Consider the following 57,671-nt stretch of genomic DNA (forward strand, 5'->3'; position numbering starts at 1 on the left):
AGCTCACGTAAATCGATCTGCTCAATAATCTCATCCACTATACGAACGGGATGGTCCTGAGGTACCAACTCATCGATAGAGGGCGGGAAAAGCCAGAGTTGGTCTTGGTTGTATTCTTTGAAAATAGGTCGCATCTTGTTGATTATCAGTAATAAAGATACAAAATACCTCCTAATTATGCAACACTAAAACCTCCTAAAATGAAAAAACCGCCTCAATTTAGTATTGAGACGGCTTCCAAACCATTAAAAAAATAAAATTATGAACTTGTGTTTACTTACTTCATTGGTGCCATACTGCTCTTGTTAGGACTTGAACGATGTTGATGCTTCATCATCCCTTGACCTCTCTTCTCTTTTCTCGCCTCCATTTGCGCTTTTTTCTTTAATTCCCACTTCTGATATTGTTCTGGTGTAAGAATCTTGCGAAGCTCGATAGCCATTTGGTCTTGATGATCCTTACTTGCTTCCATCATTTTCTTCCGCTGTGCCATTTGCTCTGCACGTTGCCTTTCTATCTGTGCTTTATGCTTTAGGTGAAGTCTGTTCCATTCCTCCATCTGCTTGGCCGAGAGATTCAGTTCTTTCTGCATATTTTCCATATGCTGCTGATGCATCTTCTCTTTTTTCTCCATCATCACCTTTCTATCCTGAGGGGGTGTAACCTGCTGTGCAAACCCACTTGCGCCCATGGCTAGGATTAATAAAAAAGTGCTTAATTTTTTCATATTCTGTATTTTGTGTATGTTATAATTATTTGATGAGTAATTAAATCAAAAGTTAAATGAACAACTTTTTTTAATGAGAATTCTTATCTACCTCCACGCATACCTTTGGCAGCTTGGGTGCCAGAGGCAGAAGCACTCGACTGCGGCCTTGACTGCACAGCTCTATCGTTAGAAACACTGGAACGTGATGAGTTCCTCATACCCTGCGTCGTACCAGATGCACTTGTTCTATGAGTTGAATTTGATTGTACTGCAGACCTACGTGGCTGTGAACTAACACGCTCTGTGGAGGTATTTACAGTTCCCCCTCGAAGGCCAGGACTTTTTGATGTTTGTCTGGACTGGATGGTTCGACTCGCTTGAGAATTTTCTTGCCTACTAGTTGCCGACCCAAATGACCTCTGATTTACTACTCTACTTTCCTTTACGTTGCTTGCTCCTGTGCGCACCGAGCTAGACTGTGAAGTTTTACCAAATGAAGCACTGTTAGTATTTCGCGGTTGGTTGTAACCATAACGATTTCCTACTGATCTATGGTATGCATTTCTGTCAACTCTGTACACATTCACATTTACTTGACGGTATCTTGGCAGGATGTAGTGCGAATAGTAACGGGGGCGGTAATAATCCCTCCAATAGTTCACATAATACCTAACTGGACTGTATCCGTTATAGAATCTGTTTTGATAAATAGCAAAAGCTCGAGGGCCCAATATACGTTCTAAAGCGTAAAAACGGTCGTAATACCATCGAGATGGATTTGAACTGTAGTAATTGTACCAAATCCCAAACGTAGGGAACTGATTATTGAGTTCAAAGAGCATCTCTGCTTGCCATCCGCTTAATCGCATCTCCCTCACCAATGCATTCCAATTTACACGATTAATGCTCCGTTTATAATCGTTATATTGACTTCTATAGTAGTCGTTGTGGTAGTAATCATTTGGGTAATCGTAATAATAATCGTCCGGGAAGTAATAATCATCATTTCCTTGCCAGATATCATTTCCTTGAGAATAACCTCCTGAAGGATAGTATTGGGCATAGCCAAACGATAGGACTAATAGTGCTGAGAGTAATATTATCTTTTTCATTTTAATTGTTTTTGAATTTTTCCGGAGCTCTTATTAAATCTCCTATACTTATGATTGATAAATAAAAAAGAAGTTAAAACTAAGTTCAACTTCTTTTAGAAAAATCTTCGTGTCAGTAATCCAATTAGACCTTTCTGCCCGAATCTTGTACCCAACTAGCAATTTTTGCAGTAAAATCTGTGTGTTTTGAAAGCGATTCTACATTAAGATGCATTCGGTACCTCCAATAGTGAGGAAATACCGCAGGTTCGTTTATTCGTTCCATATCTGGGTTGGGATGACGAAGTGTTTCATCTGTTGCAAGAAATTCTTGTAAAGGGAATATTGCTAACATCGCGTCATTATACAAATGTTGTAACATAATAATCTCTGCTAGTTCCGGGACTAATTCCAGCGGAGCGGAACCCCACTGTCCTAATTGTTCATTAAAATACCTTTGCGTAAGATCCCGGTCTTCATTCCACCATTGACGCAACGTCGAACTATCGTGAGAAGATGCAGTGACTACATTTAAGTAGCTTGCTTCTTTAGGGTTATACCATGGACTCTGATCCGCTGGCATTCTTTGAACTTTCAGTGCAGTTAATCCTAATTTGTCCATTACCACCGGCACACTGGTTGGAACTAATCCAAGATCCTCACCACATATAAGCATGTTGGTCGAATTCAGGATTGCGGGTAATTTTTCCATTGCACTCTTATACCAGAGCGCATCTTGGCGCCTAAAGAAGTAATCTACATACAGATCTTTAAGTACTTCTTGCTCCCAATGCGTTAAAAACTTGAAAGAATCCGTTTTTTCCAAATTAAAGCGGGGATGAAATACTGTCTGTTCACCAATCTCTTCCGCAATAAAAAGAACATTTGCCATTAGTCCAAGTAACTGTTCCTCAGGCCATATCTGTGGATTCTGCTGAAAATAATCAAACAATTTACGCTGGGAATCAAACTCTTCTTTAAAGCTGTAGGTGCCATTAAAATGGTTGTTGAGAAAATGCAACTGTACGCGTTCCCGATCAAAACCAAAATAGTCTGAGAGAATCTGATCCGTAATGAATGGCCTACAAAATCGCTCATAATTAAATGCTATATGCCTACTGTGAAGCTCAGACAAAGTAATAGGAATAGCGGGATAGAAATAACCTAAGATCCCCTGAACAGCGCTAATGGGCATTCGCCATATCCTAAAGAAGCCTAAAATATGATCAATTCTCATTGCATCAAAATACTGCTCTAATGCAGCAAACCTACTTTTCCACCATTTGTAGTCTGTTTGCTTCATTACTTCCCAATTATAGGTAGGAAATCCCCAGTTCTGTCCCAAGTCGGTAAATTGATCTGGAGGTGCACCAGCCTGAAACTCCATACCGTAAAGTTCAGGCTCTGTCCATGCTTCCACAGAATATCTATATATTCCAATAGGTAAATCCCCTTTTACAGAAATTCCCAGATCATGTAAGTATTCAATGGCAGAGGAAAGTTGTAGATGGAGTTCGTATTGTAGCCAAGAGTGAAAAAGTATTTGTGGATAGTCTTTATGTTTGGCAGAATTCATTACTCTTACCTTACCCTTGACATACTTTTTGTGTGTCTTCCATTGATTAAAATCAGGAGTCCCATACTTATCTCTTAAGGTACAAAATGCTGCATAAGGAAAGAGCCACGATTCGTTCTGCTTTTGAAACTTACGGAACTTTCTGTCCTTGGTTAACTCCTCATAATGTATAGAAAAAACTTCCTCTAAAAATCCTTTCTTTGTCCGCATCACCTTCTCATAGTCTATGAGCTCCAAGTTGTTTAAATCTTCCCGAGCAATATGATACGTTTTAAGTTGGTGTTCATTTAAAGATACCGTCATCTCGTCTAAACGCAGATACAAGGGGTGTAATGCATAGAGCGATATTGGTGCATACGGATAAGAATCCGTCCATGTCCAGTTAGCCGTTGTATCGTTTATAGGCAAGGTTTGTATTACAGATAGGTTCGCTTTCTTTGCCCAATCGCCAAGTTGCTTCAGATCACAAAACTCTCCCACTCCACAGCCTTGAGCGCTACGCAATGAAAATACAGGAACAGCGACTCCGGCTGCATGATAAAGCTCTGCACTTTTAAATCTAAAGTAATGATCGGCCTGGATTTGCAACTGATTAGTGGACTTATTTGGTAAGGACCATCGGTTTTGTCCGTATTCAAGATTTAGAACTTCACCACTGCTCTTGCTTTGCAATCCGTACTTATACTGCAGAAAGGTCGCATCCCCAATTTCTAAGGCCACCTCCCAAACTCCGTAGTCCACCTGATGCATTGGAATTGCATTCTCGTAATCCCACTGCCCCAGTGCCTTAGAATTACCAATCAGTACAATTCTCCAATCAGCATTATAAAGGGGAGCTTCTATGCGAAAGAGATGTGTATGGCGCTTGAGAACAATATTCTTCTCAGGCTTAAAACCCCGTAATACATTATGTAGAACTTTATTATTTAAATAGTTCTCTGGAAAATTCTTTAGATTCCAAACATCAAATACACGGTATTCATCGAAAGTATGATTGAATTGCAGCCCGTGCTTGGCTAGTTCCTCGTCCAAAACATTTCCACCCTCGTCCACTAGTTGGTAGCGGTATACAATTTCTTTTGAAAAGTAATCCAGATTCAAGGTCCAGTTGCCATTGTCTGTATAGGATAAAAAATAAATCCTCTCTTGCTCTCCCTCATATACAAGCATCTGTATTTTCTCACCCAGCTTGGTATGGAAATTTAAATTGAAATTAATTTTCATGTATTTTGAGCTTCTTAAGCCAACCGTCCCTTCAAGTGGCTAAATGGTTAATAATGAAGCGCAATTTAGCGAAATAAAAACAAAAAACAGAACGAAAATGAAAGCAATTAACGTGATATAAAACAGGTTAGATGCCTAAAAATCAACATATTGAAACGCAAAAAACTCCATTGAAGCAATGGAGTTCTGTGTAATATCTCTGTATCGGACTACTATTTAACTACATACTGCGTGCCTTCACGGGTATCCTTGAGTTCAATACCTTCTGCTAAAAGGCGGTCACGGATTTGATCCGATAATTCCCAATTTTTAGATTTACGAGCTTGTGTGCGAAGATCTATAAGAATTTCCATAGCTGCATCGAGTTTTCCTGACTGCATAAGTTTTGGCTTTTTGAGACCTAAAACGTCAAAAACAAAGGCTCTCATTAATTTAGCCAAATCGTGCCAATCCGCCTCTGTGACGCGTGCTTTGGACTCTCGAATTTGGGCAATATACTTTACAGCATCAAACAAAAGTGCAATAAGAATTGGAGAATTGAAATCGTCCAGCAGGGCTTGGTAACATTTACTCTTCCACTCTGATAGGTCATAACTGCTTTCCTGATTAAATGAATCTGGAGAGTGCTCAAGAAATTCCATCGCATCCATAAGTCTTTCAAATCCTTTTTCGCTCGCGATTAGCGCATCATTAGACAAATCCACCACGCTACGGTAATGGGCCTGCAGAAAGAAAAATCGCACGACACTAGGGTCAAAACCTTTTTCAAAAAATGTATTGTCTCCACTGATAAGTTCGTGCGGTAAAATGGTGTTGCCTGTAGACTTACTCATTTTCTGACCATTTAAAGTAAGCATATTAGCATGCAACCAGTAATTAACTGGCGATATACCATTACACGCTTTTCCTTGCGCAATTTCACATTCATGATGAGGAAATTTCAAATCCATACCCCCGCCGTGTATATCAAAACGCTCGCCCAGATATTTAGTACTCATCGCAGTACATTCCAGATGCCACCCTGGAAATCCTTCGCCCCATGGCGAGGGCCATTTCATTATATGCTGAGGGGAGGCTTTTTTCCAAAGGGCAAAATCTTGCGGGTTTCTTTTTTCATTCTGTCCATCGAGATCTCTTGTATTGGCAAACAATTCTTCAATATTTCGTTTGCTCAGCTCCCCATAATTTCCTCCTCGCTCGTTGTATTTATGTACATCAAAATAAACCGATCCGTTCGCTTCATAAGCCATTCCAGATTCAACCAATTTTTTAGTTAGTTCTAACTGTTCTACAATATGTCCGGTTGCGGTGGGTTCTATGTTAGGAGGGAGTAAATTAAAACTTTTCAGAACCTCATGAAAATCTACAGTATATTTTTGCACAATTTCCATTGGTTCTAGCTTCTCTAGTCTGGACTGCTTTACGAAACGGTCATTCTCCACATCGCCATCATCGGTAAGATGTCCTGCGTCAGTGATATTTCTCACATACCGCACTTGATAGCCTAGATGCATTAAAGAACGATAAATGAAATCAAAAGACATAAATGTCCGCACATTACCCATATGCACATTACTATATACTGTGGGGCCACATACATACATTCCAACTTTGCCCTCTGTTATAGGAGTAAAAGTCTCTTTTTCACCTGATAGTGAATTGTATATTTTTAATGGAGTTCTCTGGCTCATCTATTGAAATTTTGCATGACTACCAACGTAATGTAAAAACTCTTGTCGCGTAATCGGATTGGTTCTGAATATTCCACTAAGTTCTGCAGTTATAGTAGAACTGGCCGTATCTTTAATTCCACGGCAGTTCACGCAGAGATGCTTTGCGTCAATTATACAAGCAACATCTACAGTACCCAAAGCCTCCTTTAGAGCATCCACAATCTGCATGGTGAGACGTTCCTGGACTTGTGGCCGCTTTGCATAGTAATCCACTAGCCTATTGATTTTTGAAAGTCCTATTACTTCACCGTTGGAAATGTACGCTACATGCGCTTTCCCGATGATTGGCAAGAAATGATGCTCACAAAAAGAATACACAGTAATATCCTTTTCTACAAGCATCTGGCGGTATTTGTATTTGTTGGTAAAAGTAGAAATCCTGGGTTTATTTTCTGGAAGTAATCCTCCAAAAATTTCATTTACATACATTTTCGCCACACGTTTGGGGGAATCCTTTAATGAATCATCAGTCATATCCAAACCCAAGGTTTCCATGATTTGCGAAAACAACCCTTCAATCTGCTCTACCTTTTCCTCGGGACTCATCAAAAAGGCATCGTCTCGTAAAGGGGTATGGTCTTTACCGGTAAAAATATCATCATCGTACTCAATATCTTCCATCTTTATATTGGCATTTGTTGCTACAAAAATAAGTATTTAATGTCTCATTGTATATTTTTTTGCATCAGCGCTTGCAAAGCCTTCTCACAAAAGTTGCATAAACTTTAAAAAATAGTAAAAAAAGTTAATTTCACTAAGAATTTTTTATATTTGCACCATCTTAAACAATAATTAAAAACAATATTATTATGTCAGACATTGCATCAAGAGTAAAAGCTATCATCGCTGATAAGCTTGACGTTGAAGAAACAGAAGTAACTCCAGAGGCTAGCTTCACTAATGATTTAGGAGCTGATTCTTTAGATACAGTTGAACTTATCATGGAGTTCGAAAAGGAGTTTAACATTCAGATCCCAGACGATCAAGCTGAAAAGATTACTACTGTAGGACACGCTATCGCTTACATCGAAGAAGTTGTAAACAAATAAGCTTTATACAGATAATCAAAAAATAGGTATGGAATTAAAAAGAGTAGTTGTAACAGGTTTCGGCGCCATCACTCCCGTTGGCAATAATGCTAAAGAATTCTGGGAAAGTCTTGTTCAAGGCAGAAGCGGCGCTGCTCCAATTACTCTTTTTGATGCCACCAATTTTAAAACCCAGTTCGCTTGCGAGGTGAAGCACTTCGATCCCTTAGCCCATTTTGATAAAAAAGAGGCAAAAAAAATGGACCGTAATACGCAACTCGGAATAGTAGCGGCTAGAGAAGCGGTAGCACATTCAGGAATCCTGGATGGAGAACTGGACAAAAACCGGGTAGGAGTAATATGGGGATCAGGAATAGGAGGACTCGAGACTTTTGAGAAAGAAGTTTTAGGTTGGGCTAATACGGATATACCGCGATTTAACCCATTTTTTATTCCTAAAATGATCGCCGACATTACACCGGGACACATTTCCATGGAATACGGATTCCACGGACCTAACTATACCACAGTATCTGCATGTGCATCCTCCGCAAATGCAATCATCGACTCGAAGATGCTTATCCAATTAGGCAAAGCCGACGTAATTGTATGTGGCGGCTCGGAAGCGGCAGTAACAGCAAGTGGTGTAGGAGGATTTAACGCAATGATGGCATTGTCCACAAGAAATGACGACCCAACCACAGCATCCCGACCATTTGATAAAGACCGTGACGGATTTGTCTTAGGAGAAGGCGCGGGTACAATCATTCTCGAAGAATACGAACATGCAATAAAACGCGGTGCAACGATATATGCGGAGCTAAAAGGCGGAGGCATGAGTGCCGATGCTCATCACATGACAGCACCTCATCCTGAAGGACTTGGTGCGTATTTGGTGATGAAAAACTGTCTAGAAGATGCAGGCCTTTCAACCGACGATGTAGATCATATTAACATGCACGGAACTTCTACTCCACTAGGAGATATCGCAGAGTCAAATGCGATCTCCAAACTACTGGGAGAGCATGCTTTCGACATACAGATAAATTCTACAAAATCAATGACCGGCCACCTTTTGGGTGCAGCTGGAGTCGTTGAGGCCATCGCAGCAATTCACACTATTATTTACGGAATTGTTCCCCCAACTATTAATCATTTTACAGATGATGAAAAGATAGACCCACGCCTTAATTTCACATTCAATACAGCAGTTGAAAAAGATGTGAAAGTGGCTATGAGTAATACTTTTGGTTTTGGAGGACACAATGCCTGTGTACTATTTACAAAAATTTAAATTCTTCCATGGAATTACAGAAATACATTTCTAAATTCCTTATAAAAAGAAGAAAAGCTCTTTCAGAAAAGCAGTCCCACCTCACAACGGAAATTCATCGTCTAACGGGTGTTTCGCCTCGAAACATTGAGCTCTATCAAGAAGCTTTCACTTTAAAAGGATCCTCTTCGCAACGAACAAGGAATTACGAGCGTTTGGAATTTTTAGGAGACTCTATATTGGGGTCTATAGTCTCTTGCTATTTATTTGAGAACTATCCGGCAGCCAACGAAGGACAATTAACGCAGCTTAAATCAAAAATTGTTAATCGCAAGAACCTCAATAAGATAGGTGAAGATTTAAATCTAACACATTTACTGCAAAATTCATTTTCGAGTGCTCTAAGTGAAAACCTCTGCGGAAATCTTTTGGAAGCATTTATCGGAGCCTTATATCTAGACATGGGCTACGAATTATGTTCAGACATAGTTTTAAATAAACTTCTAACTACAGACACTATTCATAAGCTTGAAAATAAGATAATCAGCTACAAGGGCTTGCTACTAGAATGGTCGCAGAAGCGTAAATTACCCTTGCGGTATGAAACCTGCGAAGAAGTCCAGGTACATAAGAATACATTATTTAGGAGTAGTGTCTATATCGAAGGCCAAAGAATATCAAACGCCACGGATTCTTCTAAAAAGAAAGCCGAAGAAAAGGCTGCACAGAGGGCATTTTACGCACTTAACAAAAGAGAACATATAGTTGAAAACCAAAAAATTATTTCTTGACACCGAATCAGATGAGATTATAGAACTGGGCCTTTTGAGGTTGGTAAAAGACTTGGTGGATTATGAATTCTTCTTCGCCTTAAACAAGGTTAATGGAAATATCTTTTATCGTACCGACGACCTTGTACGTAAAGCTGAGTACTACCACTACAATCACCACTGTTTTGAAGCCTACCACCAAGAAACACGCAGTTGCTTTCAATTTATTTCAAATCGTTCCAATCTGAGTACAAAACAAAGAGAGATAACAGAACTCTTCACCATGGAGCAGCCTTCGTCCTTATTGTTGCCTGAACATCCTGAAGTGGATTATATCATTAAATCCTCTGACCCATATCCCGATTTTTCCTTAATTTTGTGGCCTGAAAACTTAGTGTTTCAAACACAACCTTTCTCTTTAAGTTCTAGTGAAGAACTTTATCATCTAATCTCATACTATGAATAAGTATTTAAAGAAAACAAAAATAATTGCAACCCTTGGTCCAGCTTCTTCAAAAAAGGACGTGATGATCGATCTGATCAAAGCGGGAGTGGACATCTTCAGAATAAATTTTTCTCATGCAGACTACGATCTAGTTCGCAAAAATGTAGATACTATTCGTGAAATCAACAAAGAGTTAGGCACTTCGGTGGGTATTCTTGGTGATTTACAGGGCCCAAAGCTTCGTGTTGGAGTGGTAAAGGAAGGTTCTTATCTCAATCCGGGCGATATTCTGACTTTTACGAATGAAAAAATTGAGGGAGATTCTCGAAGGGTGTACATGACCTATAAAGAATTCCCAAGAGATGTACAGGTTGGGGAGAGAATATTAATCGACGATGGTAAGCTCGTTCTACAGGTGACGGAAACCAATGAACTCGACACGGTAAAAGCCGTAACTATACAAGGTGGTCCATTAAGCTCGAAAAAGGGCGTAAATCTTCCTAATACGAATGTTTCGCTGCCGGCTCTGACAGAGAAAGACATTGAAGACGCAAATTTCATGCTTGACCTAGAACTTGATTGGATTGCACTTTCGTTTGTAAGACATGCGCAAGACATCAAGGACCTTAAAAAATTAATTCAGGCCCACCCTCACAATAAACAAAAAACTCCAATCATTGCCAAGATTGAAAAACCTGAAGGGGTGAAAAACATTGAGGAGATTCTCTTTGAATGTGACGGTCTTATGGTCGCCCGTGGCGACTTAGGTGTAGAGGTGCCTATGGAAGAAGTACCTGCCATACAGAAATTACTAGTAGAGAAAGCACGTGCATATTCCAAGCCCGTCATTATTGCAACACAGATGATGGAAACGATGATCACGAGCTTAACCCCTACCCGCGCGGAGGTAAATGACGTTGCAAATTCCGTATTGGACGGTGCCGATGCGGTGATGCTTTCCGGAGAAACTTCTGTGGGAAAATATCCAGTCGATGTAGTCCGCAATATGGCTAAAATCGTAAAAAACATTGAAAGCACTCACTTTTACCAAAGTAATGTGGGTCCTATTGAAAAGGAGTTTAACTGTATCGATGAGCGATTCATAACGAATAGAATATGTTTAGCGGCTGTCCGTATAGCAGGATCTACCGACGTGGAAGCTATTATAACCCTAACACATTCCGGTTATACCGCTTTCCAAATTTCAGCGCACAGACCAAACTCCAACATTATTATCTTCAGTGATAATAAGCGGGTAATTACAATGCTTAATTTACTTTGGGGAGTACGTGCGTACTATTACGATAGCAGCAAGTCTACCGATGAAACCATAATTCAAGTTAATCAAATGGTGAAAGAGCTGGGGTATGTGGAAGATGAAGATTTTGTAATTAATTTGAATGCCACCCCTGCTGAGGAAAGTGGTAAGACAAATACATTACGACTTACCAAAATATAAAGCTGCAACTGCGGGTTTAATCCTCTCTTTGTATTAAGCAAAGAGAGGATTTTTATTTTCTAAGGTCTTAGCTTCCCCATCACTGCTTTTTTAACAGTAAACTCTTCCATTGCGTATAAAGAAAGCTCTGTTCCATATCCGGAGTTCTTTCTGCCTCCAAAAGGAAAACGTACATCCGAGCGGAAAATTTGATTTATAGCCACACTTCCAACTTCCAGTTCTTGTGTAAACCATTCGATTCGCTTTGCAGAAGTAGTGAAGATTGCAGCAGCCAAGCCAAAGGGGGTGGCGTTTGCCGTCTCCAGTATACTTTGATCGTCCTCGCAAAACAAGACAAGAACAAGAGGACCAAAAATCTCCTCGTCTAATATTCGATTATCCGATGAAACCGCAAGTATCCCTGGAACGAACTCGGTATCGGAGACTCTTTCTAGTTTTTTAACGACGTGTGCACCATAACTTAGCGCCCTCTGATACTGCTGCTCAAGCTCATCGGCAAGATCCGCTCGGGCCATCCTACTTAATTTTGTTCGCGGATCTAAAGGATCTTCAGGAAGATAACGTGAATAATGGTCTATAAAATGAACCATAAATTCCCCTTCAATATTTTTGTGCACAATTATCCTTTTAGCAGCAACACAGGTCTGTCCGCAATTCTGAAGTCTGGCTAAAGCTGCATCCTCTGCCGCACGCGGAATGTCAGCATCATCAAGCACAATAAAGGCATCACTTCCTCCCAGCTCTAGTACACAACGTTTAAGATTTCGCCCTGCCACTTGCGCAATACTTTGTCCGGCCAATTCACTTCCCGTCAAGGATACGCCCTGTACCCTAGGGTCTTTTATAATCTGTTCAATTTGGTCGTGGTCTGCTATCAGATACCCGACTACACCTTCTGGAAATGAGGCATTCAGAAAGAGCTCCTGGATCGCAGCTGCACTGCCAGAGCAAATACTAGCGTGCTTAAAAAGCACCGTATTACCACTCAAAATTGTAGGAACCACAAAGCGCATAACCTGCCAAAAAGGAAAGTTCCAAGGCATAACTCCCAAAATCACCCCTAGTGGCTCTACTAAAATCGATGAGTATTCCAGTTCTGTATCTACAGGTCGAACATCCGGCAGGTAATTAATAGTGCTGTAATAGTCACAAAGCTGGGCGCATTTATCTATTTCTGCAAGAGACTGTGTGATGGGCTTCCCCATTTCCGTAGTAATCATTACCGCGTAACGTTCTCGATTGCTCCGCAGTAATTTTCCAAGGTTTTTAATGTATGTCTGCTTAATTTCTCGAGAAACGCATTTCCAATTGGAGAAAGCAATAGATGCACTCTCTAATTTTTCAATTAAGGTAGTTTCTAATTTCATTACTTTTTAAAAGTTATACGGCCCCTATGCCATGAACCATTCGTTTACCAAACTGGCAGCGAGTCTTGCAGTACGGTTATCAACGTCGAAATCGGGATTGGTTTCAGCTACGTCCATGGCCACCAATTTTGAACTGGCTAAGATATGTCTAAATAGCAACATAAAAGTGGAATCTGTAAAAATCCCATTAAACGACGGTGCACTTACGCCTGGTGCTTGACTACTATTAAAGACATCCATGCACACAGACAAGTAGAGCTTATCGGATCTCTGAACGAGCAAATCTACTTTTTGATAAATTTCAGGCAGATTGTCATAAAAAACCTCCTCAGCAAGAATATACTCCATATTGAACTGATGGGCGCTATCAAACAAAGCCAACGTATTGGAATTTCTTTGAATGCCTATATGCAAAGAATTAAGCGGTTCTATTTGAGCTATCTGATAAAACCCCGTACCTGAGGTAGACTTTCCAAGTGGTAGCGGTCTGTTATCGAAATGGGCATCGATGTTTATTATTCCTATGTTTTGATTAGGAAGTGCAGTGCGTAATCCATTAAAATGCGCCCAAAGAAGCTCGTGCCCTCCACCCAGGACCACAGATTTACATCCCTGGCGGATAGTATCAGACACTCTCCGCATTAAACTCTCCTGTGCCGTTTCCAAATCCTGATCGATACAATAGATATTTCCGGCATCATATAGTTCTAATTGAGTTTGCGTGACCGGAAAATTAGCGAGAAACGAACGGATTACGTCAGGGCCTTTTCTGGCACCTATTCTCCCTCTATTACGCCGCACTCCTTCATCTACTGCAAAACCATTAATGACAAAGGAATTGGGTTGGAAGTTATCATCATACTTAATTACTTGATGAAGCCTTCTATTGAGTATATCTTCACCATCATTGCGGCCAGTCCAAATCTTTCTAAGTTCCATAAGCCCTTGTTCCTAAAATATACACTGCGCAAGGCTTGAGTTCGCCTTGTCTATACGGAATCTCGTAGATGCTGTCCGCTTTGTAAATTTGAAAATCTGCACGCATTCCCTTCTGTAATCTTCCACGGTCTTCGAGTCCCAATGCAAATGCCGCACGAAAAGTTAGTGCAGAAAGTAGCTCGGGAGTAGTGAGTTTTTCATAGGTAGCTAAGATGCTCGCCTGAGCAAGCAAATTGCCCATCGGAGCGGATCCAGGATTCCAGTCACTGGCTATCGCAAGAATCCCGTTAGCATCAAGAATTTTTCTTGCAGGCGCAAACGGCTCACCAAGCCCCAGACTTGCACCTGGAAGAGCAACAGCCACAGTTTGCGATGATGCTAAAAAAGCCACGTCCTCGTCCGTTAGAACTTCCAAATGATCTGCACTTTTTGCTCCTAATTCGGCTGCTAGCCGAGCGCTGCCTGAAGTGAACTGATCGGCATGAACTGTTATATCAAAGCCCAATATTCGAGCCTTCTGCAAAAAAGCACGGCTTTCCTCTATACCAAAGGCAGACTTTTCAATAAAAACATCCACTCTACGCGAAAGATTTTCCTCACGCACTGCAGTCAGTATTTCTTCCAATACATAATTGAGGTATCTCTCGGAACTCTCTTCAAAGTCTTTTGGCTTCATATGAGCCGCCAAACATGTGGATATTATGTCACTGGATACTGTATTCTGTGCCGTATGGATTGCACGAAGCATTTTAATCTCATCCTTATAGTTAAGTCCGTAACCAGACTTTACTTCCACAGTGGTAACTCCCTGCCTCAAAAGTTGTTCTATCCTGCTTTTAAGCCCTTCCACTAAATCTTGGCCAGAAGCTTTACGTGTATTCTCCACAGTACTCCAGATACCTCCTCCTTCCGCTGCAATTTGCAAATAGCTTTTACCTGCGTTTCGCATTGAAAAATCTTTGGCGCGGGATCCGGCAAAGCAAATATGCGTATGGCAATCGACAAAGCTGGGAATACACACATGCCCTTCAGGAATTCTTTGCACCTCATCGGCTTTTTCCACCAGAGCATTAAAATCCCCTATCTCCTCTATGTATCCTTCACTTATAAGAATACCCTTGCCTTCCTGTAAATTTAGCTGTTCATCCGATAATGCTCCGCGAAGAGGTAAATTATCCAATGTCGCTAACTGCGAAAAGGGTCCAATTAGTTTCATAGTGCTAAATTTATTACTTTTATTAACAAGACCCAACTCTGCTTTACCTCAAAACTTTTAACAAAATAGTTTAAATTTGAACAAAAGATGCACTAATGCCAGACTTTCTGCACCCAGATAAAGACAATTTTCTAGACGAGGATTTATCTCAAGATGAACAAATGCGGCCCCAGAGCTTTGCCGAATTCGCTGGGCAGAGAAAGACACTTGATAATCTGGAAATCTTTGTAGCAGCGGCAAAGAACAGAAACCGGGCTTTAGATCATGTATTGCTCCACGGACCTCCTGGATTAGGCAAAACTACATTGGCCCACATAATTGCAAATGAATTAGGTGTAAACTGCAAATTAACGTCAGGGCCTGTCCTGGACAAACCGGGATCTTTAGCAGGGCTGTTAACTAATCTAGAGGAAAACGACGTTTTATTTATTGACGAAATACATAGGCTATCCCCTATAGTGGAAGAATACTTGTATTCTGCTATGGAGGATTACAAGATTGATATTATGCTAGATAGTGGACCAAATGCCAGATCGGTCCAAATTGGGCTCAATCCATTTACCCTCATCGGTGCCACAACACGAAGTGGAATGTTAACCAAACCCATGCTGGCACGCTTTGGAATTCAAAGCAGGTTAGAATATTACAGTACGGAACTTTTGAGAGTAATCATTGAGCGGAGTGCCAAAGTGCTAGGTGTTCCGATAACTTCGGAAGCAGCTGAAGAAATAGCACGGCGAAGCAGAGGAACACCCCGTATAGCGAACGCATTATTGAGACGAGTACGGGATTTTGCAGAAATAAAAGGCAATGGAAGTATAGAAATCAACATTACCCAATTTGCCCTTAACTCTCTGAACGTCGATGAGTTTGGATTAGATGAAATGGATAACAAAATCATGCGAGTAATGATAGAAAACTTCTCAGGCCGACCGGTGGGCATTACTGCACTTGCCACCTCATTAGGAGAAAATCCAGAGACCTTGGAGGAAGTGTATGAGCCGTTCCTAATACAGCAAGGTTTTATTATTAGAACACCCCGAGGAAGAGAAGTGACGGCGAAGGCATATACACACCTTAACCTAAAAAAACCCGGCACTATGGGCGATTTATTTTAATAAACTGGGCCCTTATTTTTTATTATTTGATTATTAAATAAATTAATTATATGAAGCTCTATCCAATCCAATGCGGCAATTTTAAACTTGATGGAGGCGCCATGTTTGGAGTCGTGCCTAAATCAATTTGGAACAGAACCAATCCAGCAGATCAAAACAACCTAATAGAAATGGGTATGCGCTCATTGCTTGTGGAAGACGGTAAAAAATTAATTTTAATTGACTGTGGCCTTGGAACAAAACAGGACGAGAAATTTTTTAGCCACTATTCCTTATACGGCAACGAATCACTAGAAAAGAACCTTGCAAAATTTGGTTTTATTAAAGACGATATTACGGATGTGTTTTTGACCCATCTTCACTTTGACCATTGCGGCGGGGCTGTAGAGCGAAATCCTAAAAACGACAGCTACCAAACCGCTTTCCGAAATGCAACGTATTGGTCCAATGAAAATCATTGGCAATGGGCGGTGAATCCCAATCCACGAGAAAAAGCAAGTTTCTTAACAGAGAATATTCTTCCTTTGAAAGAGAGTGGACAGCTAAATCACCTACCATTACCAACAATAGGTAATTACGGTTTCTATCCAGATTTAAAGATGGATGTAATTTTCGTGGACGGTCATACAGAAAAACAAATGCTTCCTGTTATAAAATACCAGGACAGAACTATTGTTTTTGCGGCTGACCTAATACCCACGGCTGGTCACGTACCGCTTGTATATGTAATGGGTTACGATACCCGGCCTTTACTTACAATGGAGGAAAAAGAAAAATTCTTAAAGCAATGTGTCGAGAATGATTACCTATTATTTCTTGAGCACGATGCGCACCATGAATTGGTAAGTCTTAAAATGACAGAGAAAGGAGTACGAGTGGACCAGACCTTAAAATTCAACGATATTTTTGGTTATTAGACTAAAAAATGCACTCACGATCGAATATTGTATATTTGAACATTAATTACAAATAAAGTATGGAAATATCAGAAGGCGGAACGAGTTCGCCCGACCCCGAGCCGAGTATAATCGGCTTAACCGGTGGAATTGGATCCGGGAAAACCGCAGTGGCAAAAATAATTGAAGAGGCCGGCTTTCCAGTCTACTATTCAGATCAGCGAGCTAAAGATCTTATTGTGCAAGACCCGGGAGTCAAGGATCAGATCATTGAATTACTTGGCCCTGAGAGCTATGATGGATTGGGGCAATATAATAGAAGTTACGTGTCCACCCTTGTCTTCAATGACCCTGCGCTACTTGAAAAGTTAAATTCAATTACTCATCCCGCGGTACGAAGAGATTTCACTCAATGGATTTCCAGACAAAATTCTAAGATCGTTTTTAAAGAATCGGCTTTACTATTTGAATTAGGACTTGATCAAGAATGTAAAAAGACCATTTTGGTTACGGCTGAAGACAACCTGCGTATAAAGCGTGTAATGGACCGGGATCAAAAAACCTACCGAGAGGTAGAAACGATTATGGATAAACAAATGCCAGAAAAAGATAAAGTCCGTAAGACCGTGTATATAATCTATAACAATGGCACCTTCGAAGAGTTAGAGACAGAAACAAACCGTGTCTTAACTAAACTGATAGAAAACCTTAGTCATTCGTCTTGATAAAAAAATAGAGCTGCTTAGTGCAGCTCTATTTTTTTTAATAAATATGTACTTAAGAACCCTAAAACTGATAGGCCAGATTCCAAGCAAAACCTACTGTAAATTTAGTGGAAGATTTGCCGAATCCCGGAACAATCATTGGCTGCATTTCTTCCTGTTTTGTGGAGTAAAGCATATACCTGGGCTGTACATTCACATCAATTAGAAATGGAGTATCAAAAAGCTTAACCCGTCCCCCGACACTCGCCTCCAGCCATGCAGAGAATTGTCTCGAAGCAGGCAAAGTAAGAAATCCTTCCGTACCAGAAGCACCCTTGACAGGTACTCTTGTATACTCTTGGGTGTACGAAGCGAATCCTAATTTGGGTCCTGCGTAAAAACCGTTTAAATCTGTTTCGGATTCTTTGACAAGCATAAAAGTACTGCCTATCTTAGCAAACATACCATTCGCACTCCCCTGATAACCGTTTCGCTCATAGACGCTTGATTCATACCCTAAATCACCTACTACATTTAACTTAGGACCTATGGATTTAGAAACAAAGAACTGAACTAGCTTCCTGTCTGAAAACAACGACAGACTCCCATTTAGCACGTCAAACCCTACGATCCAATCCGCAGCGGGCTCGACTGCTACTGCTTTTGCTAAAGTATCCTGCTGCGCTCCATTCTGAGCATACGCACAGAAAGAGAAGCTAAAAATTAAGATACAAGTGAGGATTTGTTTCATCAGAAATTTCATTGGTTAGAGCCTCAAAGGAATCTACGGTGCCTTCCCCGCTAAGATTGTAGGTAACATCGTGGTACGTTCTTTTAAATCCACATGCAGGAGAAACATATTGTGCTTTAGTTTGATAATGCACAGATAAAACAGACGGATTTTGTTCAGGATCCGTTCTAAGCTTTATCTGAGTGGAGCTACTTTGGTCCACCCGCAGGGGGAGAAGAACTGAATCTACTCGCACAGCATCTTGAACCAGGACAAACCCACTCCCATAATCTACTTCTATAATAAGACGTGATAACTGGGTTTGTTTATTTGCAGTAGCATCTTTAAAAAGTATTTTGAGCCTTGGCGTAGATTCCCCGCTTAAACAAATATCATCCTCGGATGAGCAACTCAAAAGTGCAACACATGCTACTGCAAATAATACAAACTTCTTCATAGAATTAATTTGTTGGGCTTAGCGCCTTCTCGATCTGGTATTTTAAATCTTGAAAATGGTAGCGCTCTATTGCCTCATTACTAGATCTTGCTTTCTGATCAAGTTCATTCTGTAGGTCAAACAATGTCCCTCTCGTTACTGCCAAGACATCAGAGTTTGGAGAAAGGGTTACTGAGTTACCTCTAGTAGCCGTGGTGGCTGCGGGACGTGGAGTCAATATTGAAATCATACTTCCGATGTAATTTCTTTGAAGGTTTCTTCTATATAAATCGGGAGTTCCTTGAGTAAAAATACTGGACTTGAGATCCTGCATATACTCATACACAGTGTATGCCTTCTGATCTACAGATTGCGACTGATACATTTTCTGTAGCACCATTGGACTTAAAATCCGGTTAAGTACAGTGTTTTGCAGATTTTCTACTACCTGAACCGGCGTTCTAGATGTGTTCTCAAAAACGTCCTTGTTAAATAACCATTGCGGAGTTGTGAATACCTGTTTGGACAAAAACTCCAAAGCTTGCTTTTGCTCCGCCTTGCTTACCACCTCATATACAGGACCACTCTGCTCAATTGTCTTTGGGGTTTCTAACTCTCCACCAATATATTTGGATACATGTCCTAGATAGCGTGCGAATTGTCCTGTAACCTGATCGTACATGATTCCCAAATTGTCATAGTCTTCATTAGCAGTAGCAGTCCACTTTGGAAGATTAGAGACTATTCTTTTCAGGTTTTCAATTCCGTAGCCACTTCCTAGCATTGCGTTGTCTCCAACCTGTTCACTTTGTGACCTTGGATCAAATGGATTTATTTCAGTACCAAACCAAAGTCTGGGATTTTTAAGCTTATTGATCACCAATTTGTTCAAAAATTCCTTTTCAGCATCAGGTGATTTAAACTGGTAGTATCTTCTATAACCCCATTCTATAGCCCATTCATCGTAATCTCCAATCCTAGGCATAATTCCGCTTTCATCAACCTTATCTTCTGGCTGTGCCACATAATTAAAACGGGCATAGTCCATAATAGACGGGGTATGCCCGTTCTTCTTTAACCAATTTTTATCACGCAGCTTTTCCACTGGAACCGAAGAGCTGGATCCAAAATTATGACGAAGTCCAATTGTGTGCCCCACTTCATGTGCCGATACAAACCGAATAAGCTCGCCCATTAATTTGTCATCAAATTCCATAGTGCGTGCCCGCGGATCGTTAGGTGCAGCTTGTATAAAATACCAATTACGAAGTAAAGACATCACATTGTGGTACCAATTAATATGACTTTCCATTATTTCACCTGTCCTTGGATCCGAAATGGATGGTCCAGAAGCATTAGGAACATCGGATGGTTTGTATACAATTGCGGAAAATCTAGCGTCTTCCAAACTCCATTCCGGATCTTCCTTTGCATTAGGAATTTTGGCATATATTGCGTTTTTAAAGCCAGCCTTTTCAAAGGCCTTTTGCCAGTCGTTTACTCCAGCGGCCAGATAAGGCACCCATTTTTTAGGAGTTGAAGGATCAATGTAGAACACTATTGGTTTAGCCGGTTCCACCAATTCTCCTCTCTTATATTTTTCAAGATCTTGCGGCTTAGGCTCCAAACGCCATCTTTTGATAAGAGACACTCTCTTGACACCCTGTGGATCAAGATCAAAATCTGTATAACCTACAGTAAAGTATCCTACGCGTGGATCGTAATATCTTGCCTGCATCTTGTTCTCAGGAAGTAACACTAGTGAGGAGTTGATCTCTACAGTATAATTCCCACTAATGACCTGACGACTAGGTGTTGCGCCAGCTCCAGGAGGAGGCGTTCCTAGGGTTCGCGCGTACGTTTTGGTCGTATTAATTTCGATGTTATTTGGGAAAGATTTTATGAAATTTACAAAAGATTTGTCCTTTTGAAATGCCCCAACCCTGAATCCGTTCTTGGCTGTAGCGGCAAAGGAAACCAATTCATTATCTGCATTCACAAAATCCGTCACATCAATAACCGACGATTTCTTGTCTGGAGAAAATGCCTTAATCTCAAAGGCCTGTACAATACTCTGCGTATTATTGCGCATTACCGAATTATACATCTGCGAGGTGGAATCGCTCGCATATTCCGCGTAGGAAATAGATCTAATGAATATTTTATCCTGGGGACCCTTTTCAAATGCGATTACGTTTTGGGCGATTTGGTCACCTGCGAATCCCGTAGTTCCTGAGCGCATTCCGGCTGCCGCTTTTGTCAATCTACTTACAAGTAGAAATTCTTTCTTAAGGACCGTATTGGGAATTTCAAAATAGTATTTATCCTCAACTTTATGAACCTTTAGTACACCCTCATCTGTAATGGCTTTAGCCGTAATAACATCTTTGTACGGCTTGATTTTTTCCGGTTTTTTTGCTGCTGGAGTCACCGGTTTGGTTTTGACGGTGTCTTCTTTTGCTTTTGTAGAATCGGTCTGGGCATAGGATAAACTTGCCGTGGTGGAAAGCACCAGACATAACAATACACTTTTGAGTCTTTTCATATGGTTAAATTTTTGCTAAAGATAACAAAAATTTGTACAGTTAAACCCTTACTAACAGGGCTATATTCTCCACATGGTGGGTTTGAGGAAACATATCAACTGGTAGAATTTTCACCAATTTATAATGTTCTTTAAGAAGAGCTATATCTCGCGCCTGAGTGGCGGAATTACAACTTACATAGACAATCCGCTCAGGTGCAAGTTTAATAATCTGCTCTATAACTTTAGAATGCATTCCATCACGTGGTGGATCGGTCACTAAAACATCTGCTGGAGGGTGGTTTGCTAGAAAATTCTCCGTAAAAACTTCTTTCATATCCCCACAGTAGAAGCTGCAGTTTGTTAAACCGTTTAACTCAGCATGCTCCCGTGCAGCATCAATTGCTTCAGGTACCGCTTCAATTCCAATTACCTGCTTTGCAGAGCGCGCCAAATACTGCGCAATAGTACCTGTTCCAGTATAAAGATCATATACCACTTCATTACCCGTTAATTGTGCAAAATCATGCGTCTTGCGATAGAGGTTTAAGGCTTGTTTGTAATTAGTCTGAAAGAAAGATTTAGGGCCTATTTTAAATTTGAGGCCGTCCATCTCCTCCAGCAAATATCCTGGACCAAAGAATACCTCAATATCCAAGTCGTAGACAGAATCATTCGCTTTAGGATTAACTGCGTAGAGCAACGTACTTATTTGAGGAAAACGAGAAAGCAGAAATTCGAATAACTTTTGCTGATTTTCAGGCTCGGATCTGAACAATTGAAATAAAACCATCCATTCTCCTTTGGCGTTCTGTCTAAGCATTAGCGTTCTTAAGAATCCTTCTTGACTTCGAGGATCAAAGAAATCAAGGGAATGTGCATCGGCGTATTCTTTTACTGCCAATCTTATTTCATTGGAAGGGGAAATTTGCAGATGGCATTCCTTAAGATCTAAAATCTTACTCCACATTCCTGGAATGTGAAAACCTAGAGCATTGCGATTATCAAAATCCGTCCCTCCAATAATCTCCTCTTGTGTTAACCATCTGGAATTAGAAAAAGAAAATTCCATTTTATTTCGGTAGTAATACTGTTCTGGCGCTTCCAAAATAGATTCATTTATGAAATCGCTTATACCTCCAATCCTACGAATGTTATTTAAAACTTCATTTTCTTTATATTCAAGCTGCTTACCATAATTTAAATTTTGCCATTTACAACCTCCACACACACCAAAATGAATACACCGGGGAATAACCCGATCCGTGGAATATTCAACAAACTCCTTTACGTCTCCTTCGACATAACTGGATTTAGATTTCCGCACGTTCACATGTACCAGATCGCCTGGAACCGCACCTTTAACCAGTACAGTCTTTCCATTCTCCGCACGACCCACAGCTACACCTTTTGCTCCTGCAGATACCATTCGGATATTCTCTAGGACCACATTCTTTTTTCTCATTTTGCAAAAGTACGTTTTCATCAATAAAAAAACCTTGCCGTTTAGAACAAGGTTTTGATAGTTTCAAAATTTAACACACTTATTTGGAAAGTGAATCCGCCGGAACCGCCATCGAGTCCTGTGGTGGCATCATTACCGGTTGCTGGGGAAGTGTCACTCCACTCACTTTCTCTACTGCAGTAGCAAATTCAGGATCATTTAGATTGTAAAATGGTCTTGCTACAAGTTTACCTTCTTTATCAAGTAATAAATAGCTGGGAAGCTTAAATCCGTATAGACCCAGTTCACCAGCTCTCTTGGAATTTATACCCCCTTCTAACCAATAATGTGTTCCCGCTATCCCTTGAAACAACGCAGTACTTGTTTTATTAAACTGTTCTTTAGTGTCATCCAGGTTAATAAAAGTATATTGAAGCTTATCTCCTGCCTTGGAGGTAAAATCTTTTAACTGTGGAAGCGCAGTTAAAGCAACGTTTGGGTTCCACGACGCATAAAACACAATTAAAGTTGGTCGGTCTGCCTTTTTTCCCAATTCAATCTTTTCATTCTTTACATTTAATACGTTTAAGGAAAACTGTGTTCCAGCCTTTTCTCCCATAAGCACTTTTTGTAAATGTTTCAAATCGGACTTGATGGATGCATTAGAGACATGCTTTTCTATCTGCGCAGTAACCTCATCGTATCGCTCTGAATTCATGAAATTCAAGTCCGATTGCGAAATGATATAAGCGAAAAAATAGTCCTTTGCAGTTTGAGATAGATCTTTTCGTGTTTTAAGATACTCACCAAACAGCTTTGAAATGAGCGGTTGTTCCTTGGCCTGTGGCTGGGAACTCATGTATTTTTGAAAATCTCCGTTTAGTTTATTTAATTGGTATTCCCTGTACATAGGAAAGTCTCTGATCATCTCATCATTGTCCTTCATCAAATTATCACGAAAATCCTTAAAATTCTGTGAGACCTTGAATTGAGGATTGGTTGTAATCTGACCATGCATTTGCTCATATCCATCTACCAATCCCATTAATCGGGCTTGCGTTTCCCTTTTCTTATACTTTAGCGCTTTGCTGCTGGGATTGTACTTTTTAGCATTTTCCTCGTAGATTTTATCCGTCTGCTCGGTTATCGCATTAAATTCCTTTATGAAAGCATCTTCCTTTTTTCCTAAGAGCTGCTCCATATTAATTTTGGATGCATAGGTTTCAAATGCCAATTGTGCAGATTTCATGAAATCATTGTTGTTCTTGGCATCGCCAATAAATTGGACATCTTCCGGGAAATTAGCGCTACTTGCTTTCAATTCTAATTTTTGGCCAGGCTCTAAATACACCATCATATTTCGACCCGCATACGTCAGCACATATAAGCCGTGCTTGTCCGCCTCAAAAGCCCCTTGAAAATTACCCTTTGGGTCCAGACCCACATTAAGAAGCGGGAGTGTTGCAGCTCCAGAAGTTTCAATAACTTCAATTCGTTCTAATGGGGATCCCCCTGTAATCGTCCCTTTAACTTCGATTGTTTTGTTGCATGACAAAGCTACTATGGTCAGCAAGAACAGTAAAAAATACTTCTTCATTTTAAGATATTAAGTGGCAAAAATAACTTATTAAAGCCTTATATAAAACACTATTCTTCCTTTACTTACCTATACGCATAAAAAAAACCTCCGTACCGAAGATAGACTGCAGCCGAAGGTTTATTATTTAGTTCCTCAAAGTTTATTCTTTGTCTATAACTGCGGAGATATATTCGCGATTCATACGTGCTATCACTTCAAGAGAGATCCCTTTAGGACATTCTACCTCACAAGCACCCGTATTGGAACAGTTACCAAATCCTTCCTCATCCATTGTTCGCACCATATTTAGTACACGTCTCTTGGCTTCAACACGGCCTTGAGGCAACAAAGCAAACTGAGAAACTTTTGCTCCTACGAATAGCATCGCTGAACCATTTTTACATGTTGCTACGCATGCTCCGCACCCGATACAAGCAGCAGCATCCATTGCCTTATCTGCATCCTCTTTAGGAACCGGTATTGCATTAGCATCCAACGTATTACCAGAAGTATTCACGGAGATAAACCCACCTGCAGCCATAATTCTATCAAAGGCCGAACGATCCACAACCAAGTCTTTTATGACCGGAAAGGCTGCACTTCTCCACGGCTCTATAGTAATAGTTTCTCCATCATTGAACATTCTCATATGAAGCTGACAAGTGGTGATCCCTGTGTCAGGTCCATGGGGCCTACCATTAATATAGAGGGAACACATTCCACAAATACCCTCTCGACAGTCATGGTCAAAAGCAACTGGCTCACTACCTTCGTTCACCAGTTTCTCATTCAACATATCAAGCATCTCCAAAAATGAAGAATCTGTAGAAACATCAGATATTTTATAAACCTCGAACTGTCCCTTTGTTTTATTATTTTTCTGTCTCCAAATTTTCAGAGTCAGATTAAGTCCTTTTTTTGCACTCATATTCTTTACTGTTTTTGGAGATTACTTATAACTTCTTTGCTTAACTTCAATGTTCTCATATACCAGCGGCTCCTTATGCAGTACCGATTCATTAATGTTCTGCCCGTTATATTCCCAACATGCAGTATACATAAAGTTATCATCATCTCTTTCTGCTTCTCCCTCCGGAGTTGCATGATCCCATCTAAAATGTCCACCGCAAGATTCTTCTCTTTTTAAAGCATCGATGGCCATCAAATGTCCCAGTTCTAGAAAATCAGCAACACGTAAAGCCTTTTCCAGTTCCATGTTCATAGCATTTGCTTCACCAGGCACCTTGACATTCTTCCAAAAATCATTTCGCACCTCTTCAATTTCTTGAATAGCTTCCTGCAGACCTTCGGGTGTCCTTCCCATTCCTACTTTATTCCACATAATGTTACCTAACTTCTTATGGAAATAATCTACCGAATGTGTTCCTTTATTATTTATAAAGAAGTTTATTCTCTCCTTAACCTGATTTTCCGCATCGTCAAATGCAGGTAAATTGGTAGGGATCGCTCCTGTACGAATATCGGCTGATAAATAATCTGCAATTGTATATGGTAACACGAAATAGCCATCTGCTAGTCCCTGCATCAGTGCAGAAGCTCCAAGCCTGTTCGCTCCGTGGTCAGAGAAATTGGCCTCTCCAATGACAAAGCATCCAGGAATGGTGGATTGCAAATTATAATCTACCCAAACACCACCCATGGTATAGTGAACTGCAGGATAAATCTTCATTGGTGTGACGTAAGGATTATCTGCTGTGATTTTTTCGTACATCACAAAAAGGTTACCGTATTTTTCCTCCACCCAGGCTTTACCTAAATCATAAATTTGTTTTTCAGACGGATTTGAAATATTTTTCTCGATTGCAGCTTCACGGCCTTTTTTCATTATCTCGGTAGAGAAATCCAAATAAACACCCTCATTGGTATCATTGTTCTCAATACCGAAACCTGCATCACATCTTTCTTTGGCCGCCCTAGACGCTACATCCCTTGGTACTAAATTTCCAAAAGCAGGATATCTGCGCTCCAAGTAGTAATCGCGGTCTTCTTCTTTAATATTTTCTGGTCTCAGCCTTCCTTCTCTTATAGCTTGCGCATCTTCTATATTTTTAGGCACCCAAATACGACCCGAGTTACGTAGAGACTCTGACATCAGTGTCAACTTACTCTGCTGAGTTCCATGAACTGGTATACAAGTAGGGTGAATTTGCACGAAACATGGATTGGCAAAGAAAGCTCCTTTTTTGTGAATTTTCCATGCTGCAGATACGTTTGATCCCATCGCGTTGGTAGAAAGAAAATATACATTTCCATATCCACCAGAAGCAATAACCACTGCATGTGCAGAATGTCTTTCTATTTCCCCAGTGACCAGGTTTCTGGCAATAATTCCTCTTGCTTTTCCGTCCACTACCACCAGGTCCAACATTTCGTGTCTGTTGAACATTTTGATTCTGCCTTTACCAATCTGTCGACTCATAGCAGAATATGCCCCCAAAAGCAATTGCTGTCCCGTTTGTCCTTTGGCATAAAAGGTTCTTTTAACCTGTACTCCACCAAACGATCTGTTATCTAATTGTCCTCCGTACTCTCTTCCAAAGGGCACACCTTGTGCCACGCACTGGTCGATAATATTTGCAGATACTTCAGCCAGTCGATACACATTCGCTTCGCGAGCCCGATAATCACCTCCTTTAATAGTATCGTAAAACAACCGGTATACTGAATCTCCGTCTCCTTGATAGTTCTTTGCTGCATTAATACCGCCCTGCGCTGCTATGGAGTGTGCTCTGCGGGGTGAATCTTGATAACAGAATGCCTTCACATTGTAGCCTTGTTCAGCTAATGTAGCTGCAGCACTACCTCCGGCCAGTCCGGTACCTACTACAATCACGTCGATTTTATCGCGATTGTTAGGAGCTACCAAGTTCATATGATTTTTATGATTTTTCCACTTATCCTCTAAAGGACCCATTGGGATTTTAGCATCTAGTTTGTTCATATCTAATGTCGCTGTTATTTAGTTATGTAGTGGAATAATGCAATAAAAATAAAACCGGCTGGGATGAGCACGGAATACCAATTACCAAGGGACTTAATAACTGGAGTGTATTTAGGATGTCGCGCGCCTATAGACTGAAACGAAGACTGGAATCCATGTGCAAGATGTAGTCCGAGAAGTATAAATGCAACCACGTAAGCAATAACTCTCCATAATTCAGAGAAGTGCCCTCTTAAATGGTCGTATTCTGTTCCTGTAGACTCAGCACCAAGATAGTTTTTAGAAATAGTTGGCACCCAGAAGTCAATCAAATGAACACCCAAGAAAACTAAAATAAATGCCCCTGAAATAATCATATTTCTAGATACCCACAAGGAGTTAGCGGAAGCTCCATTCACTGCATATTTTACAGGACGAGCCTGATTGTTTTTCAATTCCAATACGAAGCCCATAATAAAATGGAATAATACAGCAATTAAAAGTACTGGCTGCATCAAAAATTGAATTAATGGATTTTGACCCATAAAATGGGATGCGTCGTTAAAGGCTTGAGGGCTTATCACCGACAGAATATTAATTGCCAAGTGCATTAAAAGAAAAATGAGCAAAAACATTGCTGACAATGCCATTGCATACTTTCTACCAATTGTAGAACTGGTTAAACCTGCCATAAAATTTAAATGTTTGAATTTTCACAAAGTTAAAAAATGTTAATTGGCCACTGAGTGAGAAAAATCAGAAATAATTAGTTTATAATCTTTCTAAATAATAGTTTCAGTTGCACGATAAATGATTTCTGCCGCCTGGTCACTTGCTCCCGCTCCACCCAGTTTATTTTCTAATATATTGTACTGTAAAGCTAATTCATCCCTATACTTTAAATCTAGTAATTTTTGCAATTCGTACGCAAGATTCTCACGAGTAAATTCCTCTTGTATTAGTTCTTTAACGATTTCTCTATCCATAATCAAATTAACTAAAGAAATGTATTTAATGTGTCGAACTAATCTTTTTGCGATTAAGTAAGATATGGAATTCCCTCGATAACATACCACTTGCGGTACCTTAAGTAGCGCAGTTTCCAAAGTAGCTGTACCAGAAGCGACTAGAGCGGCAGCGGAATGCTGCAACAATTCGTAGGTTTGGTTAGTTACTAGTCGTACTTGGCTATTTAAGAAAGGCCTGTAAATCTCCTGATCAAGACCAGGTGCGGCGGCTATTACAAACTGGTATTCAGGAAATTCTGCTGCCACGGAAACCATGACACTTAACATTTTCTGTAACTCCTGTGCTCTGGAGCCCGGCAATAATGCAACTATGGGCTGCGTGCTGAGATGGTTACCTTTTGTAAAATCTTCTCTTGAAACCTTTGGAATTTTTTGGAGCTGATCTAGCAATGGATGACCAACGAAATGCACATCCATGCCGTGTTTTGCATAGAACTCTTTTTCGAACGGTAGAATCACTAGCATGTGATCTACATAGCGCTTAATCTTATGAATTCTACTTTCCTTCCATGCCCAAATTTGTGGAGAAATATAATAGGCAACCTCAAACCCCCTATTCTTTGCAAATTGGGCGATACGAAGATTAAACCCAGGATAATCGATCAGGACTATCACATCGGGACTATATCTTAAAATATCTTCTTTACAAAACTTAAGATTCTTTAGAATTGTAGAAAGATTACTTACCACCTCTACAAAACCCATGAAGGCCAAATCTTTATAATTCTTAACAGGAGCCTTGCCGGAAGCTTCTTGCATTAATGGGCCGCCCCAAAACCGGATTTCCGCATTTGCATCTAGTTTCAAAAGTGAATTTATAAGATTTGCCCCATGCAAATCGCCTGAAGCTTCGCCCGCAATTATATAGTATCTCATACGATGAATAGAAATCCTGCTAGATATAACTAGTCAGAATTGACTAAATTTGTTCAAAGATAAAAATAATCATGTCATCAAATTCAGAGATAATAAATAAAGTAGCACAGAGCGGACTAACCAATTTTGATATCAGCACCCTTCTCCCCAAAGGAGAGAGAGTTGGTATTGATATTAAAGATTTTTTACATGAAGGACTTATTCTTCGTGAGAAAGAATTCAGGGAGAAAATCGGAGCCCTAGATTTAGAGCCATTTAAGGACACCTATGTGTTTATTTATAATTCAGCTGACGCTATAATTCCTTTGTGGTCTTATTTTTTGCTTTCTGCAAAATTGGGCGGAGTTGCAAAGAAAGTTATATATGGAGATAGAGAAGACCTGGAGGTACTGTTAATGCATCAGGCCATGCAGACGTACGACTTCTCTTACTTAGAAAATCAGAGAGTACTTGTGAAGGGCTGTACAGATGTGAACATTCCTGTAAATGCTTACGTAGAACTGGTAGAACAACTTAAACCACTAGTTAAATCGTTAATGTTTGGGGAGGCATGCTCAAATGTTCCAGTATTCAAGCGAAGTTAAATTTGTATCATTAGGAATACTTTTTGCTGTAAGCGAGTAAACCACTAAATAAAAAATATGAATTTAATTGATTTACTTACCAGCAGCACCAGTACGAAAGTTGCGCAGAATGCTGAAAATAAATTTGGAATCTCTAAGAATCAGATAATCGCACTTATGGCTGTGGCAGCGCCCTTAGTTATCTCGCACCTAAGAAAGAAAAGTGAAGACAGTAATGAAGCCGAGGCACTAGAGCGGGCTCTTGACAAAGATCATGATGGGACTATTCTTGACGATCCAGAACAAGTAAATAACCGGGTTAATGAGGGAAATTCTATCCTGGACCACATATTCGGAAATCAAAAGAATATCGTGGAAAACCAACTCTCTTCCAATACTGGTATTTCAATGGATAAAATCGGACCTGTACTTTCCATGCTGGCTCCCGTTATAATGGGATATATTGGAAAAGAAAAAAGATCATCTGGAGGCTCAATAAGCGATCTTCTAGGGGGCATTCTAGGGCAGGCGCAGCAAAAGGCAGAACCTAGCAGTCCTATAAATGACATATTAGGACAGGTATTAGGTGGAGCACAAGGTGCAGATTCCAATCCACTTGGAGAAATCATCGGCAACCTTACAGGATCTCAAAGCAAAGCTCAAGGTGGATTAGGTGACTTGCTAGGCGGGTTGCTAGGCGGCAAGCGATAACTCACCAAGCCTCTATTTAAATATAATTACCCCCGGGAGCATACACTTCTGGGGGTAATTTTCCTTTACCTAGTGCCATTAATTTTGGCATTTCTGGATAATCACGTTATTCTTCTGATTTCTTTGTGCTGGTTTTTTTTGTAGCCTTAGCAGCTTTTTTAACAGGCTTTTCCACTGTAGTATCTACCGAAGAATCTACCCCAATTGACGTCTTTACAGATTTTCTCCTTCTAGTGTTTCCGTAGCTACCTGCTACTCTCTTACCTCTTGCTGTTTTCTTATCACCTTTTCCCATATGTAATTATAATTTAGTTGTTATTTATCAAATTTAAGAAATCTTTTCTATTTAGATATAAGCCGGGTAACCTAGTGGATTGAAGGCAAGTTCAACCGCCAATATACGAAAGGTGATCACCACAATATTTTCTTCAAATTAAGTATCTTTGCCACCTAGCAATGGCAGTAACGCACATGCAATTTGACTCAAAATAAGTTTATGTTCAGAACACACACCAACGGAGAATTAAGGAGTGAAAATATTGGAGAGCGGGTAACGCTTAGCGGATGGGTGCAAACCATACGCGATAAAGGATTTATGATATGGGTGGACTTGAGGGACCGCTACGGGGTCACTCAGCTTGTGTTTGACCAAGACCGAAGCACCCCGGAACTGATGCATAGTGCAAGAGGATTGGGACGCGAATATGTGGTCACAGTGATTGGAACTGTAATAGAGCGCACTTCAAAAAATGCAAAGATTCCCACCGGTGATATAGAAATACTTGTTAGTGAAATTAGCATAGAGAACACGTCCCTCGTTCCGCCGTTTACAATTGAAGACCAAACAGACGGGGGCGAAGAGCTGAGAATGAAGTATCGGTATTTGGACATACGGAGAAACTCGGTTAGAGATAAGCTTCTTTTCAGACACAAAATTGCACAATCAGTTCGAAATTACTTGAGTGCTATAAATTTTATTGAGGTGGAGACACCCGTACTTATTAAAAGTACGCCAGAAGGAGCTAGGGATTTTATTGTGCCCAGCAGAATGAACCCTGGAGAGTTTTATGCGTTACCACAATCACCACAGACATTTAAACAGTTATTGATGGTTGGGGGTATCGACAGATACTTTCAGATAGTAAAATGCTTTAGAGATGAAGATCTTAGAGCAGACCGCCAACCAGAGTTCACTCAAATCGATTGCGAAATGGCCTTTGTCACTCAAGAAGATGTTTTAAATACATTTGAGGGGCTTACACGAAAATTACTTGAAGATGTTTCTGGCAAGACATTCGGCGCTTTTCCACGAATCACCTACCAAGAAGCAATGAAACGGTTTGGTAACGACAAGCCGGACATTCGTTTTGGGATGGAATTTGTGGAACTTAATGAAGTGACAAAAGGTAAAGGTTTCCCTCTATTCGAAGATGCCGAGCTTGTAGTAGGTATTAATGTTAAGGGTTGCAGTAACTATACTCGTAAACAAATCGATGCCTTAACTGAATGGGTCAAGCGGCCGCAAATCGGGGCACAAGGTTTAGTCTGGATTAAAGTTAATGACAATGAAATCACATCATCCATCAATAAATTCTTCTCAGAAGAGGACCTAAAGGAGATATCAAGACATGTTCAAGCCACCGCGGGAGATTTGATACTTATAATGAGTGGGGCAATATCTCGCGTTAGACCTCAAATGTCCGCATTAAGAATGGAACTTGCACAGCAACTGAACCTGCGTAACCCACACGAATTCGCTCCACTTTGGGTCGTGGATTTCCCATTACTTGAGTGGGACGAAGACACGTCACGTTTCCACGCAATGCACCACCCATTTACAGCACCCAAACCAGAAGACGTGGAATTACTGGACACCAACCCTGCGTTAGCACGTGCAAATGCCTACGACCTGGTCCTTAATGGAAATGAAATCGGAGGAGGTTCTGTCCGTATTCATAACCGGGAGCTACAAAGTAAAATGTTTGGATTACTTGGCTTCACGGAAAGTGAAGCAAATGCTCAATTTGGATTCCTAATGAACGCCTTTCAATACGGTGCACCTCCACATGCAGGTTTAGCATTCGGATTCGACCGACTAGTAGCGATTCTAGACGGTAATGAAGTGATCAGGGACTACATCGCATTTCCAAAAAACAACTCTGGGAGAGACGTTATGATTGATTCTCCTAGTGTGGTAGCTCCTGAGCAATTACAAGAGTTGCACATAAGTATCGAAGAGACAATAGATTAAGATTGATGCCCGCAGGAAAAAGCGGGCATTTTTTATATATTCAAAAAAGTGATTTTTTTCACGGCTTAACCTCTCGACTTCAAAGTCGCATAGTAGTAACTTTGCAAAATAAAATACTGAAATTATGTTTGACTGGATTGGAGACCTATTACTGCCTACTGAAACACCAACTATTATTCAGTCCTTGATTGTAATTGTATTAGCAATCGGAAGTGGAATATTCATTGGACGGCTAAAATTCTTTAAAATTTCTTTGGGTGTTTCCGCAGTGATGTTTACTGGTCTTTTCTTAGGTCATTTAGGCTATCGCATTGATTTAAGCATCCTGGCTTTCATACGTGATTTCGGACTCATTCTGTTCGTTTATGCCATAGGTATTCAGGTCGGACCCTCCTTTTTCTCCTCATTCAAGAGTGAAGGGCTTAAATTCAATTTGCTTGCAGTAAGTACCGTTCTGCTGGGGGGCTTAATTACGTACGCACTTTTTAGAAGTACAGGTGTTTCCATTGAAAATTTGACGGGCATCATGTCCGGCGCTGTTACTAATACTCCAGGATTAGGAGCGGCAAAGAGCACCTTAGAGGAGATTAAAAACCAGTATCCAACCCGTGCTTTTGACGATCCAGCCATCGGCTATGCTATCGCCTATCCACTTGGTGTTCTTGGCATTATATTTACGATATTGATTTCTAAAAGCATACTGAGAGTAAACCCCCAAAAAGAGATGAAAAAATTCCGCCTTGCGAAGATCAACTCGGAATTGCCGGTAGCGTCACTAAAGATAAGAGTACTCAATCCGGAAATTATTGGAAAGACTATATCAGAAGCGGTGCAAATTTCGGGAGTTAACGTGGTTATTTCACGATTAAAACACAGCGGCAGTGAAGCAGTAAGCTCACCCACCACGGATACTGTCCTGCAAAACCGAGACGTCCTAATGGTAGTGGGCATTGAAGAAGACTTACGGAACTTTGCGTCAAAAATGGGTCGTGTATCTACGGATGAGTTTATAGAAACCGGCACCGACATAATGGTGAAAAGTTTTTTTGTGACTAAGGAATCTGCGATGCATAAAAAACTCTCTGAACTAGACTTATATAATCAATACGATCTGAAAGTGACACGTGTATATCGCGCAGGTAAAGAAATGCTGGCCCGTCCCTCTCTGGAACTGTTCTACGGAGATAAACTAAGAATTGTGGGAAGTGAGCAAAATTTGCTAAATGCAGAAAAACTAATAGGAAACTCAGAAAAAAAACTAATTGAACCTGATTTCCTATCTATTTTTGGAGGACTTCTTATTGGTATACTTGTGGGCTCCATACCTTTCTTCATACCTACCTTACCCGTCCCAATCAAACTAGGCTTTGCTGCCGGTCCGCTAATTACCGCTTTGTTTATTAGTCGTTACGGTGGAATTGCATTTATTCACTCTTATATAAACAATGGTGCAGTACATTTCATGAAAGATTTTGGCATCTGCTTATTTTTCGCTGCCGTGGGGGTGCATGCTGGAGAAGCCTTTTATGATAATTTTATCAAATACAACGGATGGACCTTTCTTCTATACGCCTCCGCAATAACTTTTATTCCTCTACTGTTCATGGTGCTTGTAGGCCATCTTCTGATGAAAATAAATTTCCTTCAACTTGTGGGTATTATGAGTGGGAGTTACACCGATCCCGCTGCACTTTCTTTCAGTACCTCTTATCTTGACAGTGACGTTCCTTTACAGAGCTATGCTCAGGTATATCCTTTAGTCACTATCTTTAGAATTTTTGTGGCGCAGATTTTAATACTTCTGCTCGCTTAAGAACAAAAGCAGCTATGTACTATTGTGAAGAATAGAAGTTAAGTACCTGCACTCAACTAAAAAGCCTCTAAGAAGTATTTTACTTTTTAGAGGCTTTATATTATAATAGGGAAATGTATTACATCCTTCCTATTTTTTATCTTCAGTAGAATCAGGAAATCGTGCTGCGGTAAACTCCCTAGAAATTGCTGATTTCTCAAATTTCAGTTTTCCAGACAAAGTTTCGATCACAATTCCGTCTTCCTGTATTTGGGCTATTCGCCCGTGCAGCCCAGATGTCGTAACAACGCGTTGTCCTACCTTAAGCGCTCCTTGAAAGTTCTGCTCCTGCTTCTGCTTACGCATTTGCGGTCTTAACATCACAAAATACATGAAGACAAAGAACAATCCAAACATTATTAAAGTAGGCATCATTGACTCGCCTCCTGTAGCTTGTAGAAATATAGTTTGCATATTAGTTTATTACGTTAGCAGAAAACGAAATTACAATCGGTGCATTTTCAACGTTGGCATACACTTCAGCCTGCTTATTTTGTAGGCCATCAAAACTCGATGAATCAAACTTTAGTGTAATAACCCCTTTCTGACCTGGAAGTATCGGCTCTTTAGTATAGTCGGGTGCGGTGCAACCACAACCTGGCTTCACATGGGATATGATAAGAGGATTTTCTCCTGTATTGGTAATCTCATAATTATGCTCTACACTTTCTCCCTTCTTTACTTCTTTAAAATCCCAGTGATTTTCGGTCAAGACTACATTGGTCAAAGGCTTGCTTTTAGCTTCTTGGATAAGAACATCTTGAGAAAGTATCGTTTGGTTCTGGACATCAGATACTTGCACATCTTCAGCAGTCACTTGGTCCACTTGTTTACTTTTCGTGCAGGCCATCAACGAGAAAGCCATAACAACAAATAAAATATTTTTTTTCATATCACTAATTTAATCTGTTTGTATCTTTTGAATATTTATCTAGCAAACCGTTAATAAAGACGTTGGATTTTTCACTGCAATATACTTTAGCAATTTCCACATATTCATTAATAATTATCCGGCTTGCGGTTGTTTTAAACACATCAAATTCGGTAATCCCCGCAATCAAGATTACTCGGTCCATTAAGGATATTCTGTCCAAATCCCAATTCTCAAGTCTCTCTTCAATTTTCTTTTCGGTCGCCTCCCAGTTTCTGACACTTTCCCAAAGCATTTTTCTTGCAAATACCCGGTCATCCTCATCTTTTATCATTTTAATCAAGGTGTGGCTCGGGTTCTCAGGCTTTAGAAAACCGATTGTCTTTTGAATCATCGAATTTCCAATATGAAAGTCATCTGCCCAGCTCATCTCCTTTTCTTCTAGTCGATCATGGAAATCTTCGTTTTCAGCAACATATCGCAAAAACAGTTTACCAATGAATCGTTGGTCACTTTCAAAAGAACGTTCTTCTTCCAGCATGTAATCTTGGTACCTTTTCCCTGCTGTTATACGCTGAAAAGTCTTAACAAGAAGCTCGTCATGCAAATCCCACTGCAGTTCCTTATGCTTTGATGTAAAATTAATGCGTTCTGTATTGTTCTCCAGGGCAATAAGGATTTTATTGTTTACAAAACTTTGGTTGGGGTTCACATCTTTCTCCGTTTTCAAATATTTCTGCTTACCAATTTCCAACTGCTTCTCAGCTAGCTCTCTTAAGGCAACTAGAAAATTTAACTGGTATACGTAAAGGTTGTAAATTTTCTCTATTTCAGTAAACATGTTTTTCTCCAGCACCTCATACTGGACCGGATTTTGGTAGTAGGAATACAGGTTTTCTACTATTTTCTCACGGATTTGTCTTCTTCCAAGCATTCAAAGAACTTTTATTGCGGCAAAGATAATAAAATTGTTGAGAGTATTACGTTCCCCACCCGAACACTGTGTGTGTTAATGACGTTATTCGGTAGCACTAAAAGGCTCTTATTTCCTTTCTAATTGTAGGAAATATTTTAACTATTTTTGCATTGCACAGAGACGCGAAATGAACGCATTAAAAACCTTAAATCCCTACTTTTGGAAACACCGTACTCTTTTGTTCTGGGGGTTCCTATTTATAATCGCGAGTAATTTTTTTAATATCTACAAAGTTCAGTTCGTAGGTAGGTCGGTCGATGAAATAGCGCAAGGGGGTCATATGGGATTCAATGAGCAGGTTCTGATTTATGTCGGAATCATTGTGGGCAGCTCCATTTTAACAGGATTTTTCACTTTTATGATGCGCCAAACTATTATAGTGGCATCTAGAAGAATTGAGTTCGAACTCAAAAACAAAATTTACCAGCATTATCAACAACTCTCTTTAACCGATTATAAAAGCACTACAGTTGGTGATTTAATGAACCGATTAAGTGAAGATGTAGTAGCCGTGCGAATGTACTTGGGACCCGGTGTAATGTACGTAGTTAACCTTCTTATACTACTTCTAATAACTAGTATTTATATGGTGAATACCGATGTTCAGATGACCCTCTGGACGTTAATCCCACTTCCAATACTGTCCTTTGTGATTTATAAGGTAAGCTCGATCATCAACAGGAAATCGAAGGTCATGCAAAAGAGCCAGTCCGCCATTTCGACATTTGTGCAGGACAGTTTTTCAGGAATTCGAGTGGTTAAGTATTTCGCAAAAGAAAAATACATTACAAACCAATATACAAAAAAAGTTACCGACTATCAGGGCAAGGCACTGGACTTAGCAAAGACAGAAGCTTATTTTTTCACAATAATACTATTTGTTATTGGTCTACTCAACGTGGTAATATTACTTGTAGGAGGAACTAAGTACCTAAATGGGGAAATTTCCGTTGGAAAGATTGCAGACTTTTTCATGTATATAAACATTCTCATCTGGCCCTTTTCCATGGTAGGCTGGGTAACTTCTGTCAATCAAAGAGCTGAAGCATCAATGTCCAGGATAAACGAATTCCTGGAGAAGAAATCACAAATCCTCAGCACTGCCGCTTCAACTCCTGTGATAAGAGGAGACATTGAGTTTAGGAACGTATCGTATATATACCCCAATACAGGAATTAAAGCACTTTCCAACTTGAGTTTTAAAGTTAAAGCAGGAGAGACTCTTGCCATTATGGGCAAAACCGGAAGTGGAAAAACCACGGTGGCCTTGTTACTTGCAAGACTCATAGACCCAACAGAGGGTGAGGTTCTAATCGACGGAATTAATTTAAAAGATCATAATCTAGAAAACTACCGCAAATATATAGGGTATATACCCCAAGAAAGTTACTTGTTTTCCGATACGATTGGAAACAATATTGGATTTGCAATCGATAATCCTACTTATGACACTATTGTCGAGTATGCAAAGAAAGCCGATGTCCATAAAAACATCGTGAAATTTAAAAATAAGTACGATACTTTAGTAGGTGAACGAGGAGTGATGCTTTCAGGTGGACAAAAGCAGAGGATTTGTATTGCCAGGGCCCTCATAAAGAAACCGGAAATAATCATTTTCGATGACTCACTCTCGGCACTAGATACTGAGACGGAAGAAAACATACTTCAAAATATTGAACGTGATCTGAATCGGTCCACTTCTATTATTATCACTCATAGAGAAAGTAGTGCGAACCGTGCAGACCAAATCGTTCATCTATCGTAAATGAATAACAGCATTATTTAAAAATTATTTTGTGTTTTATAGAAATATTTTATATTTGTTAGAATAGATCAATAAATATATTGCAAAATGAGTGATTACAAAGAGCGGCACGAGAATGAGATTTTCACCAAAGTGCTAAAGGCAGGGAGAAGAACATATTTCTTTGACGTTCGCGAAACCAAGGCGGGTGATTATTACTTGACTATCACTGAAAGTAAAAAGAACTTTGGAGACAATGGGGAGGCAACATTTGAGAAACATAAAATCTATCTCTATAAAGAAGATTTTAAAACTTTTCAAGAGATGTTTTCTGAAGCAACCGATTTTATAATTAATGAAAAAGGAGAAGACGTAATTTCGGAAAAGCATGAAAGAGATTTCAAACCGAAATCGTTTACCATTGATTCTGAAGAAGAAATTTAACCGTCTCTAAACACTAAAATAAAAAAACGCATTGATTTTCAATGCGTTTTTTATTTTGGGTGGATGATGGGTCTCGAACCCACGACCTTCGGAACCACAATCCGACGCTCTAACCAACTGAGCTACAACCACCATTTTGTGCGTGCAAATATAGTATAAATAGTACAATTACAAAATAATTCCATCAAAATTTTTTAATGCTAGCAGCTTATCGGTCGTAAATCCCTCTGCATAATTACAACCCGACAACCTTCCTAGATTCTGTGCCCGGTAGGTCAGACTTTCTAAGAAATCTTTAGTAGCAATAGGAGTCTCTGGTTCCTTGGAAGCTGGGTCGTAAAATTGGGTTTTATACGCGAGACAAGCCTTTATCTTTACCTCCATATATTCAGATATATCTACCACGAAGTCCGGCTCTAACTCCTTCCACTGTATATAATTAAAGACGCGTTTGGGTCTCCATGGATTCTGGACACTGTCATTCGAGTGGGTAATTACCTTTGGTAATCCCGATAAAAAGCATGCGTCCGAAACAAGCTTGCTTGCTTTAGAATGATCGGGATGCCGGTCATCGATGGCGTTTGCAAGTACTATATCGGGTTTGAAATACCGGATTTGCTCTACTATTTTTAATTGGTAGTCACGTGTATTTTCTAGAAATCCATCAGGTAAATTCAGGTTTACCCTATGGTTTACCCCAAGGACCTTTACAGCCGACGCAGCTTCTTCTCTGCGGGTTTCACTTGTGCCTCTTGTGCCAAGTTCGCCTTGTGTGAGATCTAAAAATGCAACCATTTTACCTTGAGCCACCAATTTCGCCACAGTTCCCCCGCACCCTAATTCAATATCATCCGGATGTGCACCAATTGCTAATACATCTATTTTCATAGTTTCAAAGGTAACAAAAAAACCCTCTTTAGTGAAAGAGGGTTACTTCAAGTATCTAAGTTATTATTTAGATGCTAATTGATTATTGAGTGCTATTGCATCAGCATAGGAAGGATTAAGTTCCACTGCTTTAGCTGCATAGTCTTTCGCTTTCTGAAGGTTTTTCTCCTGATTGTAATACGCTACCAGATAGTAGGCATAGCTCAAGGTTTCCTTGTTGGTTAGTTGCTCTTCTGGAGTTTGCTTGCTTACAATATTGATGAATTGTTCGTAAGCCAACTCTGCCATCTCATGGTTACCCATCTGTTGATAAGAAGCTCCTTTCGCATAGTATGAGTAGGCCCAGGTCGGCGATAGAGCAATCATCTTATCCCAAGTAAGTATAGCTCCGTCCCAATTCTGTACTTCTTGATACGCAGCACCTAATTGTACAATAGCTTCTGCATCTTGAGGATTAGCAGCAACTTTCTTTTTAAGAGCTACAATTGCAGGCGAGCTAGGGCCAGAATCTGCGGCTGCTAAACTTGCTCCGCCACCGCCTTGCACTTTAATAAGTTCCGTATCCCAGTTAAGTGTCTTATCCTGCGCGTTTTTAGCTATAGCTATCTTATTTTGCGCCTCAGCCATCATTTGAGCTTTCTTAGAAGCATCTTGCTCATCCTTAGCTTTCGCAGCAATTAACAACCCTTGTAAACCTTGGTCAGCCGGCTGTATTCTCGTTTTGTCTTTTACCTCTGTAAAGAACTTGGTCAAATTTTGCTCCGCACTTGCATAGTTGTGATCTGCGTGGTAATCCAGATATGCTTTAAGCTTATATTTGATGGGATCTTCAACTTTATCAAAGACTTTATTCAAAACAGTCTTTGCGTTGGCGAAATCATCATTAGTAAAGTGCAACTTGGCAATTTCTAGCATAGTGTAAGGATCCTCATCAGCATACTTAGTATAATCAATGAGGTTCTGTGTCATTTTAGCACTATCCTGGAATGTATAATTATATGTCGCCATAGCCTTATAAGCCGGAGCATAGGTAGGATCAATTGCAATTGCTTTATTAATATTATCCTGTGCTTGCTTCCATTGGTTAGCAGCCATCCATAGGGTAGCCATCCTTGTAAATACTGACGCTTTGTTCTTGGCTACCGCAGACGCATTATCGTACGCTGACATTGCACTACCTGGATCTTTCTTTAGTCTGTAAGCATCACCTAGAGTATAATAATAATGCGCAGGCACTCCTCCTTTCTTGCTTCGGTCAATTGCTTTCTCTAAATAACCAATAGCTACATCTGGAGCGTTGTGCTTTTCAAACATAGTAAGCGCCTCCGCGGCACGGTAAAGTACCTCTGCATCGCGCTCTCTGCTGTCGGAAACGATTTTCTGAATTTCAGCAACTGCTGCTTTATTTCCTTGCGCAAGTTTAATACTTGCTAATCCTATTTTATTAAGATAGTTTTTGCTGTCAATCGCAAGTCCTTTCTTGAAATTTTCTTCTGCAAGCTCAAAAGAAGGATCGAATTGACTTAGATATGAATTTCCTAAATAAAAGTAATTATCAGCTTCAGTTGGTGCCTTTGCAATCATTTCTGTAAATATTTGCTTGGCTTTTGCATATTTATGACTGTCAAGATTAGCAATACCTTCCTGAACTGTTTGTCCAAACATAAAGTTTGAGAAGAGAAATACCCCAGTACCCAACGCCATTTTCTTCGAATAAGTAATCATATTTTTCATTTAAATCTTTTAATTTATAAGTTAGTCTGATTTTATTACACAATTTTCGTTCCAAAAATACGTCTAACGCATCTGGACCTCTCTAGGTATAAGATAATACGGCTGTAATCCTTCCTTACTTGCTACAATTTGCCCCTTCTGAGAACTAGCAAAACGCATTACACCGTTCGCAATACCAAAAGACCTCTCGTTGGTAAGCAGATATATCACACGTGTGAACGGATACTTCATAGCACCAATGGAGGAACCTTCCGGTTTAAACTGTACGCCGTCCTTTTCCACTGTAAGTATTTTAACCGAGTTCCTAAGATTTTGGGCCTGTTTGTCGTACGGTCTACTTATGGTATTAAGCCCTATTACGCCAATATTATCTGGGAATTTTCCTAATTGGGAAACTACTGAATCGTTACTCCCCAAAGTCGCGTAGGAAAGATCTTTAGGTTTAAGATCAAAATGACTGGCTACAAAATTCAAATTGCCCGAATTAGATCCGTCAAAAATTAACCTTTTTCGCTCAGATTTAAGCTCTTTAAGAATCTGCCGCTCAGAAATACTGTTTATAGCACTACCTCTATCCACTATAAAAACCACTGCATCTGCAGCAATAGGTGCAGGTTTATAATCGAGAGAGGTTACCCGTTCGTATTCCGCTTTTTCTTGGTCACTTAAAATCTTAGACATTAAAACTAATTGATTCTCCCCTTTTAAAAGACCTAAAAATGCCAGGTCCTCCTTCTGCACTTTTACATCAACCTCAGTGTCTGGGTAATTAATTTCGTAAGCATCAGCAATCGCCTCTGCAAGACTTCTAAATGAATCGTCAGTAACAAGTGTTAATTTACCACGATGGTAGTCGTTATCCTTTACCTCTTTTTGCTTCTTGGAACATGAAACTAGGGCTATTAGTAAAATAAAATATAATGGTTTAATTCTACTCATTTCTATCTTTTAAACGGTACAGAGCTCGCACTATTCTAAAAACTCCGTAGCCTATCAATAAAACACCTAACGCATACGCTATGTTAGGTTCTAAAGTGATTACAAAAAACTTATAAACTATTACGAATACGCCTAAAACGACATAGAAAAACCCAGTTACTAAAGACAACCAATTAAACAACATAGCGACAAAAATAATAAAAAAAAGAGAAGCAATGCTTCTCTTTTTCAATTTATTACCGATAGAATCTATTCAAAATTCATTGTTAAAGGTAGTCTAAATCTATAACGAACCGTCTGTCCGTTCACCTTAGCCGGTTTCCATTTATTACGAATTCCTTTCACCGTTCTTTCCGCTTCGCGGTTAAAATCTGAATTGGACCCGTTTGCGGATACTTGCGTGATACTACCATCGCGCTCTACAACGAATGTAATTTCGGTTCTAAGTGTACCTTCTCCTCCAGACATTGCGGAAGTATCGAAATTATCAGCTACACGCTGACGGAAGGAATTTATTCCTCCAGGGAACTCCGCAACTTGTTCCACCTCTGTATATACTTCAGTTGTACTAACCGCTGGTTTTACCTCAACCGTTGCAGCCTTCGTACCTGTAGAAGGTGGCGGCGGTGGTGGCGTATAGGTTGGAGCTTTCACCCCTTCCTGGTTCACCAAACCTGTGGTTGTTTCCAACTGCTTAGTAATTGGCGGTGGTGGCGTCTCAACTTTAGGTGCCCGTTTAGGTTCAGGTACCACATTCTGTATGATTTCCACTTTTGGCTCCTCTTTAGGTGGCGGCGGCGGTGGCGGTGGTTCTTCTTCTTTTGGCTGCTCAATTATAGTTTCCTCTGGAATAATGTCAATTAGATTAGCACTTACCTCGGTTTTCTCCTTGGCATTCATCTGCTTAATCTTCATTACTACAAAAGGCGTTATTGCAACAACACAGAAAAGAACTGTTCCTAGTATGAAAGATCTAGTAAGAGTCTTGGAGTACTGTTTACGCAAGTCGTATGCGCCATACTCCTTATTTCTGTTTTCAAATACAATTTCATCTAATGTGAGATTCTTATTGTATGTGGTCTCGTCTGCCATTTAAATCTCTGTTTTCTAATTAATCTTATTGCTGACCCTCTGCAGGTTGCGTCGCCGTGGCTGCATTTCCTACTTTCTTATCATAAATAGCTTGCTCCCAAGGACGAATATCAGTGATACCGTACTGTTCACTTTTTGTAATAGCCATTTCATCTAACATGTCAACAAAATTCTTATATAAGGCCTCATCCGTCGGCTTGATAATCACCGTAAATTTACTTTGATCCTCAGCGTTGGCTTTTGCTTGCTGAATTATTTGTCTAATTCCTTCTCTATCCAATGTAGTCTCCAACATGTTGCCATCATTTAGGCCTGTTTGGTCCTGCTGATGATAGAAGATTCTATTGTCTTTACCAATGATAATTGATATCGAGTTACTTAATTTTATCTCAGTATCAGGTTTTGCTTGGTTCTCTTTCGGTTTCGCTGGTAATCCCAAATCCATTACATTCGGTTTATTGAAGGTTGTCACCAACATAAAGAATGTAATCAAAAGAAAGGCCAAATCCACCATCGGTGTTAAGTCTACGTGCGGTGGCTGCTTCTTGGAGCGTACCTTGCCACCTTTCCCACTTTGTTCTTTTACTTCTACTTCTGCCATTTCTTTCTAATTAGCTACTTCTTGATTCGTAATTAACCAAAACTTAAGAAAATCTATATCTCTTAACCCTTCAAACAAGCCTTTCACCCTGTCGTACTTGGTATTGGTATCTCCTTTGACTGCTAATTTATAATCGGGATTAACAGCAAGACTTTGCTGCACCCAATCTATAAGCTGTTTGTTCTCTTCGTCCATTGGCACACCTGGAGCTTTAAAGGCTTTCTGATCATCTTCCGAAAGGTTCAAATATCCTTTCAATTGATTCATCGGAACTCCTACAGCTTGAATTTTGGTAAAAGCAGCCTTTTCTTCATTAGTAAAGGAAGTACCGTATTTTTTAGCCATATTATCAAGCAACTTAATCCGTTCCGAACCGTTCTCTACTGGTGTAAAATAAAATCTACCATCATTAGTACTAAGAACTGTCATTAAACTGGAATCAGGAAGAAGCTTTTCAGAAATGGAAGACGGCGTAGTAATGTTCTCTACATCCGGCTTAGCAAACTGGGCGGTGAGGATAAAGAACGTGAGTAGTAGGAATGACACATCGGTCATTGCCGTCATATCTACTCGTATATTATGTCTTTTTGGTTTGACTCTCGCCATTATATCTATGTATTTATTTAAACTTCTATTTTTGGAGGTCAGTCCCGAAGGACTGACCTTACAGACACTATCTTAGTGGTGTTCTGCAAATGATTGTTGGATAGACATTGCGATTTCGTCGATCTTAAATGTCATTCCGTCAATCTTAGAAGTAAAATAGTTGTAAAGGATAATCGCTACTGCAGAAGTACCAATACCTAACGCTGTATTTACAAGTGCTTCAGAGATACCTACTGAAAGTTTCGCAGAGTCTGGAGTTCCTCCTCCTGAACCTAGAGCGGAGAATGCTGCAATCATACCAAGTACAGTTCCAAGAAGTGCAACTAGTGTTGCTACAGTTCCTAAAGTAGAAAGAATCATCATGTTCTTTTCAAGCATTGGCATTTCAAGTGTTGTAGCCTCTTCGATGGACTTGTTAAGAGCTACCATTTTTTGCTCTTTGTCCATTGTAGTATCTTTTGCAAGAGTTTTGTAGGAAACAAGACCTTCCTTAACTACATTACCTACAGTTCCTCTTTGGTTATCACACTCTTCGATTGCTTCATCAATTTTCCCTTCATTAAGAAGTCTTCTAATTCTAAGAACGAACTGATCAAGGTTACCTTTACCTTGTGCTTTATTAAGCATAATAGCACGCTCGATAGAGAAAACGATTACTACAATCATAAAAGAAATAAGGATTGGTACGATCACACCTCCCATGTAGATGATTCCCATAAATCCTTCAGGTAATAATTCAGACCTTTCAATGTCAGTGAATGCTACAGAACTCACCCCATCAATTCTTGGATCCGGCTTAAAATTGGCTGGACTACCCAAAACAAACCAATAAATACAAACCCCAACTACGAAAAGTAAAGGGAGAATTAAGGCAGGGTTTAAACCTCCTGCTTTTCTAGCAACTACTTGCTCCTCTGTGTTTGAAACATTCATTTCCATATTAAACTAAATTATAATTGTTATTTTTTTAATTTTTCGAGCGGTAAAATAAAGGCAAATTTTTTATTAATGCAAGTCTTTAAAGCATTCTTAATTATTTTTTTTCAATGTGAACCCGTGTTAACATTGTGAATTTCACAAAATATCAGTCTATTTTTGATAGGTGCACTGAGATATCTTAAAAAGAGTGACAAATTAAAAATCTGAGCAAGATATTTTGTTAAATCTTTAAAAAATAAAGGGTAAATCTCTGCGTTTAGATTACAATATTAATGATTTTTTTCGGAACGATGATGACCTTTTTAGCTGATTTTCCTCCTGTTTGGGCTTGTGTTCTATCGTCCTGAAATACGGCGTCCTGAATCTCTTCCATAGTGAAGGACGCAGGCAGTTTTAGCTTAAAACGCATTTTGCCGTTAAAACTTACTGGATATTCAAAATCATCCTCTTCTAGGTAACTTTCGTTCAGCAAAGGAAATGGGGCATAATCTACCGATTCGTCTTTACCAAGAAGGGCCCACAATTCCTCACATACATGTGGAGCATAGGGAGATAAGAGCACCACAAATGGCTCAAGAATTTCCCTTGAAGTACATTGCATTTTACTCAGTTCATTGACGGCAATCATAAATTGAGAAATGGAAGTGTTGAAAGAGAAATTTTCCAGATCCCAATTGATTTTTTTGATTAGGGTATGAAGGACTTTCAACTCCTGCTTTTGCGCGGGCTGATCACTAACTGCAAATTCATCCCCAGTAAAGAATAGATTGTAAAACTTCTTTAAGAATCCATAAACCCCACTCAATCCCTGCGTGTTCCATGGTTTGCTTTGTTCCAAAGGTCCTAAAAACATTTCGTACATCCTTAGACAGTCTGCTCCATACTGATCGCAAATTTCGTCCGGACTAACTACATTGAATTTGGATTTGGACATCTTCTCTACCTCTCTTTCAGTAATATATCTACCTTCCTCCAAGATAAACTCTGCATTCTGGAATTCAGGGCGCCATTTCTTGAACGCCTCTGTGTCCAATTCATCGCCTCCTCCTTTAAGAAGTGATACATCCACATGCAGTCGCTGGGTCGAATACCCCTCAGTCAAACCTTTGCTTACGAATGTATTGGTACCTTCTATACGGAAAACAAAAGCACTCATTCCCAATATCATTCCTTGGTTTATTACTTTTTTGAAAGGTTCGGTAAAATTAATATACCCGCGGTCGTTGAGAAACAGATTCCAGAAACGTGCATAGAGGAGATGCCCTGTGGCATGTTCACTACCACCAATATACAAATCAACCGAACGCCAATACTCCACCGCAGTTTTGGAAAAAGCTTCAGTGTCATTTGAGGGATCCATATAGCGCAGAAAATACCACGAACTTCCGGCCCAACCAGGCATTGTAGATAATTCCAATGGGAAAACATTAATTCCGTCCACTTCTTTTATAGGGACTATTTCCTGCAAATTCTCGTTCCAGGCAAACAGTTCCGCATTACCTAATGGAGGATCCCCGTCCGGCGTGGGCAGATATTTGTCCACTTCAGGCAATTCTAGAGGAAGAGCAGAAATCGGAAGCGTGTAGGGAATATCATCTTTATAATAAACAGGTACGGGCTCTCCCCAATAGCGCTGTCGGGAAAACACTGCGTCCCTTTGACGGAAATTAACACGCGCCTCTCCTTTGTTCTTCTCAGATAACTTGTCTATGACTGCATTTTTTGCTTCCTGAAAAGTTAGACCATTTAGAAAATCCGAGTTTTCACACACTGAATCTTTTGAGTCGTATGCTTCAAACTGTGTATCAGTGTCGGTGGCAATTACATTTGTGATGGGTAAATTAAATTTCTTTGCAAATCGATGGTCTCTTTCATCATGCGCAGGTACTGCCATAACAGCTCCTGTACCATATCCCATAAGCACGTAATCCGATATATATACAGGTAACCGAGTACCATTGAACGGATGAATTGCATAGGTGCCAGTAAATGCCCCTGTAACATTCTTTACGTCAGACATTCTATCCCTTTCGGTTTTCTGGGATGTCAGCTCCTTATACTGCTGTACATCCTGGGCATTGGCAGGCAATGTCAAATGATCTACTAGAGGATGCTCGGGCGCAATAACTAGAAAGGTAGCCCCAAATATTGTATCAGGGCGTGTGGTAAACACACTGATAGATTCTTCACATTCAGTGTCAAAATGAACCGTGGCACCAATGGATTTTCCAATCCAATATTCCTGTGCATCCTTAAGAGGCTGCGGCCAATCTAAATTATTCAGACCTTCTAATAACCTCTCCGAATATGCAGTTATTCTCATTGACCACTGCATCATCTTCTTTTGCACCACTGGATAGCCTCCACGTTCGGATTTACCGTCCTTTATTTCGTCGTTTGCCAGCACCGTTCCTAATTCCGGACACCAGTTAACAAACGTTTCTGCTCTATAAGCAAGTCTATAATTTAGCAAAATATCCTGACGGTCCTTTTCACTGGCATCTCTCCATTCCTGGGCACCAAATTCCAACACTTCACTTTGGTGGGCACGCAGTGCTTCAGTTCCGTACTTATCAAAATGGGCAACAAGGGTGGTTATGTGCTCGGCTTTGTCCGTATCTAGATTATACCAGGAGTTAAACAACTCAATAAATATCCATTGTGTCCATTTATAATAACTGGGATCCGATGTCTTTATTTCTCTACTCCAGTCAAATGAAAAACCGATTCTTTTTAACTGCTGCTCGTAGCGCTGGATATTCTCCGCTGTAGTTTTTGCAGGATGCTTCCCCGTTTGAATAGCGTATTGTTCTGCAGGAAGACCAAAGGAGTCATACCCTATCGGATGTAGTACATTAAACCCTTGATGTCTCTTATATCGGGCAATAATATCCGAAGCAATGTATCCAAGTGGATGACCTACATGCAATCCTGCACCAGAGGGATAGGGAAACATGTCCAGGACATAGTATTTCTCCTTTGTTGAAGTGTTCTCGCTTTTAAACGTTTGTTTTTCCTCCCAGAACTTCTGCCACTTTCGTTCAATTTTTAAATGATCGTAGAACATATTATCGCTTTATCTTTTAGTATGAAATTTCGCAAATTTAGGCTTTTTACTAATTAAAGTACTCCCTTGGCTTAGATAATACACGCTTTAAATACCATTGTTGTACCTTGCAATAATATGCTCAACAATTCTCTTTGTGGCCTCAGGCTGGCTTTCAATGAAGGTATGTGCATTTTTTGAAATTTCTTCTCTCTTTTTGGAATCTTTAAGTAGCATTTTAATATACGACGCCAATTTTTGCGTGGTCTCAAAACTTTGACCGCCACCTTGCTTAATAAGTGCATCCGCTTCAGGATTTTTAGTGTATTTGTTACCAAAAAGCGTGGGTATTCCAAAAACAGCTGCCTCAAGAATATTGTGTAATCCCTGTGAGTGGAAACCTCCACCCACTACTGCAATTTGAGCCCCCGCATATAAAGTTGATAGATATCCAATATTATCAACTACCAAGACTTCGGCCCGCTCTAATTTATCTTTATTTAAATATTTTGCTTGACTAAATAAAAGTGCATTAGGAAATTTAGCATATATCCTATCAACTCTTCTTAAGTCGTGTGGGGCAATTATAAGTTTGCATGGCGTTTTGGTCTGAAGAAGCATTTCCCCAACTTCTTCTTCTGCCTCCCAACTGCTCCCAAAAATAATAACGGGTAGCTCGGTTGCGAAGCTAGAAACAAAATCCGGTACTACAGCAACCGAAGCACGCTCGCGTACACGATCAAAGCGCGTATCCCCTGCTATGGACGATTGGGATAGACCGATAGTGCGGGCCAGTGCATAGGAGTGCTTATTTTGGTGAAAGAACCACGATACGTTCTCTTTGAGCTGCTTGCGAAACCAATTACCATAAGGCTTAAAGAATATCTGTCGTTCGTAAAAGTAAGAGGATATAACATAAACAGGAACGCTCTTCTTTGCAAGTTCAGAAAGGAGATTATACCAAAATTCGTATTTAACACTGATAAATAAGACTGTATTAAAGCAACTGACAAAGTCTTTAATTTCTCTTGTGGTATCAAAAGGCAAATAACATACTACATCCGCCAGACGATCTCGTCGCACTACATTATCGTACCCAGAAGGGGAGAAAAAGGTGATAAGAATCTTGTGGTCAGAAAAAGTTTGCGCTAGTTTTTTTAATACAGGCAAACCCTGTTCATATTCACCCAAACTAGCAGCATGCATCCAAATCACTTTATCTTTAAGTGTAAATGCTTCCCTCACTTTTACATAACTCTGGCGGCGACCCGCAAGACCACGTTTTAATTTAAACTGAAAAAAAGCACCTAAGCGAAAAAATAATCGCAGTGCTTGAATGGCCAGATTATATATAAATTTCATTTTTTAGGGTGCACTATATTTGTATTGCAAAACGCAATTTGTGCGTATGGCGGCCCATTGCGTCACTAAAAATACCCGCATTATCTAATCGGTCTATTTTCACCACTCCATCTACATGCACTATCAATTCAGAACTGATTAAGATGCCTACATGGTTAATCCGGCCGTCGGAGTCCTCAAAAAAAGCCATATCCCCAGGTTGTGCCTCTGCCAAAAAAGTATAGGGATGTCCTATCATTGCCTGCTGGGGCACATTCCGTGGAATTGATTTTCCATGCACTTTGTATACAAGCTGCACAAATGCCGCAGAATCTATTCCAAACGCGCTTCGGCCTCCTGTTAATTCGGGAACCTGCAATAGTTCTTTAGCGGTATCCACAATAGTACGTTCCCGACTATCTATAGTTCCAGCGAATGAATTCGTAGAGGGCTCCGACCCCATACTTAGCAGTAAATCCCCATTTGCTGTTTTTAGCGAAACATATTTATCGTGAATCATCTCCCTGACATGCGGGATTTCAGATTTAACAAGCTGCGAAGACAATACCCACCCTGGGGTTCCGTCAAACAAATGTGTACCGTAGGCCCAACGACCTTCCAGCTGCTCCACAGCAAATTTTTCTCCATACAGAAGCTGAGTAATGAGCGGCGATTCATCCGTTGGCTCAAGTTTCATGGAAGCAACACTTACATTGCAATAACTAGCGTTCATCTGGTACAATCTCTATTTTCGACGAAGTAAATTTATTCCGTCACGTAATGGTAAAATCACATTATCGAAGTGGGAATCTTTGCTAACAGCAGCGTTCAACTCTTGAATTGCCCGGGTGGATTCCAGTTTGGGTTTTTCCTCCAAAACCTTCCCATACCAAAGTACATTATCAAACAACAAAACAGAACCTGAATGTGTTAATGGCTTTAGAAGTTGGAAATAATTGAGATAATTCTCTTTGTCCGCATCTATAAAAACCAAATCGAATTTTGTCTCAATATTTTGCAAGTAATTCATTGCATTGGTTTTCTTGAACTCGATATGATTACGGTATTCAGATTCATGAAAGTATTTTTCAGCGATTAGCGCAGTATCCTCATTTTTATCCAAAGTAGTAATTTTACCAGCAGACGCGAGCCCTTCCGCAAGACATAGTGTAGAATATCCTGTAAAGGTTCCAATTTCCAAAATACTGGAAGGCGCTAGAATCTTGGAAATAAGAGATAATAGCCTGCCCTGTAAATACCCCGAAATCATGTGGGGCTGCGTTGTCTTCTGATAGGTTTCCTTCCGAAGTCTCTTTAGTATATCTGGTTCTGCAGAGGCATGCGATTCTAAATACCTGTCCATATCCGGCAATTGCTCTTCAAAAAAACTCATTTGGGTTGTTTTGGTCAAAATTAGTTAATTTTTTATTGCTCTATGACGCTCGGTCACCCATTATCTAATTTGGTGAAATACATTGTATCTTTGTATAGAAATTAATTCCATGCTCAATTCTCCCAATTTCCTTACGGCTATAAGCAGTCTCGATCCGGTGTGGAAGGACCATACTTTTCTATTGGCGTTAAGCGGAGGGTCGGATTCCATGGCGCTTGCTCATTTATTTAAGAACATTGGAGCTAAGTTTCAAATAGCACATGTTAATTATAAGCTTCGGAACATCGAATCCGAGAAAGACCAGCAGGTGGTCGAGAACTTCTGCACTAAGCATAATATAAATTTCCACTTACGCGAAATAGCAGATTCCGAAAAGCCATTGAATAGCTCTATTCAAATATGGGCAAGAGAGCTGCGCTACGACTATTTTAAAGATGTATTAAAACGGCAAGGCTTGGATTTTATCGTTACCGCACACCATCTGAACGATCAACTAGAGACTTTCATAATAAATTTGACCCGTGGGACTGGACTAAAAGGACTTTGTGGGATTCCCGCAGCACGGGAGAACATTCTCAGGCCCCTTCTTAACTTTACCAAAGACGACATTTACCTTTATGTTCGTACAGAAGGAATTGAATTTCGCGAAGATCTTTCCAACCAAAAAAACACCTACCTACGAAACAGGGTGCGCAACAAAATAATCCCTGAATTAGTGAACTTAAGTACGCACTTTTACCAGAGTTTTACAGAGACAATCAATATACTCAATCAGCATCAAAACTTCATTGACGAACATGCAACCCAAGTTTTAAGGGATATAACGCTTGAGTCTGGCGCAAGGCACATTGTATTTGACCGGGCTAAATTCGACAGTCAACATTCTCTTTTGCAGAGAGAAATCCTACTTAAGTTAGGGTTTCCAGAATCCGTGGAACATCAAAAAATCATCAGCGCGGAATCTGGTAGCATATTTAGCAACAAGGAATTTATACTGGTAAAAGAAAGCGCACATTACACCTATTACCACCGCTCAATTGAAAATACTGCACCGGTTCAAACTTGGGAAGCACAGGTTATTGACGGAAAAATTGTAGTACCTGATGCAGTTCTTAACGAATCGTTGGAACTTGGCTCTTGCCAATGGACAATTGACTTAAAGAAATCCCATACACCCTTAAGGTTTAGAAGGATCCAAGCCTCCGACCGCATATTTCCTATTGGAATGAGTGGCTCCAAAAACGCAACAAAATTCTTAAAGGATAAAAAAATCCCTATTTTAGCGCGGTCAAAATATTGGGTCTTGATAGATCAAAAGGAACAAATCATTGGAATCGTACCCCTCCAACAAGACCGACGGTTTTTGGCCCTCGAGAGTTCGGAGGCGGTCGCTTTACAAATTACCCCTAAAAATGAAGATTAAATCACTACTATTATTCCTACTTTGTATATTCTCTTTTAGCACTGGCCAGATTAAAGATCCTGTAAAACTCAGTCTTGAAATCGCTACACTTGGCACCAACGAATATGAGGCTACTATCACAGCAGTACTCGAGCCCGGTTGGCATATTTATTCAAAAGATCTCCCTCCCGACTCTGGTATTCCTACTGAAATGCTCCTTAGTTCGGCACAAGGAATCGAGAAAATCGGAAGTGTACGTGAAGTAGGTAAAAAGATAGATGAATTCAGTGAGGCTTTCGGAGTACAAATTGTATACTACTCCAAGAAAGCGCTTTTTAAGCAAAAGTTTCGCCTTAAAACCCCAGACAAACCCGCAGAGATTGCAGTAGAGTTCACCTACCAAACCTGCAACGATAGGGTCTGTTTAGCTCCTAATACCATTGAATTCGAACGAAAAATTGCCGTGGTTTCGAAACCAGAACTAGACGTGGAACCGGCAACTGCGGAAACTAAAGCTGATAGTTTCGTTACCCCTATAGACTCCACTGTAGTATCTGCCTTGCCGGCAGATAGTGTAAACCTCTCGGCCGAAAAACTAGATCCCCGTCAATTAAAAATAGCCTCGTTAGATTTTCAAAAGCCTCTCACGGATTGCGGTGAGGCGCCAAGGGAACACAACGAAAATTATTGGTCGTATCTGCTATTAGGACTTCTTGGTGGATTCATAGCTCTTTTAACACCTTGTGTATTTCCGATGATTCCTTTGACAGTATCCTACTTTACAAAGAGTTCAATGGACAAAAATAAGGGGAAAAGGGACGCTATTCTTTACGGACTTTTCATTCTACTAATCTTTGTGCTTTTAAGCATTCCCTTTCACGTGGTCGACGGAATAGCTGGAAATATTTTTAATGAGATTTCCACTTCGGTTTGGCTAAACCTTGTCTTTTTCATAGTATTTATTGCTTTTGCTTTAAGTTTCTTCGGATATTACGATATCACACTTCCTAGTTCCATAGCTAACAGATCTTCCAAGGCAGAGCAAGCTGGTGGTCTGATTGGCATCTTCTTTATGGCACTTACCCTGGTCATTGTCTCATTCTCTTGTACTGGACCCATTTTAGGCAGCTTACTAGGTAGTGCGGTAACCGGATCCTCGGATGTTCCGATGCTACTCACCTTTGCATTAACTGGTTTTGGCCTCTCCTGGGCCTTGGTATTTGGTCTACTGGCTTTATTCCCTCAAGCTCTACAAAATTTACCAAAGTCAGGAGGTTGGATGAATACAGTAAAAGTATCACTTGGGTTTATTGAGCTTGCACTTGCTCTAAAATTCCTGTCAAAGGCAGACTTGGTATCAAAAACGTTCTTTCTCAAGCGCGAACTATTCATTGTATTATGGATTTTGATTGCACTGGGTTTACTCTTGTACCTATTTGGAATCATAAGGTTTCCACACGACGACAAAAAACAAAAAATCTCGGCGCCCCGTAAAGCAATGGGTGTGCTGGTATTTGGTTTTATCATTTACTTGGTGCAGGGTCTTTTTCCTGCAGAGAGACCGAAATTGCAGTTACTTTCAGGGATTCTACCTCCACTTAATGTAAGTTACACGCATAATCCAGAAGATGGGATACTTGGAATGCATCCCATCCATGATTTCTTTGAGGCATTAGAGGTCGCTAAGAAAGAGAACAAACCCGTTTTGATAGACTTTACTGGTTATGGCTGTGAGAACTGTCGAAAAATGGAAGAATTTGTATGGAGCGAGCCCGATATACTTCCAATACTACAAAATGATGTTATCCTTGCTTCACTTTATGTTGATGATAAAGAAGCACTACCTGAAAGTGAACAGTTTCGTGTAGACATGGGTGAAGGCCAAATGAAAAGGATTAAGACGATTGGTGACCGTTGGAGTATGTTTCAGCAAATTAATTTCAATAACAATTCACAACCGCACTACGTGCTAGTAACCCCAGAAGGTAAGGTAATCAATCATCCGGTATCGGGATATATGTCTAAGGAAGAATTTAAGCGCTTTTTAGATTGCGGTATAGGTTACTTTAAAAATAAAGAATAGTCGGTATGCAGCCAATCAAAGCCTCTGTACCACCTTTGCATTATTCTGTCGCGGGAACGGGCACTGTGGATGTGGTACTGCTTCACGGATTCTTAGAAAGCAGTAGCATATGGAAATACCTTATACCTCTTTTTGACCCCTCATTTAGAGTTATTTTAATTGATTTGCCTGGGCACGGGAATTCCCCTACAGAAAAAGGTGAGCATACAATAGAAGAGATGGGGCATCGGGTCTATGCAACATTAAAAGAAATTGGTGTAAACCGCTTCCACCTTATCGGCCACTCGATGGGTGGCTATATTGCCCTAGCCATAGCAGAAACCTATGCATCAGAGATCCGCACCCTGACCTTGCTGTTCTCTACATACAAAGCCGATTCCCCTGAGAAAAAAATTATACGTGAAAAAAGTGTGGAGGTAATGAAATCGGATTTTGACAGGTTTGTCGAGCTTGGAGTTCCTAACCTTTTTGGTTCGTATGCTAAGAAGGCGCAGGAGCAACGCATTCAGTGGGCAAAAGAAATAGCATTACAAACCTCCACACAAGGTGCAATTACCGCTACAAAAGCGATGATGCAAAGACCTGATCGCCGAGATATAGCTCTACAGCTTGGATCTAATTTACTTGTTTTACTCGGAAAAGAAGATTCTGCTATAAATTCAGAGGAGCTACTTTTAGAACTCGAACCAACTGAGGCAAGAACCCATCTGTTATCCTGCGGACATAATGGACATATAGAGCTTCCGGAGCAGTGCGCAAGGATACTAAATGCAGAATTGTTGGTTTAGTCGGAGTCACTCGCTTGAAGAGAAGGCTCATCCTCTATAATCCTCTGGAAGTCTGCCACGGTAGACTCTAACGTCTTATAATATTTACCTCCGGCGGCATTAATATGCCCCCCTCCGTTAAAGTGCTTCCTGGAAAACTGATTAACATCTAGATCGTCTTTGGAGCGGAAAGAAATTTTGATAAAGTCTTCGTATAAATCTTCCATAAAAAAAGCAGCCATCTTTACTCCCTGTATGCTAAGACCATAGTTTACAAAACCTTCTGTGTCTCCTTTCTCAAAACCATAAGTTCGTAACTCATCTCTTGTGAGTGTAAGTATGGCTACTTGTCCATCGGCTGCAAGTTCCATTCGACCCAATATAAGTCCCAGTAATTTGAATCGGGATAATGTGTTAGTGTCCCATGTACTGGATGCAATCATTGAAGGTTCTGCACCTTTCTCTATAAGGTCTGCTACTACCCTATGCGTCTGTGCTGAGGTGGATCTGAAGCGGAAACCTCCAGTATCGGTCATAATTCCACAGTAAAGACATTGGGCTGCTTGCAGGTCAATATGCTCCTTTGCACCAAGTGCATCCGCAAAATTATAAATCATTTGACAGGTTGCCGGTTGTGTTGTATCGGAATACACGTAGTCAAATGCGTCAGGCATTTGATGGTGATCAATTAAAATCTTAATTGAATTACTGTTTGTAATCCAAGGTGCCATCAAATCTCCGCTGCGCTGCGGTGAATTAAAATCCAAAATGAATAATACATCCGCACTTTGAAGTATTTCCCTTGCTTTTTTACGTTTATAATCTGCAATAGTTATCTTCTTTGCCTCCGGCATCCATTTTAGAAACTTAGGAAAATCATTGGGAACAACTACATCCGCCTCCACTCCATAATTACGTAATATATGCTTTAGGCCAAGCGAAGAACCAATGGCATCTCCATCGGGATTATAATGGGTCACTATTACCACTTTGTTCTCCTTACAAAGCAGAGACCTGATTTCATCCAAATTCTGGGGTGTAAACATCGTACTCATTTATGCAAAGTTAAACTATTGTATTTTCGTACCCAACATACAAACGACATTACACAACTTCAAATGATTGGTAGCACCTTGTTGGGAGGTCATTCAACTAGATAAGAATGAATATTTTAAATATATATTTGTACGATATAAATTATTTTGTATTTTTGCAGTCTTAAAATTAATAGAAGAGTTTTACACTAAAGATATTAGAAATGAGCAAAAGAACATTCCAGCCATCGGAAAGAAAGAAAAGAAACAAGCACGGTTTCAGAGAAAGAATGTCTACACCTAACGGAAGAAGAGTGTTGGCTGCAAGAAGAGCTAAAGGCAGAAAGAGTTTGACCGTTAGTGCAGCACGCGCTAAGAGATAATTCAATCTATTATCATATTTCCTATGCTTGAAGAAGAAATTTTTCAGGCATTTTTTGTTGTTAAATTTGAGCAAAAGTTAGGATGTGTTTCCCCTTTTCTTTACTTTTGATCCTGCACAATTACTAAAATACCTGTAATGCCACACAGCCATATCGAAGGAGATAATATCATCAGCCTAACTAACGCTAAAATAGCTCAGAAAAACTTTACCGTTTTAACTGGAGTGAACCTAAACATTAAGAAAGGACGTTTTTGCTACTTAATAGGCAAAACAGGCTCGGGAAAAAGTTCACTACTTAAAACATTGTATGGACACATTCCTCTGCATCAAGGAAATGGCAACGTTGCTGGATTCGATCTGAAAGATCTCAAAATATCACAGGTTCCTGATCTGCGACGTAAACTGGGTATTGTTTTCCAGGATTTCCAATTGCTTTCTGACAGAACAGTGGAAAAAAACTTGCGCTTCGTATTGGAAGCCACTGGATGGAAAGAAAAACCCAAAATGGACGAAAGAATCAATGAGGTCCTTGCCAGTGTGGGAATGAAAAGCAAGAAGCATAAAATGCCACATGAGCTTTCCGGAGGTGAGCAACAGAGAATCGCAATTGCCCGTGCTCTTTTAAACCGCCCGGATCTGATTCTGGCCGATGAACCCACAGGAAACCTAGACCCTGAGACTTCCAACGAAATAATGACACTGCTTAAGCGCGTTGCAATGGAACATAATAGTGCCGTGGTAATGGCCACACACGACTACCATATGATCCAGAACTTTCCAGGGGAAGCCATTAAATGCGAAGACGGCCATGTAAGTGTTATGAATACCGCTGATCTTTTCGAATAATTTCTATTACCCACCATCAAATTGTGGGAAACACGTGAAAATCGTTGGTTAATTCCA

The 57,671-nt window shown here is 40.1% G+C and carries 53 protein-coding genes and 1 tRNA gene (1 of these 54 running past the window's edge); 19 read left to right on the forward strand and 35 right to left on the reverse strand.

Annotated elements, in window-relative coordinates; genetic code table 11:
* Positions 1-277 precede the first annotated feature (277 nt).
* The 5 genes from IC612_RS07620 to folE all read right to left on the reverse strand — a co-directional run bounded on the left by IC612_RS07620 (position 278) and on the right by folE (position 6,954).
* Positions 278-727, reverse strand: coding sequence for a hypothetical protein (locus tag IC612_RS07620; protein WP_194739592.1), 450 nt, complete (start codon positions 725-727; stop codon positions 278-280).
* Between the two features lie 83 nt (positions 728-810).
* Positions 811-1,821 carry a hypothetical protein gene (locus IC612_RS07625; RefSeq protein ID WP_194739593.1) on the reverse strand — a complete coding sequence of 337 codons (1,011 nt, stop codon included), beginning with the start codon at positions 1,819-1,821 and terminating at the stop codon, positions 811-813.
* 124 nt (positions 1,822-1,945) lie between these two features.
* Complete coding sequence (locus IC612_RS07630; RefSeq protein ID WP_194739594.1) at positions 1,946-4,600, reverse strand: 4-alpha-glucanotransferase; 2,655 nt, start codon at positions 4,598-4,600, stop codon at positions 1,946-1,948.
* Positions 4,601-4,812: 212 nt separating this feature from the next.
* Positions 4,813-6,291: a cysteine--tRNA ligase gene (gene cysS, locus IC612_RS07635; protein ID WP_194739595.1), complete on the reverse strand. Its 1,479-nt coding sequence runs from the start codon at positions 6,289-6,291 to the stop codon at positions 4,813-4,815.
* Complete coding sequence (folE, locus tag IC612_RS07640; RefSeq protein ID WP_194739596.1) at positions 6,292-6,954, reverse strand: GTP cyclohydrolase I FolE; 663 nt, start codon at positions 6,952-6,954, stop codon at positions 6,292-6,294.
* A gap of 188 nt (positions 6,955-7,142) precedes the next feature.
* Here folE and IC612_RS07645 point away from each other — a divergent pair, with 188 nt between their 5' ends.
* Genes IC612_RS07645 through pyk form a run of 5 tightly spaced genes read left to right on the forward strand, consistent with a single transcriptional unit; the run spans position 7,143 to position 11,308 of the window.
* Complete coding sequence (locus IC612_RS07645) at positions 7,143-7,382, forward strand: acyl carrier protein (RefSeq protein ID WP_002976354.1); 240 nt, start codon at positions 7,143-7,145, stop codon at positions 7,380-7,382.
* A gap of 28 nt (positions 7,383-7,410) precedes the next feature.
* Complete coding sequence (gene fabF, locus IC612_RS07650; RefSeq protein ID WP_194739597.1) at positions 7,411-8,655, forward strand: beta-ketoacyl-ACP synthase II; 1,245 nt, start codon at positions 7,411-7,413, stop codon at positions 8,653-8,655.
* An 8-nt stretch (positions 8,656-8,663) separates the two neighbouring features.
* Complete coding sequence (gene rnc, locus IC612_RS07655) at positions 8,664-9,425, forward strand: ribonuclease III (RefSeq protein WP_194739598.1); 762 nt, start codon at positions 8,664-8,666, stop codon at positions 9,423-9,425.
* Positions 9,400-9,870 (forward strand): IPExxxVDY family protein, encoded by a 471-nt coding sequence (locus IC612_RS07660; protein WP_194739599.1) that lies wholly within the window; start codon positions 9,400-9,402, stop codon positions 9,868-9,870. Before rnc ends, IC612_RS07660 begins: the two co-directional genes overlap by 26 nt.
* The gene (gene pyk, locus IC612_RS07665; RefSeq protein ID WP_194739600.1) at positions 9,863-11,308 is read left to right on the forward strand and encodes a pyruvate kinase; all 1,446 of its coding nucleotides are present in this window, start codon (positions 9,863-9,865) and stop codon (positions 11,306-11,308) included. The genes IC612_RS07660 and pyk overlap by 8 nt, the downstream gene beginning before the upstream one ends.
* A 59-nt stretch (positions 11,309-11,367) precedes the next feature.
* Here the strand turns inward: pyk and IC612_RS07670 are convergent, their stop codons facing one another.
* The 3 genes from IC612_RS07670 to hutI are packed head-to-tail and all read right to left on the reverse strand — an operon-like array spanning position 11,368 to position 14,830.
* Positions 11,368-12,675, reverse strand: coding sequence for an aldehyde dehydrogenase family protein (locus IC612_RS07670; protein WP_194739601.1), 1,308 nt, complete (start codon positions 12,673-12,675; stop codon positions 11,368-11,370).
* A gap of 24 nt (positions 12,676-12,699) precedes the next feature.
* Positions 12,700-13,614, reverse strand: a complete 915-nt coding sequence (gene hutG, locus IC612_RS07675) for a formimidoylglutamase (protein ID WP_194739602.1) — start codon at positions 13,612-13,614, stop codon at positions 12,700-12,702.
* Positions 13,604-14,830 carry an imidazolonepropionase gene (hutI, locus tag IC612_RS07680; RefSeq protein ID WP_194739603.1) on the reverse strand — a complete coding sequence of 409 codons (1,227 nt, stop codon included), beginning with the start codon at positions 14,828-14,830 and terminating at the stop codon, positions 13,604-13,606. Before hutI ends, hutG begins: the two co-directional genes overlap by 11 nt.
* Positions 14,831-14,925: 95 nt before the next feature.
* On the opposite strand from hutI, the gene ruvB reads away from it, so the two are divergent.
* From ruvB to coaE, 3 genes are read left to right on the forward strand one after another with little or no spacing between them, the layout of a single operon-like run.
* Positions 14,926-15,948 (forward strand): Holliday junction branch migration DNA helicase RuvB, encoded by a 1,023-nt coding sequence (gene ruvB, locus IC612_RS07685; protein WP_194739604.1) that lies wholly within the window; start codon positions 14,926-14,928, stop codon positions 15,946-15,948.
* Positions 15,949-15,998: 50 nt separating this feature from the next.
* Positions 15,999-16,865, forward strand: a complete 867-nt coding sequence (locus IC612_RS07690; RefSeq protein WP_194739605.1) for an MBL fold metallo-hydrolase — start codon at positions 15,999-16,001, stop codon at positions 16,863-16,865.
* 59 nt (positions 16,866-16,924) lie between these two features.
* Positions 16,925-17,569, forward strand: coding sequence for a dephospho-CoA kinase (gene coaE / locus IC612_RS07695; RefSeq protein WP_194739606.1), 645 nt, complete (start codon positions 16,925-16,927; stop codon positions 17,567-17,569).
* Positions 17,570-17,630: 61 nt separating this feature from the next.
* On the opposite strand, the gene IC612_RS07700 is transcribed toward coaE, so the two are convergent.
* From IC612_RS07700 to lpxB, 9 genes are all read right to left on the reverse strand, one after another.
* Positions 17,631-18,299, reverse strand: coding sequence for a DUF6048 family protein (locus IC612_RS07700; RefSeq protein ID WP_194739607.1), 669 nt, complete (start codon positions 18,297-18,299; stop codon positions 17,631-17,633).
* Positions 18,265-18,735 carry a DUF6452 family protein gene (locus IC612_RS07705; protein ID WP_194739608.1) on the reverse strand — a complete coding sequence of 157 codons (471 nt, stop codon included), beginning with the start codon at positions 18,733-18,735 and terminating at the stop codon, positions 18,265-18,267. Before IC612_RS07705 ends, IC612_RS07700 begins: the two co-directional genes overlap by 35 nt.
* 4 nt (positions 18,736-18,739) lie before the next feature.
* Positions 18,740-21,259, reverse strand: coding sequence for a zinc-dependent metalloprotease (locus IC612_RS07710; protein ID WP_194739609.1), 2,520 nt, complete (start codon positions 21,257-21,259; stop codon positions 18,740-18,742).
* Positions 21,260-21,299: 40 nt separating this feature from the next.
* The gene (gene rlmD, locus IC612_RS07715) at positions 21,300-22,703 is read right to left on the reverse strand and encodes a 23S rRNA (uracil(1939)-C(5))-methyltransferase RlmD (protein ID WP_228512934.1); all 1,404 of its coding nucleotides are present in this window, start codon (positions 22,701-22,703) and stop codon (positions 21,300-21,302) included.
* A gap of 79 nt (positions 22,704-22,782) precedes the next feature.
* On the reverse strand, positions 22,783-24,279 hold the full coding sequence (locus tag IC612_RS07720; RefSeq protein WP_194739611.1) for a TlpA family protein disulfide reductase: 1,497 nt from the start codon (positions 24,277-24,279) through the stop codon (positions 22,783-22,785).
* A gap of 142 nt (positions 24,280-24,421) precedes the next feature.
* Entirely contained in the window at positions 24,422-25,189 is a 768-nt protein-coding gene (locus IC612_RS07725; protein ID WP_194739612.1) for a succinate dehydrogenase/fumarate reductase iron-sulfur subunit, read from the reverse strand.
* A gap of 21 nt (positions 25,190-25,210) precedes the next feature.
* Positions 25,211-27,223, reverse strand: coding sequence for a fumarate reductase/succinate dehydrogenase flavoprotein subunit (locus IC612_RS07730; RefSeq protein ID WP_194739613.1), 2,013 nt, complete (start codon positions 27,221-27,223; stop codon positions 25,211-25,213).
* Between the two features lie 14 nt (positions 27,224-27,237).
* Positions 27,238-27,894 carry a succinate dehydrogenase cytochrome b subunit gene (locus IC612_RS07735; protein WP_194739614.1) on the reverse strand — a complete coding sequence of 219 codons (657 nt, stop codon included), beginning with the start codon at positions 27,892-27,894 and terminating at the stop codon, positions 27,238-27,240.
* Between the two features lie 90 nt (positions 27,895-27,984).
* A complete protein-coding gene (gene lpxB / locus IC612_RS07740; protein ID WP_194739615.1) occupies positions 27,985-29,106 on the reverse strand; it encodes a lipid-A-disaccharide synthase in 1,122 nt (373 codons plus the stop codon).
* 71 nt (positions 29,107-29,177) lie between these two features.
* Between lpxB and IC612_RS07745 the strand changes: the two genes are divergently transcribed.
* Together IC612_RS07745 and IC612_RS07750 are read left to right on the forward strand one after the other, a co-directional pair.
* Entirely contained in the window at positions 29,178-29,690 is a 513-nt protein-coding gene (locus tag IC612_RS07745) for a DUF2480 family protein (RefSeq protein ID WP_194739616.1), read from the forward strand.
* Positions 29,691-29,747: 57 nt separating this feature from the next.
* A complete protein-coding gene (locus IC612_RS07750) occupies positions 29,748-30,380 on the forward strand; it encodes a DUF937 domain-containing protein (protein ID WP_194739617.1) in 633 nt (210 codons plus the stop codon).
* A gap of 106 nt (positions 30,381-30,486) precedes the next feature.
* Here IC612_RS07750 and IC612_RS07755 read toward each other — a convergent pair whose 3' ends face one another.
* Complete coding sequence (locus tag IC612_RS07755) at positions 30,487-30,675, reverse strand: 30S ribosomal protein THX (RefSeq protein WP_194739618.1); 189 nt, start codon at positions 30,673-30,675, stop codon at positions 30,487-30,489.
* A 201-nt stretch (positions 30,676-30,876) separates the two neighbouring features.
* Between IC612_RS07755 and aspS the strand changes: the two genes are divergently transcribed.
* Positions 30,877-32,631, forward strand: a complete 1,755-nt coding sequence (gene aspS / locus IC612_RS07760) for an aspartate--tRNA ligase (protein WP_194739619.1) — start codon at positions 30,877-30,879, stop codon at positions 32,629-32,631.
* A gap of 124 nt (positions 32,632-32,755) precedes the next feature.
* A complete protein-coding gene (locus tag IC612_RS07765; RefSeq protein ID WP_194739620.1) occupies positions 32,756-34,444 on the forward strand; it encodes a putative transporter in 1,689 nt (562 codons plus the stop codon).
* 129 nt (positions 34,445-34,573) lie between these two features.
* Here the strand turns inward: IC612_RS07765 and yajC are convergent, their stop codons facing one another.
* The 3 genes from yajC to IC612_RS07780 are packed head-to-tail and all read right to left on the reverse strand — an operon-like array spanning position 34,574 to position 36,288.
* Complete coding sequence (yajC, locus tag IC612_RS07770; RefSeq protein ID WP_194739621.1) at positions 34,574-34,897, reverse strand: preprotein translocase subunit YajC; 324 nt, start codon at positions 34,895-34,897, stop codon at positions 34,574-34,576.
* A 1-nt stretch (position 34,898) separates the two neighbouring features.
* Complete coding sequence (locus IC612_RS07775) at positions 34,899-35,375, reverse strand: DUF1573 domain-containing protein (protein WP_194739622.1); 477 nt, start codon at positions 35,373-35,375, stop codon at positions 34,899-34,901.
* Positions 35,376-35,379: 4 nt separating this feature from the next.
* A complete protein-coding gene (locus IC612_RS07780) occupies positions 35,380-36,288 on the reverse strand; it encodes a transcription antitermination protein NusB (protein ID WP_194739623.1) in 909 nt (302 codons plus the stop codon).
* A 169-nt stretch (positions 36,289-36,457) separates the two neighbouring features.
* Between IC612_RS07780 and IC612_RS07785 the strand changes: the two genes are divergently transcribed.
* Complete coding sequence (locus tag IC612_RS07785; RefSeq protein WP_194739624.1) at positions 36,458-38,095, forward strand: ABC transporter ATP-binding protein; 1,638 nt, start codon at positions 36,458-36,460, stop codon at positions 38,093-38,095.
* Positions 38,096-38,182: 87 nt separating this feature from the next.
* Entirely contained in the window at positions 38,183-38,518 is a 336-nt protein-coding gene (locus IC612_RS07790; protein WP_194739625.1) for a DUF3276 family protein, read from the forward strand.
* Positions 38,519-38,576: 58 nt separating this feature from the next.
* On the opposite strand, the gene IC612_RS07795 is transcribed toward IC612_RS07790, so the two are convergent.
* From IC612_RS07795 to IC612_RS07850, 12 genes are all read right to left on the reverse strand, one after another.
* Positions 38,577-38,650, reverse strand: a tRNA-His gene (locus tag IC612_RS07795).
* 36 nt (positions 38,651-38,686) lie between these two features.
* Positions 38,687-39,406 carry a bacillithiol biosynthesis deacetylase BshB1 gene (gene bshB1 / locus IC612_RS07800; protein ID WP_194739626.1) on the reverse strand — a complete coding sequence of 240 codons (720 nt, stop codon included), beginning with the start codon at positions 39,404-39,406 and terminating at the stop codon, positions 38,687-38,689.
* A gap of 63 nt (positions 39,407-39,469) precedes the next feature.
* Positions 39,470-41,140, reverse strand: a complete 1,671-nt coding sequence (locus IC612_RS07805) for a tetratricopeptide repeat protein (RefSeq protein ID WP_194739627.1) — start codon at positions 41,138-41,140, stop codon at positions 39,470-39,472.
* Between the two features lie 63 nt (positions 41,141-41,203).
* Complete coding sequence (locus IC612_RS07810; protein ID WP_194739628.1) at positions 41,204-42,079, reverse strand: PstS family phosphate ABC transporter substrate-binding protein; 876 nt, start codon at positions 42,077-42,079, stop codon at positions 41,204-41,206.
* A gap of 249 nt (positions 42,080-42,328) precedes the next feature.
* Positions 42,329-43,171, reverse strand: a complete 843-nt coding sequence (locus IC612_RS07815; RefSeq protein ID WP_194739629.1) for an energy transducer TonB — start codon at positions 43,169-43,171, stop codon at positions 42,329-42,331.
* 25 nt (positions 43,172-43,196) lie between these two features.
* Positions 43,197-43,772: an ExbD/TolR family protein gene (locus IC612_RS07820; RefSeq protein ID WP_194739630.1), complete on the reverse strand. Its 576-nt coding sequence runs from the start codon at positions 43,770-43,772 to the stop codon at positions 43,197-43,199.
* A 6-nt stretch (positions 43,773-43,778) separates the two neighbouring features.
* Positions 43,779-44,378 carry an ExbD/TolR family protein gene (locus tag IC612_RS07825; RefSeq protein ID WP_194739631.1) on the reverse strand — a complete coding sequence of 200 codons (600 nt, stop codon included), beginning with the start codon at positions 44,376-44,378 and terminating at the stop codon, positions 43,779-43,781.
* 72 nt (positions 44,379-44,450) lie between these two features.
* Positions 44,451-45,317 carry a MotA/TolQ/ExbB proton channel family protein gene (locus IC612_RS07830; RefSeq protein WP_194739632.1) on the reverse strand — a complete coding sequence of 289 codons (867 nt, stop codon included), beginning with the start codon at positions 45,315-45,317 and terminating at the stop codon, positions 44,451-44,453.
* Positions 45,318-45,573: 256 nt separating this feature from the next.
* Complete coding sequence (gene leuS / locus IC612_RS07835; protein WP_194739633.1) at positions 45,574-48,384, reverse strand: leucine--tRNA ligase; 2,811 nt, start codon at positions 48,382-48,384, stop codon at positions 45,574-45,576.
* Between the two features lie 87 nt (positions 48,385-48,471).
* Positions 48,472-49,725: a 3-deoxy-D-manno-octulosonic acid transferase gene (locus IC612_RS07840; RefSeq protein WP_194739634.1), complete on the reverse strand. Its 1,254-nt coding sequence runs from the start codon at positions 49,723-49,725 to the stop codon at positions 48,472-48,474.
* 13 nt (positions 49,726-49,738) lie between these two features.
* Positions 49,739-50,437: a C40 family peptidase gene (locus IC612_RS07845; RefSeq protein ID WP_194739635.1), complete on the reverse strand. Its 699-nt coding sequence runs from the start codon at positions 50,435-50,437 to the stop codon at positions 49,739-49,741.
* Between the two features lie 12 nt (positions 50,438-50,449).
* Positions 50,450-51,097 (reverse strand): O-methyltransferase, encoded by a 648-nt coding sequence (locus tag IC612_RS07850; RefSeq protein WP_194739636.1) that lies wholly within the window; start codon positions 51,095-51,097, stop codon positions 50,450-50,452.
* Between the two features lie 109 nt (positions 51,098-51,206).
* Between IC612_RS07850 and tilS the strand changes: the two genes are divergently transcribed.
* From tilS to IC612_RS07865, 3 genes are read left to right on the forward strand one after another with little or no spacing between them, the layout of a single operon-like run.
* On the forward strand, positions 51,207-52,520 hold the full coding sequence (gene tilS, locus IC612_RS07855) for a tRNA lysidine(34) synthetase TilS (RefSeq protein ID WP_194739637.1): 1,314 nt from the start codon (positions 51,207-51,209) through the stop codon (positions 52,518-52,520).
* Positions 52,510-54,582 (forward strand): cytochrome c biogenesis protein CcdA, encoded by a 2,073-nt coding sequence (locus IC612_RS07860; protein ID WP_194739638.1) that lies wholly within the window; start codon positions 52,510-52,512, stop codon positions 54,580-54,582. The genes tilS and IC612_RS07860 overlap by 11 nt, the downstream gene beginning before the upstream one ends.
* A 5-nt stretch (positions 54,583-54,587) precedes the next feature.
* Positions 54,588-55,370 carry an alpha/beta fold hydrolase gene (locus IC612_RS07865; protein WP_194739639.1) on the forward strand — a complete coding sequence of 261 codons (783 nt, stop codon included), beginning with the start codon at positions 54,588-54,590 and terminating at the stop codon, positions 55,368-55,370.
* On the opposite strand, the gene IC612_RS07870 is transcribed toward IC612_RS07865, so the two are convergent.
* The gene (locus IC612_RS07870; RefSeq protein WP_194739677.1) at positions 55,367-56,395 is read right to left on the reverse strand and encodes a DHH family phosphoesterase; all 1,029 of its coding nucleotides are present in this window, start codon (positions 56,393-56,395) and stop codon (positions 55,367-55,369) included. The genes IC612_RS07865 and IC612_RS07870 overlap by 4 nt on opposite strands.
* 212 nt (positions 56,396-56,607) lie before the next feature.
* On the opposite strand from IC612_RS07870, the gene rpmH reads away from it, so the two are divergent.
* Together rpmH and IC612_RS07880 are read left to right on the forward strand one after the other, a co-directional pair.
* The gene (gene rpmH / locus IC612_RS07875; RefSeq protein WP_034701860.1) at positions 56,608-56,766 is read left to right on the forward strand and encodes a 50S ribosomal protein L34; all 159 of its coding nucleotides are present in this window, start codon (positions 56,608-56,610) and stop codon (positions 56,764-56,766) included.
* 137 nt (positions 56,767-56,903) lie between these two features.
* Positions 56,904-57,614, forward strand: a complete 711-nt coding sequence (locus tag IC612_RS07880; RefSeq protein ID WP_194739640.1) for a cell division ATP-binding protein FtsE — start codon at positions 56,904-56,906, stop codon at positions 57,612-57,614.
* 16 nt (positions 57,615-57,630) lie between these two features.
* On the opposite strand, the gene IC612_RS07885 is transcribed toward IC612_RS07880, so the two are convergent.
* Positions 57,631-57,671 carry the final stretch of a tRNA1(Val) (adenine(37)-N6)-methyltransferase gene (locus IC612_RS07885; protein WP_194739641.1) on the reverse strand. 613 nt of this gene lie beyond the right edge of the window, so 41 of the gene's 654 nt are visible here — the last part of the coding sequence; its start codon lies off the right edge, out of view; its stop codon occupies positions 57,631-57,633.

The sequence above is a fragment of the Planobacterium oryzisoli genome (assembly GCF_015354315.1).
GTDB classification, from domain to species: Bacteria; Bacteroidota; Bacteroidia; order Flavobacteriales; family Weeksellaceae; genus Planobacterium_A; species Planobacterium_A oryzisoli.

Excerpts from the sequence above, each read along its gene's own strand:
- bshB1 (WP_194739626.1), bottom strand. The coding sequence starts at position 39,406 with ATGAAAATAGATGTATTAGCAATTGGTGCACATCCGGATGATATTGAA.
- IC612_RS07810 (WP_194739628.1), bottom strand. The coding sequence starts at position 42,079 with ATGAGTAGAATTAAACCATTATATTTTATTTTACTAATAGCCCTAGTT.
- IC612_RS07840 (WP_194739634.1), bottom strand. The coding sequence starts at position 49,725 with ATGAAATTTATATATAATCTGGCCATTCAAGCACTGCGATTATTTTTT.
- IC612_RS07720 (WP_194739611.1), bottom strand. The coding sequence starts at position 24,279 with ATGAAGAAGTATTTTTTACTGTTCTTGCTGACCATAGTAGCTTTGTCA.
- IC612_RS07850 (WP_194739636.1), bottom strand. The coding sequence starts at position 51,097 with ATGAGTTTTTTTGAAGAGCAATTGCCGGATATGGACAGGTATTTAGAA.
- tilS (WP_194739637.1), top strand. The coding sequence starts at position 51,207 with ATGCTCAATTCTCCCAATTTCCTTACGGCTATAAGCAGTCTCGATCCG.
- pyk (WP_194739600.1), top strand. The coding sequence starts at position 9,863 with ATGAATAAGTATTTAAAGAAAACAAAAATAATTGCAACCCTTGGTCCA.
- IC612_RS07630 (WP_194739594.1), bottom strand. The coding sequence starts at position 4,600 with ATGAAAATTAATTTCAATTTAAATTTCCATACCAAGCTGGGTGAGAAA.
- IC612_RS07815 (WP_194739629.1), bottom strand. The coding sequence starts at position 43,171 with ATGGCAGACGAGACCACATACAATAAGAATCTCACATTAGATGAAATT.
- IC612_RS07880 (WP_194739640.1), top strand. The coding sequence starts at position 56,904 with ATGCCACACAGCCATATCGAAGGAGATAATATCATCAGCCTAACTAAC.
- IC612_RS07805 (WP_194739627.1), bottom strand. The coding sequence starts at position 41,140 with ATGAAAAATATGATTACTTATTCGAAGAAAATGGCGTTGGGTACTGGG.
- IC612_RS07785 (WP_194739624.1), top strand. The coding sequence starts at position 36,458 with ATGAACGCATTAAAAACCTTAAATCCCTACTTTTGGAAACACCGTACT.
- IC612_RS07730 (WP_194739613.1), bottom strand. The coding sequence starts at position 27,223 with ATGAACAAACTAGATGCTAAAATCCCAATGGGTCCTTTAGAGGATAAG.
- IC612_RS07700 (WP_194739607.1), bottom strand. The coding sequence starts at position 18,299 with ATGAAACAAATCCTCACTTGTATCTTAATTTTTAGCTTCTCTTTCTGT.
- rnc (WP_194739598.1), top strand. The coding sequence starts at position 8,664 with ATGGAATTACAGAAATACATTTCTAAATTCCTTATAAAAAGAAGAAAA.
- hutG (WP_194739602.1), bottom strand. The coding sequence starts at position 13,614 with ATGGAACTTAGAAAGATTTGGACTGGCCGCAATGATGGTGAAGATATA.
- fabF (WP_194739597.1), top strand. The coding sequence starts at position 7,411 with ATGGAATTAAAAAGAGTAGTTGTAACAGGTTTCGGCGCCATCACTCCC.
- IC612_RS07670 (WP_194739601.1), bottom strand. The coding sequence starts at position 12,675 with ATGAAATTAGAAACTACCTTAATTGAAAAATTAGAGAGTGCATCTATT.
- IC612_RS07750 (WP_194739617.1), top strand. The coding sequence starts at position 29,748 with ATGAATTTAATTGATTTACTTACCAGCAGCACCAGTACGAAAGTTGCG.
- IC612_RS07865 (WP_194739639.1), top strand. The coding sequence starts at position 54,588 with ATGCAGCCAATCAAAGCCTCTGTACCACCTTTGCATTATTCTGTCGCG.
- IC612_RS07710 (WP_194739609.1), bottom strand. The coding sequence starts at position 21,259 with ATGAAAAGACTCAAAAGTGTATTGTTATGTCTGGTGCTTTCCACCACG.
- aspS (WP_194739619.1), top strand. The coding sequence starts at position 30,877 with ATGTTCAGAACACACACCAACGGAGAATTAAGGAGTGAAAATATTGGA.
- IC612_RS07645 (WP_002976354.1), top strand. The coding sequence starts at position 7,143 with ATGTCAGACATTGCATCAAGAGTAAAAGCTATCATCGCTGATAAGCTT.
- IC612_RS07765 (WP_194739620.1), top strand. The coding sequence starts at position 32,756 with ATGTTTGACTGGATTGGAGACCTATTACTGCCTACTGAAACACCAACT.
- IC612_RS07790 (WP_194739625.1), top strand. The coding sequence starts at position 38,183 with ATGAGTGATTACAAAGAGCGGCACGAGAATGAGATTTTCACCAAAGTG.
- yajC (WP_194739621.1), bottom strand. The coding sequence starts at position 34,897 with ATGCAAACTATATTTCTACAAGCTACAGGAGGCGAGTCAATGATGCCT.
- IC612_RS07735 (WP_194739614.1), bottom strand. The coding sequence starts at position 27,894 with ATGGCAGGTTTAACCAGTTCTACAATTGGTAGAAAGTATGCAATGGCA.
- IC612_RS07775 (WP_194739622.1), bottom strand. The coding sequence starts at position 35,375 with ATGAAAAAAAATATTTTATTTGTTGTTATGGCTTTCTCGTTGATGGCC.
- ruvB (WP_194739604.1), top strand. The coding sequence starts at position 14,926 with ATGCCAGACTTTCTGCACCCAGATAAAGACAATTTTCTAGACGAGGAT.
- IC612_RS07725 (WP_194739612.1), bottom strand. The coding sequence starts at position 25,189 with ATGAGTGCAAAAAAAGGACTTAATCTGACTCTGAAAATTTGGAGACAG.
- IC612_RS07780 (WP_194739623.1), bottom strand. The coding sequence starts at position 36,288 with ATGCTTGGAAGAAGACAAATCCGTGAGAAAATAGTAGAAAACCTGTAT.
- lpxB (WP_194739615.1), bottom strand. The coding sequence starts at position 29,106 with ATGAGATACTATATAATTGCGGGCGAAGCTTCAGGCGATTTGCATGGG.
- IC612_RS07620 (WP_194739592.1), bottom strand. The coding sequence starts at position 727 with ATGAAAAAATTAAGCACTTTTTTATTAATCCTAGCCATGGGCGCAAGT.
- IC612_RS07690 (WP_194739605.1), top strand. The coding sequence starts at position 15,999 with ATGAAGCTCTATCCAATCCAATGCGGCAATTTTAAACTTGATGGAGGC.
- cysS (WP_194739595.1), bottom strand. The coding sequence starts at position 6,291 with ATGAGCCAGAGAACTCCATTAAAAATATACAATTCACTATCAGGTGAA.
- IC612_RS07745 (WP_194739616.1), top strand. The coding sequence starts at position 29,178 with ATGTCATCAAATTCAGAGATAATAAATAAAGTAGCACAGAGCGGACTA.
- IC612_RS07705 (WP_194739608.1), bottom strand. The coding sequence starts at position 18,735 with ATGAAGAAGTTTGTATTATTTGCAGTAGCATGTGTTGCACTTTTGAGT.
- IC612_RS07860 (WP_194739638.1), top strand. The coding sequence starts at position 52,510 with ATGAAGATTAAATCACTACTATTATTCCTACTTTGTATATTCTCTTTT.
- rlmD (WP_228512934.1), bottom strand. The coding sequence starts at position 22,703 with ATGAGAAAAAAGAATGTGGTCCTAGAGAATATCCGAATGGTATCTGCA.
- rpmH (WP_034701860.1), top strand. The coding sequence starts at position 56,608 with ATGAGCAAAAGAACATTCCAGCCATCGGAAAGAAAGAAAAGAAACAAG.
- leuS (WP_194739633.1), bottom strand. The coding sequence starts at position 48,384 with ATGTTCTACGATCATTTAAAAATTGAACGAAAGTGGCAGAAGTTCTGG.
- IC612_RS07625 (WP_194739593.1), bottom strand. The coding sequence starts at position 1,821 with ATGAAAAAGATAATATTACTCTCAGCACTATTAGTCCTATCGTTTGGC.
- IC612_RS07845 (WP_194739635.1), bottom strand. The coding sequence starts at position 50,437 with ATGAACGCTAGTTATTGCAATGTAAGTGTTGCTTCCATGAAACTTGAG.
- IC612_RS07825 (WP_194739631.1), bottom strand. The coding sequence starts at position 44,378 with ATGGCGAGAGTCAAACCAAAAAGACATAATATACGAGTAGATATGACG.
- folE (WP_194739596.1), bottom strand. The coding sequence starts at position 6,954 with ATGGAAGATATTGAGTACGATGATGATATTTTTACCGGTAAAGACCAT.
- IC612_RS07755 (WP_194739618.1), bottom strand. The coding sequence starts at position 30,675 with ATGGGAAAAGGTGATAAGAAAACAGCAAGAGGTAAGAGAGTAGCAGGT.
- IC612_RS07820 (WP_194739630.1), bottom strand. The coding sequence starts at position 43,772 with ATGGCAGAAGTAGAAGTAAAAGAACAAAGTGGGAAAGGTGGCAAGGTA.
- coaE (WP_194739606.1), top strand. The coding sequence starts at position 16,925 with ATGGAAATATCAGAAGGCGGAACGAGTTCGCCCGACCCCGAGCCGAGT.
- IC612_RS07870 (WP_194739677.1), bottom strand. The coding sequence starts at position 56,395 with ATGTTTACACCCCAGAATTTGGATGAAATCAGGTCTCTGCTTTGTAAG.
- IC612_RS07830 (WP_194739632.1), bottom strand. The coding sequence starts at position 45,317 with ATGGAAATGAATGTTTCAAACACAGAGGAGCAAGTAGTTGCTAGAAAA.
- hutI (WP_194739603.1), bottom strand. The coding sequence starts at position 14,830 with ATGAAACTAATTGGACCCTTTTCGCAGTTAGCGACATTGGATAATTTA.